Origin of the sequence: Virgibacillus proomii, assembly GCF_018916875.1 — a bacterium.
Taxonomy (GTDB): Bacteria; Bacillota; Bacilli; order Bacillales; family Amphibacillaceae; genus Virgibacillus; species Virgibacillus proomii_B.
The window spans coordinates 1-44439 of sequence record NZ_JAHLNO010000025.1 but is presented as its reverse complement, the minus strand read 5'-3'; the positions used below and the strand labels follow the sequence as shown (position 1 = coordinate 44439).

General features: G+C 35.6%; 42 protein-coding genes and 2 pseudogenes. 30 read left to right on the top strand and 14 right to left on the bottom strand.

Annotated features, from left to right (window positions below; genetic code table 11):
- Window positions 1–187: 187 nt before the first annotated feature.
- Window positions 188–1456, bottom strand: coding sequence for a hypothetical protein (locus tag KQI21_RS13895; RefSeq protein WP_216484812.1), 1269 nt, complete (start codon window positions 1454–1456; stop codon window positions 188–190).
- A gap of 959 nt (window positions 1457–2415) precedes the next feature.
- On the opposite strand from KQI21_RS13895, the gene KQI21_RS13890 reads away from it, so the two are divergent.
- From KQI21_RS13890 to KQI21_RS17090, 7 genes and pseudogenes are all read left to right on the top strand, one after another.
- Window positions 2416–2730 carry a hypothetical protein gene (locus KQI21_RS13890; RefSeq protein WP_216484811.1) on the top strand — a complete coding sequence of 105 codons (315 nt, stop codon included), beginning with the start codon at window positions 2416–2418 and terminating at the stop codon, window positions 2728–2730.
- A 572-nt stretch (window positions 2731–3302) separates the two neighbouring features.
- Window positions 3303–3683, top strand: coding sequence for a hypothetical protein (locus tag KQI21_RS13885; protein ID WP_216484809.1), 381 nt, complete (start codon window positions 3303–3305; stop codon window positions 3681–3683).
- 104 nt (window positions 3684–3787) lie between these two features.
- Window positions 3788–3925 (top strand): hypothetical protein, encoded by a 138-nt coding sequence (locus KQI21_RS13880; RefSeq protein WP_216484807.1) that lies wholly within the window; start codon window positions 3788–3790, stop codon window positions 3923–3925.
- 18 nt (window positions 3926–3943) lie between these two features.
- On the top strand, window positions 3944–4132 hold the full coding sequence (locus KQI21_RS13875; RefSeq protein ID WP_216484805.1) for a hypothetical protein: 189 nt from the start codon (window positions 3944–3946) through the stop codon (window positions 4130–4132).
- 185 nt (window positions 4133–4317) lie between these two features.
- A complete protein-coding gene (locus KQI21_RS13870; RefSeq protein ID WP_216484803.1) occupies window positions 4318–4743 on the top strand; it encodes a GNAT family N-acetyltransferase in 426 nt (141 codons plus the stop codon).
- A gap of 16 nt (window positions 4744–4759) precedes the next feature.
- Window positions 4760–4885, top strand: a complete 126-nt coding sequence (locus KQI21_RS13865; protein WP_216484801.1) for a DUF2786 domain-containing protein — start codon at window positions 4760–4762, stop codon at window positions 4883–4885.
- Window positions 4885–5486, top strand: a pseudogene (locus tag KQI21_RS17090) (DUF7168 domain-containing protein). The gene KQI21_RS13865 and the pseudogene KQI21_RS17090 overlap by 1 nt, the downstream one beginning before the upstream one ends.
- A 234-nt stretch (window positions 5487–5720) precedes the next feature.
- Here the strand turns inward: KQI21_RS17090 and KQI21_RS13850 are convergent.
- Window positions 5721–6781: pseudogene (locus KQI21_RS13850) on the bottom strand (IS30 family transposase).
- Window positions 6782–7020: 239 nt separating this feature from the next.
- Entirely contained in the window at window positions 7021–7650 is a 630-nt protein-coding gene (locus KQI21_RS13845) for a DUF3885 domain-containing protein (RefSeq protein ID WP_216484797.1), read from the bottom strand.
- 768 nt (window positions 7651–8418) lie between these two features.
- Here KQI21_RS13845 and KQI21_RS13840 point away from each other — a divergent pair.
- Window positions 8419–9453: a DUF2332 domain-containing protein gene (locus tag KQI21_RS13840; RefSeq protein ID WP_253291505.1), complete on the top strand. Its 1035-nt coding sequence runs from the start codon at window positions 8419–8421 to the stop codon at window positions 9451–9453.
- A gap of 227 nt (window positions 9454–9680) precedes the next feature.
- Complete coding sequence (locus KQI21_RS13835; protein WP_216484795.1) at window positions 9681–10610, top strand: bile acid:sodium symporter family protein; 930 nt, start codon at window positions 9681–9683, stop codon at window positions 10608–10610.
- 790 nt (window positions 10611–11400) lie between these two features.
- On the opposite strand, the gene KQI21_RS13830 is transcribed toward KQI21_RS13835, so the two are convergent.
- Window positions 11401–11721, bottom strand: a complete 321-nt coding sequence (locus KQI21_RS13830; RefSeq protein WP_216484816.1) for a hypothetical protein — start codon at window positions 11719–11721, stop codon at window positions 11401–11403.
- Window positions 11722–12152: 431 nt separating this feature from the next.
- Window positions 12153–13106 (bottom strand): pyridoxal-phosphate dependent enzyme, encoded by a 954-nt coding sequence (locus KQI21_RS13825; RefSeq protein WP_216484794.1) that lies wholly within the window; start codon window positions 13104–13106, stop codon window positions 12153–12155.
- A gap of 192 nt (window positions 13107–13298) precedes the next feature.
- Between KQI21_RS13825 and KQI21_RS13820 the strand changes: the two genes are divergently transcribed.
- The 3 genes from KQI21_RS13820 to KQI21_RS13810 all read left to right on the top strand — a co-directional run bounded on the left by KQI21_RS13820 (window position 13299) and on the right by KQI21_RS13810 (window position 14534).
- Window positions 13299–13532 (top strand): DUF7878 domain-containing protein, encoded by a 234-nt coding sequence (locus KQI21_RS13820; RefSeq protein ID WP_216484793.1) that lies wholly within the window; start codon window positions 13299–13301, stop codon window positions 13530–13532.
- 416 nt (window positions 13533–13948) lie between these two features.
- The gene (locus KQI21_RS13815) at window positions 13949–14302 is read left to right on the top strand and encodes a hypothetical protein (RefSeq protein ID WP_216484792.1); all 354 of its coding nucleotides are present in this window, start codon (window positions 13949–13951) and stop codon (window positions 14300–14302) included.
- A 37-nt stretch (window positions 14303–14339) separates the two neighbouring features.
- Window positions 14340–14534 carry a hypothetical protein gene (locus tag KQI21_RS13810; RefSeq protein WP_216484790.1) on the top strand — a complete coding sequence of 65 codons (195 nt, stop codon included), beginning with the start codon at window positions 14340–14342 and terminating at the stop codon, window positions 14532–14534.
- 719 nt (window positions 14535–15253) lie between these two features.
- On the opposite strand, the gene KQI21_RS13805 is transcribed toward KQI21_RS13810, so the two are convergent.
- Window positions 15254–16429 carry an iron-containing alcohol dehydrogenase gene (locus KQI21_RS13805; protein ID WP_216484788.1) on the bottom strand — a complete coding sequence of 392 codons (1176 nt, stop codon included), beginning with the start codon at window positions 16427–16429 and terminating at the stop codon, window positions 15254–15256.
- A gap of 61 nt (window positions 16430–16490) precedes the next feature.
- Entirely contained in the window at window positions 16491–17249 is a 759-nt protein-coding gene (locus tag KQI21_RS13800; protein ID WP_253291512.1) for a DeoR/GlpR family DNA-binding transcription regulator, read from the bottom strand.
- A 297-nt stretch (window positions 17250–17546) separates the two neighbouring features.
- On the opposite strand from KQI21_RS13800, the gene KQI21_RS13795 reads away from it, so the two are divergent.
- From KQI21_RS13795 to KQI21_RS13750, 10 genes are all read left to right on the top strand, one after another.
- Window positions 17547–18875 carry a Na+/H+ antiporter NhaC family protein gene (locus KQI21_RS13795; RefSeq protein ID WP_216484786.1) on the top strand — a complete coding sequence of 443 codons (1329 nt, stop codon included), beginning with the start codon at window positions 17547–17549 and terminating at the stop codon, window positions 18873–18875.
- A 395-nt stretch (window positions 18876–19270) separates the two neighbouring features.
- Complete coding sequence (gene mtnK, locus KQI21_RS13790; protein ID WP_216484785.1) at window positions 19271–20473, top strand: S-methyl-5-thioribose kinase; 1203 nt, start codon at window positions 19271–19273, stop codon at window positions 20471–20473.
- Window positions 20474–20496: 23 nt separating this feature from the next.
- Window positions 20497–21549, top strand: coding sequence for a s-methyl-5-thioribose-1-phosphate isomerase (locus KQI21_RS13785; protein ID WP_216484783.1), 1053 nt, complete (start codon window positions 20497–20499; stop codon window positions 21547–21549).
- A gap of 124 nt (window positions 21550–21673) precedes the next feature.
- Window positions 21674–22333, top strand: a complete 660-nt coding sequence (locus KQI21_RS13780) for an L-fuculose-phosphate aldolase (RefSeq protein WP_216484780.1) — start codon at window positions 21674–21676, stop codon at window positions 22331–22333.
- Window positions 22334–23149: 816 nt separating this feature from the next.
- Entirely contained in the window at window positions 23150–24175 is a 1026-nt protein-coding gene (locus KQI21_RS13775; RefSeq protein WP_216484778.1) for an NADP-dependent oxidoreductase, read from the top strand.
- Entirely contained in the window at window positions 24160–24363 is a 204-nt protein-coding gene (locus tag KQI21_RS13770) for a hypothetical protein (RefSeq protein WP_216484776.1), read from the top strand. The genes KQI21_RS13775 and KQI21_RS13770 overlap by 16 nt, the downstream gene beginning before the upstream one ends.
- A 144-nt stretch (window positions 24364–24507) precedes the next feature.
- Window positions 24508–25380, top strand: coding sequence for an ATP-binding protein (locus KQI21_RS13765; RefSeq protein WP_216484775.1), 873 nt, complete (start codon window positions 24508–24510; stop codon window positions 25378–25380).
- A gap of 15 nt (window positions 25381–25395) precedes the next feature.
- Window positions 25396–27306: a vWA domain-containing protein gene (locus KQI21_RS13760; protein WP_216484773.1), complete on the top strand. Its 1911-nt coding sequence runs from the start codon at window positions 25396–25398 to the stop codon at window positions 27304–27306.
- A gap of 656 nt (window positions 27307–27962) precedes the next feature.
- Entirely contained in the window at window positions 27963–28637 is a 675-nt protein-coding gene (locus KQI21_RS13755; protein WP_216484771.1) for a hypothetical protein, read from the top strand.
- Window positions 28637–30007 (top strand): efflux RND transporter periplasmic adaptor subunit, encoded by a 1371-nt coding sequence (locus tag KQI21_RS13750; protein WP_216484769.1) that lies wholly within the window; start codon window positions 28637–28639, stop codon window positions 30005–30007. Before KQI21_RS13755 ends, KQI21_RS13750 begins: the two co-directional genes overlap by 1 nt.
- A 356-nt stretch (window positions 30008–30363) precedes the next feature.
- On the opposite strand, the gene KQI21_RS13745 is transcribed toward KQI21_RS13750, so the two are convergent.
- The 3 genes from KQI21_RS13745 to KQI21_RS16960 form a co-directional block, all read right to left on the bottom strand.
- Entirely contained in the window at window positions 30364–30636 is a 273-nt protein-coding gene (locus KQI21_RS13745; protein WP_253291510.1) for a YihY/virulence factor BrkB family protein, read from the bottom strand.
- Window positions 30637–30830: 194 nt separating this feature from the next.
- Window positions 30831–31025 carry a YhjD/YihY/BrkB family envelope integrity protein gene (locus KQI21_RS16965; protein WP_373687681.1) on the bottom strand — a complete coding sequence of 65 codons (195 nt, stop codon included), beginning with the start codon at window positions 31023–31025 and terminating at the stop codon, window positions 30831–30833.
- Window positions 31003–31128 (bottom strand): hypothetical protein, encoded by a 126-nt coding sequence (locus tag KQI21_RS16960; RefSeq protein ID WP_507236664.1) that lies wholly within the window; start codon window positions 31126–31128, stop codon window positions 31003–31005. Before KQI21_RS16960 ends, KQI21_RS16965 begins: the two co-directional genes overlap by 23 nt.
- Before the next feature lie 390 nt (window positions 31129–31518).
- On the opposite strand from KQI21_RS16960, the gene KQI21_RS13740 reads away from it, so the two are divergent.
- The 3 genes from KQI21_RS13740 (at window position 31519) to KQI21_RS13730 (ending at window position 34214) form a co-directional block, all read left to right on the top strand.
- Window positions 31519–31983, top strand: coding sequence for a DUF948 domain-containing protein (locus KQI21_RS13740; RefSeq protein WP_216484767.1), 465 nt, complete (start codon window positions 31519–31521; stop codon window positions 31981–31983).
- Between the two features lies 1 nt (window position 31984).
- Window positions 31985–32440: a DUF948 domain-containing protein gene (locus tag KQI21_RS13735; RefSeq protein WP_216484766.1), complete on the top strand. Its 456-nt coding sequence runs from the start codon at window positions 31985–31987 to the stop codon at window positions 32438–32440.
- Between the two features lie 562 nt (window positions 32441–33002).
- Window positions 33003–34214 carry an RtcB family protein gene (locus tag KQI21_RS13730; RefSeq protein WP_253291503.1) on the top strand — a complete coding sequence of 404 codons (1212 nt, stop codon included), beginning with the start codon at window positions 33003–33005 and terminating at the stop codon, window positions 34212–34214.
- A 660-nt stretch (window positions 34215–34874) separates the two neighbouring features.
- Here the strand turns inward: KQI21_RS13730 and KQI21_RS13725 are convergent.
- Window positions 34875–35312 carry a DUF948 domain-containing protein gene (locus KQI21_RS13725; protein ID WP_216484762.1) on the bottom strand — a complete coding sequence of 146 codons (438 nt, stop codon included), beginning with the start codon at window positions 35310–35312 and terminating at the stop codon, window positions 34875–34877.
- Between the two features lie 624 nt (window positions 35313–35936).
- On the opposite strand from KQI21_RS13725, the gene cwlD reads away from it, so the two are divergent.
- Together cwlD and salA are read left to right on the top strand one after the other, a co-directional pair.
- The gene (cwlD, locus tag KQI21_RS13720; RefSeq protein ID WP_216484761.1) at window positions 35937–36671 is read left to right on the top strand and encodes an N-acetylmuramoyl-L-alanine amidase CwlD; all 735 of its coding nucleotides are present in this window, start codon (window positions 35937–35939) and stop codon (window positions 36669–36671) included.
- Between the two features lie 981 nt (window positions 36672–37652).
- Window positions 37653–38711 (top strand): iron-sulfur carrier protein/transcriptional regulator SalA, encoded by a 1059-nt coding sequence (gene salA, locus KQI21_RS13715; RefSeq protein WP_216484760.1) that lies wholly within the window; start codon window positions 37653–37655, stop codon window positions 38709–38711.
- 58 nt (window positions 38712–38769) lie between these two features.
- On the opposite strand, the gene gerD is transcribed toward salA, so the two are convergent.
- Complete coding sequence (gene gerD, locus KQI21_RS13710; RefSeq protein WP_253291501.1) at window positions 38770–39444, bottom strand: spore germination lipoprotein GerD; 675 nt, start codon at window positions 39442–39444, stop codon at window positions 38770–38772.
- 251 nt (window positions 39445–39695) lie between these two features.
- Here gerD and KQI21_RS13705 point away from each other — a divergent pair, with 251 nt between their 5' ends.
- Complete coding sequence (locus KQI21_RS13705) at window positions 39696–40367, top strand: KinB-signaling pathway activation protein (protein WP_216484759.1); 672 nt, start codon at window positions 39696–39698, stop codon at window positions 40365–40367.
- A gap of 121 nt (window positions 40368–40488) precedes the next feature.
- On the opposite strand, the gene pdaB is transcribed toward KQI21_RS13705, so the two are convergent.
- On the bottom strand, window positions 40489–41247 hold the full coding sequence (gene pdaB / locus KQI21_RS13700) for a polysaccharide deacetylase family sporulation protein PdaB (protein ID WP_216484757.1): 759 nt from the start codon (window positions 41245–41247) through the stop codon (window positions 40489–40491).
- A 132-nt stretch (window positions 41248–41379) separates the two neighbouring features.
- On the opposite strand from pdaB, the gene KQI21_RS13695 reads away from it, so the two are divergent.
- The gene (locus KQI21_RS13695; RefSeq protein ID WP_216484756.1) at window positions 41380–41781 is read left to right on the top strand and encodes a hypothetical protein; all 402 of its coding nucleotides are present in this window, start codon (window positions 41380–41382) and stop codon (window positions 41779–41781) included.
- 683 nt (window positions 41782–42464) lie between these two features.
- Window positions 42465–42689: a hypothetical protein gene (locus KQI21_RS13690; RefSeq protein ID WP_077319071.1), complete on the top strand. Its 225-nt coding sequence runs from the start codon at window positions 42465–42467 to the stop codon at window positions 42687–42689.
- A gap of 1169 nt (window positions 42690–43858) precedes the next feature.
- Here the strand turns inward: KQI21_RS13690 and KQI21_RS13685 are convergent.
- The coding region (locus KQI21_RS13685; RefSeq protein ID WP_216484754.1) for a transposase at window positions 43859–44439 on the bottom strand (581 nt) is incomplete at its 5' end.

Sequence of the window (44439 nt, the reverse complement as noted above, 5' to 3'; positions counted from 1 at the left end):
AGAAGGAAAAGGTGCTTCTTAATAACGAAAACGTCGCTGCCACCTTAGTCTAATTGTAAATATATTCCAAATGGATGGAGCCACCTTTAGTTGGGCATTTACTTTTTTGGCTCTCTTGGCTAAATAATTAAAACAGAAAATTTAGATATTATTTATGCAACGCTAGTGTGAGGAAATATTATTTATATTACAATTCATTTAATTCAACAACTTCCCCATTATTCGCTTTTACTGCATATTGACAATCTAACTTTCCGCATAATACATAGTAACCCTGCTCAAAATCATATACATAATATGGTGTCAATTTAACGAAGTCTTTTAATTTCTCTAATGCTTCCTCTTTTGCAACCTTTATTTCCTCTGCTTCTTCTAATTCCATATACATTTTTAAAAACGGCTTATTATCCATGTAATTCAATACTTGATAAGTCTCCGAGTCAATGAATAGCTTCACTTTTCTTTTAAATACACACTCTTTCTGTTCCTTTGCTTTTAATGTTGCATGGATGTATCCCTTTTCTCGATATAGCGACTTTAATGCCCATTTTCCTGAATCATTCGTGTATTCTTGACTTAAAAATTTTTTAATGTTACTGACACACTTTTTAATTTCTTCCTCTGTGATTGGCCGCAAATCTGGATGTGGCTCACACTGAAATGCTTGATCAGGTGTGACATTTTCAATTAGTGATAGTATTTTACCTTGGAAAGTTTTTTGAATATTATAATCCCACTCTATCACTTTGTCCATTTGCAAAGAAAACTTATCATCTACAAAGAACTCAAAGGGTAAGGTAGAAAAACAGTTATTCTTAATATAAATCTCCTCAATTGCAAATGCAGGAACGAGCTTCTTTTGTTCAATGACCGGAAACTCAACTAACTTCAATTGTTCCTTAGCTAACTTTTCTACTTGTTCAAGGGAAAGTAAATATTTTTCTTGTTTTACAAGTTTCTCGGATGGAAACTGTCCATATACAGAAAATAAGGTGAGCCTCCCTACTTTATCCAGTTTTAATTCAATATAACCTGACGGAGAAACTGCAACCCCATCTATACATTCCTTGAAATGAAGCTCTCTTTCTTCTTCCTTCCAGAACTCAAACTGCCTTCCATAATTCAAACCCGTTTCCTTTTCAATCCACTTGATGATTTCATCCCTGTTATTCAAATCAAACGTCATACCATCAACAGTTGATATTCCCTCACTAAAAATCACATGTTTTGTCTTTCTTGAATGGATGTCTATCTCAATACAAGCTGTCCCTTCTGGATTATAGGTTTCATCATCCCAATTTTTAATATGATTTGGAAACCATTCCATGCTTAGGCTATAAACCGTATCTTTGAAAATTGTTGTACTTCGGTTGATATCAAATGTATGTAAATAATATTCATGTAAGCAGTATTTTTCTTTTGTAAAATTAATTAATTCTTTTATTCTCGTATCCATCTAAAACTCCTTATATTTAAAGTATTATGAATAACACCCTACCTTCGCTTGAGGGTGGGGTTTTCTCATCCAAATAAGATAAAAAAGGGGGGGCGGGATTACTACTGAGAGAGTCCCGCCCCCTTTATCTAAATTAGAATGGTGTATAAGTATTTTTTAATTTGTTTTTATAATGTTCTAGCTTCTTTATTTTTTTGAAAGTCAACAAAGAACAAATTGTAGTAATCATTAGCATTAATTCATGATCTTCCCATTTATTACCGATAATTTTGAGCATGACCTCACTCCAAATTTTTTATTTATACAATTATATCATTGCCTTTGTTGTCAATCAAATAAGTCATTAATTCATTCTATTATAATGCGAAAACGCTGTTTGGAAAGCGTCTTCTAATAATTATTTAATAACCGCCTTGAAAAATTTGAACTACCCGTCACTTAGCTTACGATGGAGTCTTCTCGTCCAAATAAGATAAATAGAGAACCTCATACCGGATGTGGTATGGGGTTCTCCTTTTTTAGTCACAGGAAAAATTTTGTTCCTGCTTTGTTCCTTTTTGGGGTTAAAATGTTCCTTATTTCAATCGTTTTTGCATGTATACAAGTAATTTCGCAGGAATTAGTCACGCAAACAAATGAGCTATTTAGCATAATTAGAAGCAATTTTCGCCTCATTTGTTCCTTATTTGGCTCAAACGTCTTTGCTTTATTTCAATATAAAGTGGCTTTTCTTGCCCTCTTCATTTGTTCCAGTTTTTCTTGATCTTTTTTATACGCGTCTATACGGTTATTTTGTTCAAACTTTTTGAGGTAGATAGCATGATTTTGTTGTTTTTCCTTAAAGGGGTACCGTCAGGAAAATAGGCTTAGCGTTGTAAATCCGCATTTTCCTGACGGTACCCCTAAATAAAAGTGAAGAAACAACATATAACCCGTTTGATACGGATAATCTTATTCGAATGAAGAAGAACAAAGAAATTAAAATAGGTTTGAATACTGTTGTACAACATTTAAATAGTGGCGATTACGAACAAGCAGAAGAACTTACTAGAAAAATCGCCTTTAATATTCCTGAAAATTATAATGATGGTTTTTGGTTAGATGCAGTAATGACAGTAATAAGAGCAGTGATTTTAGCACTTGCAGAAGATGTTGTATCAGCTAAAAGTGAAAAAATTGATATGTTTTCAATGGTTAACTTTGATCAAACTTTATTTCAAGTCAACATATGGGTACCTAGATTTCTAATAAAAAGAAAAGGATTAAAAACTTAAAAGCATATTTGGGGTTGCCACAAGGGTTTGCTCATAATCTGATAAGGTAGCAAAGAACGCTCCCTAACAGTCTATGGCATCTCGCTTCCCTCTAAAACATTCGATAACTACAAATTGTAAGATAGATGGCCAACTACCAAGAAGCATGTAGTTGGCCATCTATCAACATTTTGTAAGTTCCTGATTGTTTCTTAACGAGTGAACGACAATGGAAAAACAAAAGATCAAAAGACAAAATGGAGAGCAGGCATACGCCTGCTTTTTATTATGCTTATTTTTCCGTTTGCAATCCGAAGAGTAAAGCCTTGCCACTCTAACCCGCCAGAAGGCAGGACACCCGAACCTTTCCTACTGGCGGCTAAGAGTGGCGCTAAAAAACGTCAATAAACTTTCGGCGCTACGCTCGGCATATCCTCACTTCGTTACGGTATTCCACGTTTTATTGACGTTTTTTAGCAAGGCTTTTTCTTCTACTTGTCAAACGGGAAAAATAATCCCCTTTGCGGGAAATCCTTTTCGGATTTCAAACCACAAAATAAATGATTAAAACACATGTAGAGGAGAAATGCAAAATGATTACAAATACTTACAACAATATTAAAGAAGCGCAAAGTTGGCTTGCTAGAGTGTATAGCCTCAATAACAATAATAGTAAAAAAGACCTCGAAAAAATAAGGCATTACGCTAAGTTATTAGAATGCCTTATCAACCAAGCGAAAGGTAATGTTAATTCAGATTTCAATATCAGTAATATTTTAGAAGCTGAACTTTGGTTGAATATGATTAAAAACATTCCTACTAATAAAAAAGAAAAAGAAGATATTGAGTTCATTCAAAAACGCATCAACTTGTTAGAATGGCTAATCAGTCGATCTAAACAAAATTTAAAGGAAGGAGCTTTAATTATGCATCGTACAAGGCGTTGTTCCATAGAAAGGATGTCGTATCATTAAAGGGTTGCTTTAACATATGTTAACGAGTTTATATTATTTCATTTTGAAAATTTGTAGGTTGCTAATCGCAACCTACTACTAAAAACAAACAGGAGGTTATTATTATGGCAGATCAAGCAATTATTCGAATCGAGTACGACAAGGAACATCTTGAAAAAATGGGCTTGTGTTTAGAGGACGAAGCACGCTGGCTGGAATGTGAAGATTTAAAAATAAGTGTTATTTCTGTAGAAGAAATATAAGGGGGAAGGTGTGTTATTATGGGAAAAATTGATATGTATATGTACGTTAATCAGTTGGATGAAAACAAACAGGAAAAGGTTTTGGACGAAGTCTCCCTTTTCCTCTTTCAAAGCGAGGGATTGAGTACAGAACTTCAAAAGGATCCATTAAAACAAGCTAAAAATAGTCGTTTGATTGACTTAGCTGGGATTGTAGATTTTGAATAAATTGAAATACAAGAATGCACTTCAGAAACTGCTGAAGCATAGAAGGTACATTGTGAAATGGGACTGAGATACAATTGCATGAGTAAAGAATTAAAAATATCATATAGGTTACTAGTAAACTAGTAACCTATATGATAGAATTAACTGTTCTCACTTAGTTCAATGGGAGGGATAGGTGTATTGCTATGAAAAAATATAAAGGCTATATAGCAAGTCAAACTGAAAATGTAACGAAAGTAATCCAACACAATAATTCTACATTCTATCTATACAGGAAATACCCTGCTATTTTCTTAAACTATTATGTTTTTGAGCTTTTTTCCTTCGATGACTGTTTAATTGTTCGATGTTATTTCCAAATCCATTTTATCGAAAAGACTTTAGTTTTACAGTCGATAAATACATTTGGTGAAGATAACCAAAGCAAAGGTTATGCATCAATTGTTATGGAAAGAGTCATTGAAAAAGCAAAAAAATTAAATTTAAAAAAGATTATTTTACCAACAGATGACAAGGTCATGGAGAAAGAATCTTTTGATTGTTTATTTGCTTTTTATAAAAAGCATGGCGCTTCTATAGACAAAGATCGTTTTTATATTGACATTACATAGAAAGGTGAGATTATAATTGGGGAATAATTATTCAGAAAGAAACGAAAGAATAGTTAAAAAAATACAAGGGTTGTTGGCACTTTCCGAAAATAACCCTAATGAAGAAGAAGCGCAATCTGCATTTCTCATGAGCAAAAATTAATGTTAAAACACGATGTATCCATGAGTGATATTGCCCTAATAGAAAACAAACGTAATATTGATGAAGGTCAGGTTACTGTTCTAAAAAAACTATACTGGTGGGAAAGAGAATTAGCTATTATTATCTCTAAAAACTTTCGTGTTCAATGGTATATGAAAAATAGGTATTTAAACGGAGAACGTAATATAAAAAGAGCAATCATTTTCTTTGGATATGAAACGGATGTAGCTTTAGCAAAAAAATGTATTCATTGGCATATGAAGTAATCACATTTTACACAAAAGAGTATGTTGAAACCTATTACAGCAACAACAATATATTTAGATCCAAACAAGTCACTTCTACTGTTAAAAATTCATACATGAAAGGATTCTTGACTGGACTACAACAAAAATTTGAAGAACAAATTAACGAAATGAGACAGGAAAATGCTCTGATGGTTCTTGTTCCTGTAGAGGTTCAAGAAAAATACGATGAAATGTTTGAGGGAACAAAACCATTACTTCATCACATTCCAACTGTAAAAGAATACACTGCCTACACACAAGGATATGAAGATGGAAGCAAAATTGATTATACAAAATCGACTATTGAAAAGTAAATATACATGGAGAAATAAATCTTTCTTAAATTGCAATATTAAATGCAACATTTAATGAAATACCAGTAAACCAGTGATTTAATAGAATGGGGAACTCTGCGCAACTTTACATGGAGTGGCAGGCATGATAGCATGGGTGGTCCAGCCAGACTTCCTACAAATCTGGCTTCTTGGCTGGGAGTCATGCCTGCAGAGGCTCCATGTCAAGTTGCGAAACGCTTCCCAACGGTTTCGCTATAATTCGTTTAAGAAGCTAAGAGAGCCATTTATTTCCTCAAGAAAGCAATCTTCGGGTGTTTTGTACTCTAGAATCTTCCTTGGGAGGTAATTGCACCATTTTTCTGCATAAGAAATGGTTTGATCAGCAACGGATGAAATGGCTTTTCCCTTTGGGATAAAACGTCGTATTAATCCGTTATGGCGTTCATTTGTGCCTCGTTCACAAGAGGTATATGGATGGGTGAAATAGACTTCAGTCTCATCCCTTTCAACGGATACGCCAAGGTCAGCGAATTCAGAACCATTGTCAGCGGTAATGGTCTTAAAAACCTTTGAGAACTGGTCACCATAAGTATTCTTTAATTTGGCAATAGCATCTGTTACTGACGGAGAATCTTTGGCAGAAACTCTTAAAATGATCTCTTTACGTGTTTTACGTTCTGTAAGGGGGTCAATAAGGCTTGATCCTTTGACTTTTTACCAATAACGGTATCGATTTCCCAATGACCGAATTCTTGGCGCTCAGTGACTTCAGCTGGACGCTCTTCAATATTGCGACCCAAGACTCTTTTATTTTGGCGAGCTCGTCTCTTCTTGGTATTCAATCGAACTTTCATTGGTAAATCAATGTTTTTTATGGCGATGAGACCCAAATCAATATAGTTATAGAGAGTTTTGGTACAGACGTAGACACCCTCAAAAAGACCATTACGTTTTGCATACCCACAGACGGCATCAGGAGACCATTCGTCTTTCAAAATTTTGTTCTCGGCAAATTGAATAAACTCAATGGCTCCATCTAATTTAAACTTGGCACCACAGGCCTTCCTGTTCTTCTCATATATGAGTTGACCCGTATCAGGAAAATAGATTTCAACCCGTTTTCCACCTGTCCTCATTTGAGTAACAGTGCCACGTCTCAATTCTCGAGAAATAGTACTCTTATGGCAGCCTACTGCATCAGCAATCGCTTGTAGGGATTTGCCTTCTGTACGTAGAGCAGTTATTTTTCCACGGTCATAAGCCGTTAAATGTTTAAAGCTACGTTTAGATGTGGTAGAATTTGATTGAGCCATAGATAACCCTCCGTATTGATTGTGTTTTAGTCGACTTAATCATACACGGTTTATCTATGGTTTTTCATTTTTTATGCTTGTTGCATTTGATTATACAACTAGCCGAAACTTTTTAAAATAGTTAAGCCAACTAGGAGCTTGCCTCCATCAAAAGTTTGATGCACCAAGAATGGAGGGCATGGAATTTTAGTTTGTGAAAACTGCTTGTCAGGAGTACAATTCTAAAACCTGTTTTACAGCTAGGGTGTTTGAAATTGCTGCTTCATTTTTCCAATATCGTAATCTAATAAAAGCGATGTATGTGTATCGTATAAGGCTTGTAAAGGTGCTTTAGAATTTCCTACTACATCCAATCCCCTGTCATCATATAAATAGTAAACGACACCATCTTTAATTCGAACAATATACAGCTCAAAATCATTAAAAATACCTGTTCCTGTGAAATCTTTCCAAACAGATTTCTGAATAATAACTCGTTTCTTTACATTAGCTATGGTGGTTTTTATGGAAAAACGAAGAATTTTTGTATCATTATCTTCTTTATCATAAGGGTTTGGCAATACCTCATATGCCAGCTGGCTTAAAGATGGGCGTACATAAAAATAACGCTCCAGAAAGCGGTGCCTACGGTATACCAATCCGGGGCTATGAAATATATGTAAAACAACGTATACTTCATCTTCTGGTGCAAATAAATCGTTCCAAATGGTTCTAACTCGCTGTTCGGCAATCTTAAAGTAGTTAGGATCGTCTGTTGAATATTCAACAGGCCCAATTTCAAATCGCAAGCCAACAGGCATTGTATAAAATAGTGGCGCATGTAAGTCTGATTGATACATCGATTTCCACCATTGATTAAATGTCATCATCTGTTTTCTCCTAACTTTTACGAAATCATTTTTATGTTTAGGAAACTAGATCGTTCCCACACTGTAGTGGCTAACTAGCCTTTGAACTCCTTCTATCCGTAGAGATAAAGCATAAGTTGTATTAAATAGAAGTTTCACTTTATCAAAAATAATTCATCCATGACTTCTATTTATTCTTTACATAAAATATTTTCCATCATTAATTATTTATGGTATTTAGATAGCAAATAGCCTAATCAACTAAAGATGACGGCTAAGATTATTGTTAGAACAAACATTTTTTGGTGCAGCACTTTTTTACGAATTATTACATATACCGATAAGGCAAAAATGTCACTTCCTGACAAGATAAATATATACAACAAAATTCTCGATGATCACTTCTTTCATAAAAAATTGGTGAATTCACCAGTATCTTCAAGAGACGTAAGAAATAAATAATTGTATATTGATAATACTAAATTACAAGGTGTTTTTTAAAAGATTTTTAATTCTGCCACGTGATACGTCACGTCCCTTTGCAATTTTATATAAATTAATAGCAGAAAAGAAGTATCGTTTATGTAAATTTTTGTGTCATCTTCTGATATTTTTTAAGTATACCTTCTAGTAGAGTTATGGTAATGTCTGCATAATACTGTCAAATTTTCTTCTTATTCATAGGTTTTGCTTTACCGCGTTTCATTTGAAAAATGAATAGACTAGTATAATGATAGACATAATTACATAAAAAGAAAGAAAAATCTACTTTTGACGAGGGGTGTAGTTTTGGAAAAAGAGAAAGCTGTTATCGCTCAAAGATTTAGGAATTTTGCCAAAAATGAATGCAAAGGTTCTAGTGAATTATATGAGTTTTTATCGAATCAAATAGCTGGAGATCATGAATTGTTGAAATTATGCGCACATACAAGAACGGGACAGCCAATCCCGAATTTGCTATTTGGTGCAGTTCACTATTTATTATTAAGGGGCACAAATCATAGATTAAGCGAGTATTATCCTAGCATTGTTAAAAAGCCCAAGGATATCAAGGGTTCCTTTATTCCTTTTAAAGACTTTTGTAGGGAGCATCAAGCTGAAATACGTCCGCTTTTGCAAAACAAGTTAGTTCAAACCAATGAAGTAAGGCGCTGTGCTTATCTTTATCCAAGCTTTTGCTATATGTACAGTATTGCTAAAAAGCCTCTAGCCTTAATTGAAATTGGAACGAGTGCCGGGCTTCAGCTGCAATGGGATAATTATGGTTATTCATATGGCAATAAAGAGGAGGTTTATGGAAATGAACGTTCAAGAGTGCATATAACATCGAAGATCAAAGGGGAGAGTAGTCCTTTACTACATGCAGATAGTCCGTCGGTAGCATGGAGAGTTGGCATTGATTTACATGTCAGCGATGTAAATGATCCGGAAGATTTGCAGTGGTTAGAAGCATTGATTTGGCCAGAACAGCAGGAAAGGCTAGCTTTATTTAGAAGTGCCGTTAAACAGCTACAGGAAAACCCTGTAAAATTATTCGAAGGGGATGGAGTAGCTTTACTTTCTGAGGTTGCCAAGAAAGCACCTAAGGATACAGCAATATGTGTTTTCCATACCCATGTTGCCAATCAAATACCGAACGATTTAAAGTTAAAGCTGGTGGACAACATTAAAGAAATTGGTAGAAAAAGAGACATTTTTCATCTTTATAATAATATGTGGGATAGCGATCTTCACCTTGGTTACATTGTGGATGGAAGGGAATACAATCATACTATCGGAGAAACAGATGGACATGGCAAATGGTTTAGTTGGAATTTAGCTTGAACTATTGGATGACAAAAGATAATTCCAAGAGCTATCATTGATGGATAACAAGTTATTTAAAAATGCTTTATGACTATGTTGCGATAGCTTCATCAACTATCGCAGACAAGTGCTTTATTCTACCGTTCATTTATTTGTGGTATCCGACTTTTTTAACCTTTTGAGCTATTTTTCTTCTTCTTGTTTATGCCTTCCTGTGGTAAGATAAGACAACAGGAGGTAGAATAATGCAATCATTCGTCAAATTCAGTCATTTTATTGGAAAAACTTTCGCCCTCTGGGTACTTCTTGTGGCGGTTGTCGCATTTCTCATCCCAGAGCAATTTTTATGGATTGGCAAGTACATATCCATTCTGCTTGGGATCGTCATGTTTGGCATGGGGATGACATTGTCTTTAGAAGACTTCAGTGAAGTGGTTCGACATCCAAAGAGTGTAGTTATTGGTGTTGTTTCACAATTTTTATTGATGCCACTCATCGCGTACGGTTTGGCAAAAGGTTTAAACTTGCCACCCGAAATTGCGATTGGTGTCATTCTTGTTGGTGCTTGTCCAGGCGGAACTGCTTCTAATGTCATAACATTTCTGGCAAAGGGTAATACAGCGCTTTCCGTAGCTGTTACAACTGTATCGACATTACTTGCTCCATTGTTGACACCTGCTATTATCTATTTCTTGGCAAGGGAATGGCTGGAAGTGTCGGCATCTAGCATGTTCATGTCTGTTATAAAAATTGTTTTGTTGCCAATTATTCTTGGTTTAATTGTCCAACTATTCTTGAAAGAACAAGCGAAGAAAACTGTCGATTTGTTGCCTCTCGTTTCCGTAGTGGCCATCGTTCTTATCATGGCAGCGGTTGTCGCGGGAAGTAAAGAGAAAATTGTCGAGTCGGGCTTGCTAATTTTTGCGGTCGTTATTTTACATAATGGTTTCGGTTATTTGATCGGGTTTTTCATCGCAAAGCTGTTTAAGCTTCCCTATAATGATCAAAAAGCGATTTCCATTGAAGTTGGAATGCAGAACTCCGGATTAGGCGCAGCATTAGCGACTGCTCATTTTAATCCAATTGCAGCAGTACCTAGCGCTATTTTTAGTTTTTGGCATAATATTTCCGGCCCGTTATTAGCCACGTACTGGGCGCAAAAAACAAAAAAATAAATAAACGGCACTTGCAATAGTTCTATTCTTGCAAGTGCCGTTTAAGTTTGAGTGAAAATTATATTGATATAATACTAGGTAAAGATCCATGGATAACGAATTTATTGATATAAGAAAACCTTCATGCTAGATACTAGCTCAGCCAAGTTTTTAAAAGGCGTTTCTAAATATTATAAGAAATAATACATTCAGTTGTCTTGTTGTCTAGGAAATGATTTCCGTTTCTACAAGCTATAACTTGTTGAAAAGAGATCGTCGTCTAGCTTATGCGCTCAAGCTGATGCAAACTTCGATTCTTCCTGCGATAAGTTAACATTGGCTTGAATCTAAAGGAAGGCCGACTAAAAGCGGGCTTGCCGCCCAGACGTCGGCATACCCTGTTTTAGAGGCATGTTTCCGTTATCCCGAATGTAAGGAGCCGTATTTCTCTGAAAAAAATCTGCTTATTTTTTGCAAACTTTATGAGAGAAAAGACTCCTAAATCCCTGCTTTTTGGGGCGAAAGGACAAGGAAAGCTACGCAGCAATACATCGCGATTTTTCAAGGACAAGGAAAGCTACTTGAATTGGCATCGCACGTAGAAAAAGTGTACTACTTTTTCAAGGACGTTTTGTTTTTAGCCCTAGGTCTACTTCAAGGAGAAAAACATTCCTTGAATGAAGTTTACTTTATCTCGTCAGAAAATCTTCAATTTGTTTGTCGCTAACCGAGCGCTTGTACTTTTTTCTTTAAAACAAGCAATCCATTTCTATTTAAAAGCTATGTTGGCTGAAGCCTTTTAGAGCATGTATTAATGTATAAAATTTGCCCCGAACCATAGGAAAAAGATGATCGTTACGGTATTGGCTATTAGTAGCGTAAGCGAAAGGAATGCCATAATCTTTTTTTCTTTCCTACTGATAAAAGCTAAAAAAGTAAATAATGTGCATGCAATGAAAGAGATAGCAATTAAAGTCATACCAACCCTTTCGCTAATCAGACTGCTAACAATTTCCAAACATAGCATCGACATGGATAAAACGATACTTGTAATAAGTGATAAATAACTTCTCCATGAAAAATATTTGTATTCCATATATACACCCCAACTAAATTGTAATAAAACTCCCAACCAGCTACCCCTTTTAAGTATCAGACTTCAAAATGTTACGACTATCAATCTATGATGTTGTAAAAAATTCGAATTGTCAGATCTAAGATGCGTAAAATTTCTATTCGGTTGTGTTTAGTAAGTAATAAATAATTTAAAAAAGGTTGTGCTCAACATTAGAAAAGTTTCTTAAACATGCTGGCAAAGCAGCTTTAATTTTATACTATAGGAAAGTATAAAACTTTATGGTTTATAGTATAAGAAAAACTATAGCTTTCGCCAAAAGACTTGGCGACAAGCCAAGTTTTTCTAATTATCTATAGGAAGCTCTCTCACTTTTATATGATACAAATAAGAATTGAAAGCTTTGCCTTCTAATCATTTTACAATAGATGTTAAGTAAGCTCTAGTAAAGCTTACTTTAATCAGAATGAATTACTAAAATAATACCATTAGACAGGAAGAAAGTTAGAAGAGGTAGTGATTGCCATGATAGATCCTTTTTCATTTAATGTGTCATCTATTTTTTCGCTTGCAGCAATTGCAGCAGCTGATGATAACTCCAAATGAATTCCTCTATGACTAGCTAATTTCTGAGCAACTTGAGCTTCTTGATTGGAAACAACAATAGCAGCTTCATTACTTTCTTTAACCGCTTGAATCGCTTGAAAGGTAACGGTTTGACCATTGATGGAAGTAAGTTCAGTAGTTCCATCGAATATATTCGTATATGGTTGTCCCTCTAAAACTTTACTGATTCTTTGAAATGGTTCGACCGCATACATTTTAGGTATATGATCTATAAGATTAATTTGCTTCAGTTCCTTAAAGCCCTCAAAAATTCCCCAGATCAAGTCCCCCCTAGAGGTAGGAACAATCACTTTTGCTGGTATTTGATAATTAAGTTGGGCATAACACTCACGAGCAATATTCTTAAAGGCTTGAACTCCAATAGGTTGACTGCCAACCGGAGGATTTAAAAAATTCGTAGCTGGATAAAAACCATCTGCAACGTATTGTTTCGTGATATTCCATCTCACAAAAGAAGAATTTGTACAAATAAGCTTAGCTCCAGTACTTTCAATCATATTGGCTATGGTTTTATTTAATTTATATGTAGATATAACAATACAAGGAAGTTGAGCGTAACTTGCATACGAGGCTAAAGAAAGCCCTGCGTTTCCACTTGAAGCAATAACAACACCTTTATAACCCTTAGCTAGGGCCATTGAAATAGTATATGAACTGATTCGGTCTTTATGGGATCCTGTCGGGTTAAGTGATTCGTTTTTTATTAATAGTGGATAATCGTTGCTAAACTGAATAATTGGTGTGTTTCCTTCTCCCAGATAAAGAGATTTTTCAAATGGAAGCCAATTATTTCCATTAAATGCATCTTGATACACTGGTTTAACGCTGGAGGGTTCTCCCGTCTGTTTGCATTGCAATTTTACATATAAAGTATCATGTTATGGTTGTGAAGTACAAAATAATAATTTTATTAATGTATCTCCCATTGTCTAACCATCTTTTTTGAACATCCTCGTATATGCTATTACTTAGATAATAAGATGCCTGCCATAGAAGGGATTTAGCATATGAGTCACTTAACTAATCAATTTGCCATGGATTTTACGTTTACAACTGATAAATCAATGATTGAAAAGAAAAAGAAAGATTATGCTAATGTTTACCGAATAGATGGTGAATTGAAGCTAGAAGTTAATGGAGAATTGTTTTTTCAAGAAGATATAACGATATTAGAGTTTTACTTGCAATTGAAAAAATGGTTCAGCAAAAAAGATAATAATACTTTTATTATCATACTTTAGAGGTAGAGGATAATGAAAATCTAATACAGAAAAAACCTAATGATTGTTCATCAAGAAAATTTATTCTAGAGAATTCCAAAAGAATGGAAAAAGGTTTTACTCTAAAGTATAATTACTGCCAGTATGCTCTAGGTAGAAGATAGAAACTTTATTACCTTATCATCATGAACTTCTCGTTACTACTCATTGGGAAAGCCATTATTCTATGCTTTGTTCCAGTAAAAAATAATGGAGACCATCGTTACTGCCAGTAATTTGGAAAGATTTTATTGTGATGATAAAACACAAATTTACTGGAGCTTGCAATAGATCATAAAACAGCATATTTGCACATGTTGACTACTGCCATCATTGGAAGAGATAATTACTTTTTTGTCTAGAAAAACATGGTATAGTAGATGGTAGGAGGAAGAAAAATGGGTAAAAAGTTGATTCGTTCATTCATATTGCTCGTGCTTATTAGTCTATTGGTTAGTCAAGCACAACAGAAACTAAATCAAATACAAATCGATAACCATGAAGAGACAACGATTACTTCGGTTATGCAGGTATATGATAGTGAAGCTGTACAGCTATCAACTTCTGCAACTCTTTTGCAACAGAATGAAATGGTTGATTCTGATTTTCCTCCTGTAATACGATTACCATCGCCACTTCGCTATCATTATGTCAAAGCACCTTTACAAACAACCTGGTATGCTACAGATACAAGTCGGATGGTGGATGTTATGAAGTATCACTCCAATTATCTCTCTTTCTTTCATGTTTAAGAATAACTGTTAAAAAACATGAGAAGGAGAAAAGAACATGAAGCAAATAGATAAACCAGAGTGGAAGGAATCATTAGAATGCTATCTGTTTAGCTTTATCATTTTATTATTGTTTTTAGGTACGATCGTAATAAGCGGCCAGTTAACTGGCACGGATTGGATTAGTCTTTTTAGTAAGTTTACTTTTGATGTAAATGTTGATGTATTAAAGCAGTTATTTCTGTTGGAGTAAGTGACAAAAGAGGTTAAACTAAAAGTAGATTAAAATCGTTAATGAACCATTTATGGAAGCTCATTCTTTTTAAAATTAAAATGGCAGCTGCCTTACACTGAAAGGACAGCTGCCATTTTTGTAAGATTATGGGTATGAGGGATTTCTTTTTGATAGAAAAAAGAATAGATTTCATTCATATAAGTCATAGTATGTTTGTTTATCAATAACTATACTAAAACCTTTCATACCAGCGTGGACAAATAAAGTACTTAGCTGGGCTAAAGTTCTTTGATTTTCATGTTAATTCATTATCATGTCTTTCTTGGCTTCTGGCATTGTCTGCCATAAAAGTATCCTCTCCATAGTGAAGGAAGTTGTGTCCATTATAGGTATATCAGTTAAGCAAGCTTTGATTTAACTGGACATCTAGCCATACTTCTCTCACTTGAACTGCTAATTTTTTGTGAATCTATGAGCGAATCGGTACCTCCAATGCCCGGTTATTTTAACTAACATCAGAGAAAAATATTCCTTGAATGAAGTCTCCATTTATCTCAGAAAATCTCCAGTTCGTACCTCGCTAATTGAGCGCTTCTAGCTTTTGTTCTACTTATCCGTTGAGGATGAAGGAAAAGCTCCACTGAATGAAGTTTCCCTTTATCGCGTACTTCTTTAATCAGTTTTTTAGGTGTTCGTTGGTTTTAAGTCAAACTTGTAAATCAAATCACAGTTATTATTTATAATGCTAGTTTTAAAACCTTTACAATATCTTCAGCGCTTAATTTTTTCAGATGACCAACTGGTTGAGTGTCATTTTTAGTTGCTCGATTAGCCATCTTTATAAAGTGAGTATCATCGATTTCAAATTCAGATAGGTGCGACTTCATACCCATGTTAGTAAAGAATTCACGTGTTTTTTCAATGCTTAATTGAATAATTTCTTCCTCCGAATAGGTGAAAGGATCAAGATTAAAAACTCGAACTCCATACTTAACAAAAATAGATGGGTGAAATTGACTTACATATTGCATCCATGCAGGAAAGACAATCGCCATTCCTTCACCGTGGGTAATACCATATTGTCCACTAATTTCATGCTCAATTCGATGTGAAGCCCAGTCTGGCTCACGTCCTAGTTCTAAACTATTGTTATGAGCCATCACTGCTGTCCACATAACTTCAGCTCTTAAATTATAATTATCAAGCTGTGCCATTAATTGATTACCACTAATTAAGAGTGATTTAATTGCACCCTCAAGAAGATGGTCCGTTAAATTAACGTTCTCAACACGAGTGAAATAGCGCTCTAACAGGTGGGTTAAAATATCGGATACCCCAACTCCTGTATGATATTTAGGCAGTTTTAACGTAAATTCCGGATTGAGTATGGAAAATTTAGGAATAATTAAATTTGTTTCAACTCCTAATTTATGTTCTCCATTGGAGACGATAGTTGCGTTTGACATTTCAGATCCAGAAGATGCAACAGTAGATATAACGCCAATTGGTAAAGCATTTTCTACTTGAGCTTTACCGATGAAGAAATCCCATACGTCTTCTTCGTACAGTGCACCAAAGGATACGGCTTTAGCTGTATCAATAACACTACCGCCTCCTACAGCTAAAATAAAATCAATTTGGTTTTCTTTTACAAGAGAAACTAAGTGACGGATTAAGGAGATCTCAGGGTTAGGTACAACTTCTCCATTTCTGAAAATGGTAATTTTCTTTTTATTTAGCTCTTTTTCAATCGTATCGTAGATTCCTAAATCAAAGATATAGTCACCGCTATAGAGTACTAAAACCTTTTTTGAATGACTCTCTAAATCGATAAGTTCTCCTACCTGACTTTCTTGACCTTTTCCAAAATAAATATTTGCTGGATTACAGTAATTAAAATTTAGCATAGTCATCATAAGCTCCTTTAATTTATATGTGATTGTTGGGATACGTATATCATAAAGGAGTCAATCGTTAATATATTAATTGAATTTTACTGTTTTTAAAGAAATCGATCCATTCACCAGATGGTTTTTTATCTGTAATAACCGTTGAAATGTGCGAAAAATCATCAATTAAATGAATGGTTCTAAAATCAAATTTCGTATGATCCACCACTAAATAATTTTGTTGTGATTGTAGCAAGAATTGTTTTCTAACAAGCGATTCATCTTCACTATAATCCGTCGGCCCAATATTTAGGCTAATACCTGAACTACTGATGAATGCTTTATCAATTAAGTATCTCGAAATATTTGCTTGAGCATTCACCCCAATAAAAGAGTGCGATACATTCCTAAAGTTTCCTCCAATAATAATCAGTTTAATGGTTTTATGATCCTTTAAGACGTTGGCTATATCCAAAGAATTTGAAATGACGGTAATTTTTAGTGTAGTCATTTTTAATAGAGTTGCAATCGAAATTGCTGTAGTTGAACTGTCTAAAGCGATAGAATCTCCATCTTCAATAAATTTCAAGCATTTTTTAGCCATAATTTGTTTTTCTTCTTTAAACATTGTCTCCCTTAGTAGAACAGGGACTTCTTTATCAAATGTATTTGGCAGATAGGCTCCTCCACGTACTCGCTTTAGTTTTTTTTCTTTCTCTAATGTTGCTAAATCTTTACGGATAGTTTCTTCTGTTACATTTAACTTTTTACTCAAATCCGTCACTTTTACGCTACCTGTATTATTAAGTTGTCTTAAAATTTCTTGTAATCTATCATATTTCATCAAAAGAACCTTTCCTTTCGATTTATTAATTGTAACCTTACCACAGAATAAAGAAAAAGTAAACAAAATATATACTTATTCCAAATAAATAACCAATATAAACCAAAATTACAAAAATATTAGTTTTGAACTTCTGTGAAATGTATTGACTTTTCGTGTTCCCCAATTTATGATTAAATCGTTGGGAACGTATACATGAAGTTTCATAAAACAAATTTATATAGAAAGGAGTATATTTTTGTTAATTTTGGGGATGGACATGTTTTACGAATTATCTAATAAAAAGGAGAACTGTAAATGCAGAAAAACAAAGAAAAAACAAAAACTCCGAATAAAGGTCAGTTTATGGGGCTTGTCCCACTTATAATCTTTTTAGTTTTGTATATGCTGACAGGGTTAGTTTCAGGTAATTTTGAAAATATGCCATTAATGATTGGAATTCTGATTGCTTCGGGAATTGCTTTGATGATGAAAAATAAAGATAATCCACTCAAGTTTGAAGAACGGATTATGATGTTTTGTAAAGGTGGCGGTGATCACACTTTAATTCTAATGGTTATTATTTTTATTCTAGCTGGAGCATTTCATGGGGTTGCCAGTGGAATGAATGCAGTTGATTCGGTGACAAACCTAGGTTTGAGTGTTTTACCATCAAATTTAATTTTGCCAGGACTGTTTATTATTGGGTGTATATTAAGCTTTGCTATGGGAACATCAATGGGGACTGTAGCAGCATTGGCACCATTAGCAATAGATATAGCTGACAAAACTGGAGCAAATATAGCGCTAGTATGTGGAATTGTTGTTGGAGCAGCGATGTTTGGTGATAACTTATCTTTTATTTCAGATACAACTATTGCAGCTACTCGTACGCAAGAAATTTCAATGAAGGATAAATTTAAAGCGAATATCTTAATGGTTCTACCAGCAGTTGTGATTAATCTGGTCTTGTTAACACTCGTGCCAATTGATACAGTGGCGATTTCCGGTTCTTATGACTATAGTTTAATAAATATCATCCCATACGTATTGGTTATTGTTCTATCATTAGTTGGTATTGAAGTAATTACGGTAATGGTCATGGGGATTTTTTCAGGTATGATTATTGGTTTAGTCCACGGAGATTTTACCATTATTGAATTTATGAAAATCGCTCATGAGGGAATGAAAGGTATGGAAGACATGGCAATAATTGCGATTCTAGTAGGTGGTCTCGTTGCGCTAATGAAGTATTTAGGTGGTATAGATTGGCTTTTACACGCACTTACCAAGAAAACAAAAACTGCTCGTGGTGGAGAGCTATCCATTGCGGCCCTTGTTAGTTTAATGGATATTTCGACTACGAATAACACAATTTCAATTATTGCAGCAGGACCATTAGCAAAAGATATTTCTGACGAATTTGGTATTTCACGTTCTCGTACAGCAAGTTTATTAGATGTATTCTCCTCTGCATTCAATGGTTTATTACCCTATGCAGGCCAATTGCTGGTAATTGGAGGGATGGCAGGGGTCTCACCTGTAAGTATTATGCCGTATAACTGGTATTCTATTTTAATGATTGTTGTCGGTTTAATTTCTATCGCCATCGGTTTTCCAAAAGGTAAGGATACAAAAGTAAGCTAAGGAAGGGAGATTACTCACCATTAGGCCTAAGATTTAAATGGGAGTTTCTCATATCTATGACGAAAACAATCCTTCGTCTTTATAAGTGTTACTTCGGGAGTTTCTGCTTTGATGCCCGAAGTCTAAAATTCTTTCGTACCTTGAATATTTTACGCATGGAAGGTTAACATGTTGTTTTCTCCATGCAACCTTATATATTCAGTTGTCAAAGAGCAACTTATATAAATAACAGTAACATATGATCGTTCAAATTACACGTCTAAGGAATGTATGTTGACTAAAAACAAAGTTTATCCCCCTCTTTATCGTTGAGTTAAAGTCCTCACATGATGAAAAAGGGAGACTTCTTATCTGTAGTCATGAAATCAGGGAATGTATAATAGGAGGAAAGTACAATGTCTAAATTTACAAACCATTTTTTGATGTCTCCTGAAGATATAAAAGAATACGTAATCGATGAGCTTGGCTTATTTACCAATAACGCAGATCTGACTGTGAGTGAAATTGGAGATGGCAATATCAATTATGTTTTTAAAGTAGTAGATATGAAATCCGGGAAAAGTGTAGTAGTAAAACAAGCAGATGTTTTGCTTCGATCTTCCGGACGCCCACTCGATATTTCACGAAATAAAATTGAAGCAGATATATTGAAAATTCAGTATGATTTAATGCCGGAATTTATTCCTGAAGTCTACGATTATAATGAAACAATGTGTGCATTAACAATGGAAGATATTTCAGCTTATAAGAACTTACGCTTTGAGTTGATGAATGAACATATCTTTCCGAATTTTGCAGAGGATATTAGTACTTTTTTAGCTAACACGCTATTGCCAACAACAGACTTATGTTGGGAACGTCATGAGAAGAAAGAGTTAGTTAAGAATTTCACCAATGTGGATATGTGCGATATTAGTGAGGATCTTGTCTTCACTGAACCATATTATAATTACAAGGATCAAAATGTTATTTTGGATGAAAACAAATCATTTGTTGAAGAACATATTTACCAAAACGATAAATTGATTTATCATGTTGCAAACTTACGTAATAATTTTATGAATAACGCACAAGCATTGATTCATGGTGACCTACACTCTGGATCTATCTTTATTAACCAAGATGGAACAAAAGTTATTGATCCTGAGTTTGCTTTCTACGGGCCAATGGGATACGACATCGGAAATGTCATCGGTAATTTATTTTTCCCATTAGCACGTGCTCATTATTACAATGGAAATGTAAATTTTCGAGAATGGTTACAACATACGATTCGTGATATTTATGATGGAGTGAGTCGTAAACTAGCTGATACTTACGATGAGCGAGTTACGTTGCCATTGTATACGAACCATCAATTTAAAAAGGCCTATCTTGATCATGTGATGTCCGATTCATTGGGTTATGCTGGAACAGAAATGATTCGTCGTGTAATTGGTGATTCAAAAGTTAAAGAGGTATCAGAAGCACCTCTAGGAAAAGAACGAATTGAAATGGAACGAGCCTTGCTTAAAATGGGTATAGAATTAATTATTCAGCGTGCTGAGATAACAACAGGAACGGAATTAGTTCGTCGTTTTAACATGATAATTAGTTAAAAGTAGTTTAGGAGGAAGAATCGATGCAACGAGCAGACTATGATTTACCTTTTTTATTAACTTATGAAAATGTGGCTTGGTATGACAATGGCAAAGTAAGAATATTAGATCGGCGGATATATCCGACTGAGGTACGTTTTGTCGAGTGTACAACCTATCAAGAAGTCGCGCAAGCAATAACCGATATGGTTACGCAAAGCGCAGGACCGTATACAGCAGCTGGTATGGGAATGGCTTTAGCAGCATATCAAACTCGAGGGAAAAAAGAGGCAGAACAAATAGCTTTTCTAGAAAAAGCGGCTCACGTCATTGCCTATGCTCGACCGACGACTGCAAACCGAATGGGAAAAATTACGCAACGTTGTCTAGAAGTCGGAAGATCAGCACTTGCAAAAGGAGTTAACCCTGTTGAGGCAATCTTCTTATCCACGGTTGAATCCTTAAATCGACGCTACACAATTATGGATAGAGTGGGAAAACATTTGATTAAATTAATGCCCGATCATGGTCGCATTTTAACACAATGTTTTGGAGAAACCATTATAGGTACTTTTTTACGAGCTGCGAAAGCTGAAAACAAGAATTTGGAAATATATTGCGCAGAAACTCGGCCGTATCTTCAAGGTGCAAGATTAACTTCTAGCTGTGCAATTGACCTGGGTTTTCCAACCACTGTTATTACCGATAATATGGTAGCTTATGCGATGGAATACAAAAAAATTGATGTGTTTACTTCAGCAGCTGATTCCATTGCAAGAGACGGTCATATTGCCAACAAAATTGGAACGAACCAAATTGCAATAGTAGGCCAGCATTATGAAGTCCCTTATTATGTGACTGGTATTCCTGATGCTGATAAATATTCAAAAGAAGATATTATAATTGAAGAACGTGATCCTAAACAAGTTTTAGAATATCGAGGAATTCCTAATACTTTAGCAGGTGTGCAAGCTATTTACCCATCTTTTGACATCACGGGGCCATCTCGAATTAGCGGAATTGTGACAGATCGAGGCGTGTACTCCCCTTATGATTTAGATGCTTATTTTTCAGAGGAACAGGCGCGTTTTTATTAAATTTATTAAAACATAAGTTAAGCCTTTTCCTATATTAATCATTTGGAAAGGATGGTTGACACAGGTTGCACTAAATTACAATGTGTAATCAAGTGTAAAAAATATATAGAATGAGTGATAATGAATGAAATATGTAGAAGAGCGAAAGCAGATTGTAGAATACGGAAAAAAACTATTAGAAGAAAAACTAACGACAGGAACTGGTGGTAATATCAGTATCTTTATTAGAGAAGATCAAGTGATGTTGATTACACCAAGTGGTATTCCTTACCCAGAAATAACAGAAAAAGATATTGTTCTATTAAATTTAGATGGAGAAATATTAGAGGGTAATCGTAAGCCTTCAAGTGAGTATGACATGCATCGGATTTTTTATCAAAATACGGATCATGTTAACTCTGTGGTGCATACTCATTCTGAATATGCTACAGTATTTGCTTGTTTGCATGAAGAAATCTTGCCTCTTCACTATATTATAGGGTCAGTCGGTAACAAAATTCGCTGTTGCGAATATAAAACGTTTGGTACTTATGAGTTAGCTGAAGAAGTGTTTAATTGTATTGGAAATGATAAAGGATTACTTTTAGGGAATCATGGTGTTATTGCAGTTGGGGAAGACTTAGCCTCTTCCTTTTCAGTGGCAAAAGACATTGAATTTATTGCAAAACTGTACTATCGAGCACGAAATATAGGGAACCCGGTATTACTGTCAGAAGATGATCTTGAAAAAGTGATTGAAAAATTCGATACGTATGGCCAATTAAGAACATATGGACAAAAATAGTGTACGCTGTATAAATTGCTATCTTAGCATGCTTGGTAGATTTTAAAGAACTTACACGAGTTGAATTCAAGTTTATTTTTTTGGGTTGATAAATGGCCTTGTATACAAAGTAAATTACAGCCAGGCATTTAGATGGAAAGAGAAGACTCCTTGTTGAAAAATTTCAGCAAGGAGTCTTAATGATACATTAGGAAAGTATACTATTTTAGAGAAGTTATTAAGACATAGTGAAAATTTTAATGTATAGAGTATAAGCCAACTAGAGATAGGTCCACCAAAGTCTTGCTCCAAACGATTTTTCTAATTGTTCAGGAAATCATTGAATGAATTGCTAGCACTTTTGTACCCGTCTGGAAAATTATACAATTCTGGATTTGTGGGAGATAATGACCCCGTGAATGAAAGTTATACTTCATATAATAATAGTGAAAGTGTATTCAAAGGGGGCAAGCGCGATGGAAACGTTCGTGTTTTATACCTCCTACATGGTACAAAAGTGTAGATGTAGTTCAAAGAGGGTTAAATACTTGGCATAAAATAGGGGCTATTGTACTACAAAACGCCCTGTACGTGAAGTTTTAAGGAAACATAGTTTCGGCCAATGGATGTATACTTTTTAAGTACGTGATTTCTGGAGAAACAAACTATGAAGAAATTCATGCGTTATTTTCATTTGGCTTTTTGAACACCCTTTTTAAAAGTATTTTACAATACATTTTATTGAAAGAATGATACTTTTTAGTGTTGGCCTAGCTAAAAAGGGGTAAACAGATAAAAGGTATAATCAAAATTTGAAGGATTTGGAGGAGGTTAATGATGAAGCAACAGCAACTTATTTTACATGAGCGCCCCAATGGGTTACCAAATGCAGATACGTTTGCGTTTAAAGAAGTAGAGGTTGGAAGTCCCGAGACAAATCAATTATTGTTAAAAACGCTATACGTTTCCGTGGATCCTTATATGCGGGGAAGAATGGCGGATAGACCTTCGTATATTAAACCGTTTCAAGTCGGTAAGCCATTAAACGGCGGTATTGTCTCTCAGGTGGTGGAATCGAATAGCGAGAATTTTTCCGTTGGTGATATCGTTACGGGTATGCTAAACTTTCAGGAGTATCATGTTGTTGAGGCAAATCAGGTACGGAAAGTAAATACATTTGGCTTACGTCCCAGCGTCGCCCTTGGTCCCTTAGGAATGCCAGGATTAACTGCTTATTTTGGCATGATGTACATTGGAATGCCAAAACAAGGTGAAACTGTAGTTGTTTCAGGAGCTGCCGGTGCAGTTGGCCAAGTGGCAGGACAGCTTGCTAAGAAAGCTGGCGCTCGTGTTGTTGGGATTGTTGGTTCAAAGGAGAAAGCGCATTATATTACAAATACATTAGGTTTTGACCACGCCATTGAATATAAATTAGTTAATGTGCACCAACAATTGAAGGAAGCATGTCCAAACGGAATTGATGTTTATTATGAAAATGTGGGCGGAGAAATTTCAGATGCCGTATGGCCATTATTGAACACATTCGCGCGTGTGCCTGTATGTGGAGCTATATCTTCCTATAATTTAGAAGAGGGAGAATATGATGTTGGCTTACGGGTTCAACAATACTTGATCAAATCAAGAGCAAAGATGCAAGGTTTTATAGTGAGTGACTACGCGGACAACTTTAAAGAAGCGTATGAAGAATTAGGGAAAGCAATTGCCAGCGGTGATTTGAAATTTGAAGAGACAATTCGGGAGGGATTTAGCTCGATTCCAGATGCATTTATTGGTCTGTTTACAGGTGAGAACATTGGGAAGCAGCTTGTTAAAGTAGCGGACACTATTTGTCTGACAAGCTAAGTGTTGAGATTAATGAGACAATTAACAAATTAGGAACCATTGTCGTTTCATATCCTGTATTATTTATTTTCATTTTGATGGTGGATGCGTTTTATGGTCTATTATTTGATGTGTACCGTCAAAAACGATTATTTATTAGTTCTATATCGATTCTGTTTATTCGAATAGCAATTATTTTGTTTATTTAAAGCAATGTTTTTGAGAGCGTAAACATTTTTATTAGTTTACGCTCTTTTATTTTTGCAGAAACCCTCGTGTTCGTAGAGTAAACAGCTAGCTTTTGTAATTGGACTAAACAGGGTACAATAATCTCTGAAAGGAGTATTATATGTATGCAAATGAATTATGACTTACCGGAGAACATGAAAGAACAATTGCAGCATTATAAACGAAATATTGACACTTATCCTGAGTTAATCCGCCCGGGCGGCTATTTACCGCCAAATCAGGAGGTTTTAATAGATGCAATCACAGCTCTTAGTATGGGGAAAAATATACTGTTAAAGGGACCTACTGGATCTGGAAAAACAAAGTTTGCTGAAACGCTTTCTGCCCTGTTTCAACAGCCAATGTTTAGCGTCAACTCATCTGTTGATATAGATGCAGAAAGTTTACTCGGTTTTAAAACACTTAACTACGAAGAAGGAAAGCAAGTGATTGAATTTATTCCCGGCCCTGTTATTAATGCAATGCAGCATGGAACTTTCTTATATATTGATGAAATTAATATGGCAAAACCGGAAACACTGCCAATCATAAATGGAGTGCTTGATTATAGGCGCTCGATTACGAATCCCTTTACGAATGAGATTGTTACGGCAAATCAAGGGTTTAATGTGATTGCCGCGATTAATGAGGGCTATGTAGGAACAGTCCCTTTAAATGAAGCATTAAAAAACCGTTTTATCGTCATTGAAATCCCTTATATCCAAGGTGAACAGCTAAAGCAACTGATCAAGAGTAACACAAAGTTAACGGATGAAACGATAATTGATCTATTTGTAAAATTATCCAATGATTTAATTCAGGCGGTGGCTCAAGGAAAGCTTGCAGAGGATGCAGCTTCGATTCGTGCTTTATTGGATGCCTGCGATTTAAGTGCAGCCATCCCTGCAAGGCGTGCCATTCAACGAGCGATTGCAGATAAACTAGATGAAGATCGCGAGCGAGCGTTCATTATGAACTTGGCAGAAACACTATTTTAGTTAGGAGTATAGCGAATGTACCGATTCCACCATTCTACTGTCGATACGAATTTATTCCGTCAATTGCAGGACTTAGCTACGGTGTTATCTGGGATTCCCGAGCTTACGTTTGCATATAGTTTTGGTACGTATATGGACTTAGTGGAAAGACAAGTGACAGCGAGTAAAGCATGGGACACGGTAAAGCCGGAATACCAAGAAGCGGGATTAAAGACAGATGTTTATTTACGAACGATTGGTTCCCTTTATTGTACAGATGTAAAAGCAATACAGGACTTTGTAGAGACGATACAAGAATCCTCTTTACCTAAATTTGCTGGGCAATTATTTACCTTATTCGAAGATATTCGGCTTGAGGAGATCATTAAACAAGAACGTCCCGGAACGAAAGAACTATTTGCTAAAAGAAAAAGCTATTATCAGCATAAATTTTCCAACGAGCGAATGGCTCATGTGACACGAGGGCTTCCGTTAGATGAGTTATTTTGCCTTATTTATTTAAATTTACAATCTGACCGCCCAGAACCGGACTTTCCAAGAGCTCTTTCCGCACAGCTTGAACAACTAAAACAAATCCGGTCGTTCATTTATGAAGTATTTGAAGCAAAAAGCACGTACGATATTACGCGAACTTCATTGGCTATTGTTCAACAATTAGCAGCTAATTATACGGACATGATTCATGATTATTTTGTGCTGCCGATTCAACATGTCGAGATGTTTACGAAAAATACATTATTTGATGAGCTGACTCGAACGGATGAATTAGCAAATGATGACAAAGAACGATTAGATGAAGATAAAAATGAATATATTGACGAAACGTTTTCGACATGGCATCGGGAAAATGAAAATAGTGATCGTAAGCAAACCTTTTTGCAGTTTGAATTAGAGGTTGGAACAAAAACAAATATGAAAGGAAAGGATGCCAGGGAAACTGAAGATGGTGATCAAGCAATGGGAACCATTCAGGGCGCATCAGGGCAAACAAAAAACAAAGATTATTCGGATTTGGAAGCATTGGATAAACAGGAAAATAAAAAAGGACGGCGGAGCGAGAATCTGTATGGAGAAGAAAACAAAGATGCAGTTAAATTAATAAAGCTGTCTGAACCACCAACAGAAAAAGACATAGCTTTGTATAATGAGTATGAGAAAGATATTGAGCCGTATAAGCGAAAGCTCGCAACCGTATTGAAAAAGACGATCGAACATAAGCAAAATGCACCAAGAAAAGATGTTATGGCCGGCCGTTTATCCAGAAAGCTTTTGCCGGTTGTCTTAGATGAAAAACCACGGATTTTTTATAAAAAAAATCAAACGTCTAAAGAATTGGATGCAGTTTTCACCCTGCTTGTTGACTGTTCTGCGTCCATGCAGGGAAAAATGGATGAAACAAAACGCGGGATCGTATTATTTCATGAAGTGTTAAAAGCTTTTCATATTCCTCACTCTATCGTTGGCTTTTGGGAAGATGCGATGGAAGTAAAAGAGCATTATCAACCAAACTATTTTCACGTGATTCATTCCTTTTCGGATTCATTCTATGAGCAACATGGACCGAAAATTATGCAACTTGAACCCCAAGAGGATAATCGGGATGGCTTTAGTATTCGTGTAGCCACGGAGAAGCTTGCTATAAGACGAGAAAAGCATAGATTTTTACTTATATTTTCCGATGGAGAGCCGGCTGCTGCTAATTATACTCAAAATGGGATTATTGATACGAATTTAGCCGTGATCGAAGCGCGTAAACAAGGCATCGAGGTGATCGGAATATTCCTTGCAAATGGAGAGGTAGACGAGACAGAGGAGCAATTTATGAAAAATATCTATGGCAGGAAACAGGTACTTGTGCCGAATGTTGCAGAATTTCCAGAGCATTTTTCCCCACTCATGAAAAAATTATTACTAAAAGTACTTTAATGATTTGGGAAAATGAAGCGTGCTAAATGTTTTTATAAAAAATTAGCGTTAAGCAAAGTTTAAAAAGCACCCCTTATGTGTAAAGGGAGTGCTTTCTCCCTTTGCTTCTCCTGTCAATATCCATTTTTTAAGAGATGCTCTTCAATCCTGGTAAAATGGACGTAGCGAATTTTGTCGTACGTTAAGATTATATAAAATTTTTTAATTGAAATAATTTGTCGCAGTTGAAGTTTTGATTAAAGTTTTCATTCTAGTGCTTACCTTTATATTTATCCCGCAAGTAATTGGCAGTAAGACCTCTCTCATGCCAGGAGGTGAAACCTAGGAGAATAGTGGAGGATCCAACTGCTAGTCAAATGCCTGATTCTGTTCATTCTAATAATCAGTGGGGGATAAAAGACCCCCCCTGATGAAGATTCACTTTATCTAGTATATTATTAGAATGAATAAATAGATAAAATATTATAGTTAAAATAACAAAAACTCACGTTTCAAAGCATCTATATCATTGAGGATGCTTATTGTCGATGTATTTACTATATGAAAAGGTTAGCAGAAATTGACAAAAATAATAGCTTTTTATCTTTTTCTGCGATAAAATTGAAGAAATATTGCAAATTATAATCGCTGATATATATAGAAAAGGGCTGTGACCAATGATTTATCATAACAACTTATTTAAGTTTCTTCTTTCCATAGATGATCATTTATTTCGTATTAAGCAGGCAGAGAAAATCCGCTATATTTGGAAGGTAAATGGTATTTTATTGGTATGTGCCATTCTAATATATGGCTGGATGGCTTATCTCGGTATGGGGACGGCTATTCTATCACCTCAAATCGCAAATCTAAGTCCGCTAGAATACGAGCAACAGAAGTTTTGGTTTATGATTGGTAGAATGTTATACGCCACTTTGTTTGTAGGATTTGTCTTGTTTGTCCCATCACTTTTTTATTACGCAATTTTAGGTATCCCCTTGCAAAAATTAATCGTGATGCAACAAATAGTTTTACTTGTAATGCTAGCTGAACGTCTGATCTGGATTCCGTTAGCTGTTTTTAATGGGTTAGATTGGTATGTATCCCCGCTTTCATTTGGAATTATTGCTTCCTATCTGACGGAACATGTTTATTTTATTTACTTTTTTGGAACGATCTCGCTTTTTCAAATTTGGATTATATATTTTCAAGTTAGGTATTTGCGTTTTCTATCGGATATAAGGCACCAATGGTTATGGTTCATCGTCATTGGCTGGCATCTATTTTTTTGGGCGATTGCGGCTGTATTCGTATTTGCTGATCAATACTTACTAAGTAGGTGGTTTGGTTAATGCAAAAATATAAAAAACGATTACTTCAACTAGGTGTTATCTTATTTATTTGTATAAATTTTATCTTGGTTTATGTCGATGATGAAGGAAAGGTAGATCGTCTAGCTTCTATATCTGACTGGACTCAAACTTTTGAAGCAAATTTAGAAGAGAAGCTGTATACAAAAGGTGTGCTGCTAGCCAAGGAGGAGCACAATATCTACTTTGATAAAAATGTTGGAAGCTTTGAATCATTTATGGTGGAGGTAGGCAGTCAAGTAAATCGTGGCGATCCGCTATTTTCTTACAAGGTAGTTCAGTATCATCAAGCAAAAGCGGAATTATTAGAGAAAACGAACAAATTAGAGGCGGAAGTTGCTGCAATCGAGCAAGCGATTAGGAAAATGACAGCCTTTCAAATACCAGAGACGAATACAAAAAGTGAGTCAAATTTTGCAATTACCGAAGATCGGCTAAAGCTTGAGTTCCCTCAAGACCCTATTCAGGCAAATTTATTAAAAGAGCAATTTTTAATAGAGAAAGAGCAAGAAAAAGCTGAAAAAAATGTAACATTAGCTAGTGTAAAACGACAATTAAATGAACTCCAATCTAGTGGCGATACGATAACGGTCGAGAGCTCTTATTCAGGAGTAATAACTCATGTATCAAAGCAATTAGAGGACCCAATTGTAACGATTGCCAGTAATGATTTACACGTGGAGGGAGAACTTTCTGAAAAAGAGCGTCCTCTTGTAAAAAGTAATCTTCCAGTGGAAGTAGAAGTAGAAGAAACAAAAATGAACTTGAAAGGAACAGTTTCCAATGTCAGTGATATAACGAAAGAGGATGCTGCTGTACAAAGAAAAAGTACATATCCGTTTATGGTTCATTTGCAGAAAGGAAGCGAAGGTATTGGTACAGAAGAAACGACAACAGATCAAGCTCATTCAGTAGCCGAAGCTCAAAGAAAGCAAACCGATAACAATGAAGAAAACGAAACTAGCAAGCGACAAAAACCACAGGAACAGGCGCAAGCTGTCGAGCAATTATTACCTGGTTATCATGTTAATTTAGCAATTACGACTAAGGCTTCACAACAAGCTACAACTTTACCTGATCAAGCTGTTCATCATCGCGTGGTGTGGAAAATGACAGATAAAGGCAGGCTCATAAAACAAAAAGTAAAAACAGGAATTGTCGAGGACGATAGGATTGAGATAACCTCTGGTATAATTACTGGCGAAGTAGTGGCTACAGAACCAGAAAGTCAGTTTCGACATGATGCTACATTTATTACACCGTTGAGTTGGGAAAATGGCTTTAAACATACGATTTCCCCAAAAGGATTAAGTTGGTATGAATTTTTAATTACAGGTATCGTTGCAAGGTGAATAAGAAAAGTGTAAAGTATCGGGGGATGTTCAAGGACAAGGGAAGCTAATAAAATTGCCCTCGTACGGAGAAAAAGTGCCTTTCTTTTTAAAGGTCACTTGAGATTTTAGTCCTTTGTTCTACTACTATCATAGGGGATGGAGCAAAAGCCCTACAAGCCCTACTAAATGACGTTTCCTTTATGTCGTTAGAATGAATGTCTCCAGTTTGGTACGTTATTAACTAAGTGTTTTTTCATAATGAAAGACCAAGTAAGATAGTCGGCTAGACTGGGTTTAAAAAGAGGATACGTGATAATGATCATCTAGCTTTTTTATTTGGTCATTATGATATAAAACATTAATAACTTCACCGCTTAAAAAATTATCCCGGTTAGGAAAAACCAGATAAGTAAAATAATAATACCACCAAGACTGCCATAAGTTGCAGAATAGTTGCCGAAATTGCTAATATAGAAGGAGAATCCAAAAGAGATAAATTGCCATAACATACTTGCAGTAATTGCTTCAGGAAAAATATGGTTAAAAGGAAGTTGTTTATTTGGCGCAAATCGGTATAAAATAAGAAGAAATCCAGTTAATATAATGAAGCTGATAAGCCATCTTAATACTTGAAAGAACAAATCCATAGCTGGTGTAAAGTTTAGAAAAACTTGGCTTAACGCCAAGTCTGTATGGCGAAAGCTGTAGTTTTTCTTATACTATAAACCATAAAGTTTTATACTTTCCTATAGTATAAAAAAGTATCTAAAAGCTAAAATGATATTACCAAATACTAGAACAATAATCGCATTAAAAGTAATGATCATGCTAAGGGTTAGACCTAGACGATAAGGCGAACGAGTATGAAATGACGAGTTTCTTCTACTTCAAAAGCAGCATTACTTGCTTTGATAAACGCATTCATTGCTGCAGATGAGGACCAAAAAGCGCTGATAAGACCAAGAGCCAAGAGACCACCCTCGAGGTACTTCGATAAGGTCGACAATATTTTCTTATAAAATGATGGTAAGTTCACTTGGCAAAATGGTTTCTATAAAGGTAATAGCGTCTTCAGCTGTAATTGGAAAATACGGGATCATTGCAAAACCTACTAAAAATACGGGAACAATGGATAACAGAAAATAATAAGCTAATGTGCTGCTAACTAAGGTACTTGATCTGTTTGAAATTTTTCGATAAATAATTTACGATACGTTTTTATTTTCGGCATAGTGCTCATCCATCCAGTCAATTTAATCTGTATATACCCTTCTCCGTGCTGGAGTAGTCTACTTGATAAAAATGACATTGGCTGGTTTGATAGCAGAAGATAGATAATAAAGAACGTTACTTTTTTGTTGTGTAGTGTAGATGGTGAATTAGTGTTGCAATTTGCAGGTAGGACTCTTCGTAAGGATTATGCAAACGTTGCCTAGTCTTAGTGACATAAGGACAGGGAACACGTATAAACGTTTCATTCCACTTGACGAGTGGTATAATGCAAAATAGAGAAAGGGGGATGACCCAAGGTGGAAGATATTTTATATTTGACGCTATTAATCGTTGCAATTGCATTTGCCATAACGGTTATATATATTGCGGTTGTGCTCTTCCGTGTAGCGAAGTTGCTAAAAACAATGGGGAGTACATTAGGACGAGTTGACGCCGAAATGAAACAAGTACTTCCTGATTTAAAAAATACACTACAAGAAGCCTATGTTACAGTTAGTGATATAGAAGAAAAGTTAACAACAACCGATCCATTATTTGCAACAGTAGAGAACATTGGGAACTCTGTGAACAATATCAATCAAGCATTACAAAAGGCGGACTCTAAATTAACTAGCAGTGAGTTTGAGAAGCAAACGAAGCCATATATTGAAGGAATTCGTTGGACAGAAACAGCTTTTTATTTATATAACAAATGGAAGAAAAAAGAACAGGATATGGAAGTATCCAACGTATCGATGAAACAAACTGGGAAAGAGGGATAACATGTTAGAGGTAGGAGTATTACTAATTGGAATAGCCTTCTTAGTCATTGCTATCTTTGTTAGTCATGTATTAAATAATTTAGCTGGCGTACTACGTGGGGTGGAAAAAACGATCAAGAATTTACCTGATCAAATGGACTCGATGGTGAAGGAAACAAGCGGATTAATTCGTGAAAGTAATAATACCTTAGCAGATATTAATGATAAAATGAAACAATTAAGTCCGTTATTTTATGTGATGAACGATGTAGGGAATGTAACACAAAAATTTTCTTCCTCGTTAGTACATGTAACAGAGACACTAAAAAACAAAGCAGAAACGGCAAAAGACGAAGTAGGTAAAAATAAAGGCGGCCTATATGGATCATTTGCTATGGGCTATTATTGGTTAAAAAAACGTATGCAGCAAAAAAAGCAACCGCACGAAAGATCAACTAACCATACTGAGGAAAAGTAGGCCATCCTTTTTAGACCAAATTACATTAGGGACAGATAAGGACGGTGACCAAAGAAGGATTATATAGTACTGGTTAGCGGTTTGGCCAGAGGTAAAGATGTCTTGTAAATAAGAATGCAAAAAAGGATCTATTTGATATCTGCTTGATAGATTAGTCTATAGAAAGTGATGTAATAAAAAATGTAACGCTTTAATAGTTCCGAATAAATACCGATAATAATGAAAGGAATAGGTGGCTTATTTAGAGATCTGCTTCAAATAGGTTGCCTTTTCTATATATAAGAAATAAATTATCACGGAATACTAAGGTTCCGTAAACTCCCATTTTCAGGAGAAAAGATCTATGAATGAAGGTTTACAAAGCAGTAATTAAAATTTTAGAATATTCATTCAATTTAATTGATCTACTATGTATTACAGATATTAGCGGTTATTACTTATGCTAGTAAAAGTTCAATTGGTACTCATTAGAAAACGTCAGTCATACGGCCGAAATGATTTTTTCAGAAGGTGGAGGACGATAACTATAACAGATATTACTTCATGGTGTAGGAGGATAGCATTGAAAAAATATTTACAAATACAGGGGAGTTATAGTAGTGCAAAAATCTTTACTAATAATATTGAAGAAGGAGCACTTCAGCAAGTAAATGATATTTGTAACCAAGAATTTGCTAAGGGGAGTAAAATACGAATCATGCCAGACGTGCATCAAGGTATAGGGTGTGTGATTGGCACAACGATGACTATTACAGACAAAGTAGTTCCCAATTTAGTTGGTGTCGACATTGGTTGCGGTTTAAGCTATACGTTTATTAATGTAGATAAAAAGGACATTCCTTATGAAATGCTGGATGATGTAATTCGCAAGATGATTCCAAGTGGACAAAAAGTAAGAGGGCATACACACCCTGCTGTAAATGTGTTTGATGATTTTAATAGTATTCGTGCTCCTTTAAGAAAGGTAGATCGGATTAAAAAAAGCTTAGGCACTCTTGGTGGTGGTAACCATTTTTTGGAGTTAAATGAAGTAGAGCCGGGGAAGGTTGCACTTGTCGTTCATTCTGGTTCCCGTAACCTAGGAAATCAAATTGCTTCCTATTATCAAAACCTAGCATACCAACAACTGACAGATATTGCCCGAGAACGGGAGCAGCTTATTCAGAAACTTAAACAACAAGGGAAAGAGGAAGAAATTAGTACAGAACTTAAGAAATTAATACCGAAAAAAATACGCAAGGATATAGCGTATTTACAAGGAGACACGTTGGATGATTATCTGAATGATATGAGAATTACACAGCACTATGCTTGGTTAAACAGAAAGGTGATGTTAGAGGAAATATGTAAACATATGGGCTGGGATGAAAAAATGATGAGTGAAGTATACTCAACAGCACATAATTATATCGACTTGGATACGATGATATTACGTAAAGGTGCTATTTCTGCACAAACCGGAGAAAAAGTAATCATTCCGATAAATATGAAGGAAGGTAGTATTCTGGCTACCGGAAAGGGAAATCCAGATTGGAACTATTCCGGTCCACATGGAGCAGGAAGGGTAATGAGCCGCTCGAAGGCTAGAGAAAGTGTCAGCTTCAAGGAATTTAAGGAGTCTATGAAAGATGTATGGACTTCTTCAGTCACAAAAAGCACCATGGATGAAGCGCCCATCGTCTATAAACCGAAAGAAGAAATCATTGATAAAATTGCCGATACTGTTACGATTGAAAAAGTAATCAAGCCTGTATATAACTATAAAGCTAATTAAGAAAATATACGTTACGCTTTTTATCTCATAAGACTGTTCTTCTGAATTGAGCTTAATTCTTATGACAAAGCTCGTTAGGTCGATGAATAGGTCATATAAAAAGATCACCCATTGATTCAAAACTTCTTGGGCTGATCTTTTTTAAGTTGTCTAAGAATTTATATATGTTTCAGCATGGTGGAATAAACTTTTTGATAAGTAGCCGCGTCTAGCTTAAGCACTCGTGCTGCTAGCAAAGTTCGACCTTCTTTCTGCGATAGACAACATTGGCTCGAATCTAAAGGAAGGCCGACTAAAAACGGGCTTGCCGCTCAGGCGTCAGCATACCCCTGTTTTAGGGGGATGTTTTCTTTATCTCGCATGTAAGGTGCTGTAAGTCTTCCCCTTCAAGAGTTAAAGGAACACGGAGAAGTCAAAGAGGAAGAGGGAGAAAACGGCACCTAAATGCCCGATTCGTTCGACTAACATTTCTTGGGGAAAACATTCCAAGAAATGAAGTTTCACTTTATCCCGTCAGAAGTTCTGCCGTTTGTACGTCGTACCCGAGCGCTTCTAGCTTTAGTTATGTTACATCGTAAACATGTTGATTCTAGGTAGATGTGCAACTAGTGTCTTTACCAAGCTTCTAATACAGGTCAATTACACCTAGTTTTTATTAGCTTAGTTCATATCGATGGTATTACGCTTTTTACTATACTGCATAATAAAATATGCTAATGTTACAAGACCGTAGATGCCTTCTAAGTGATGCTTGCTTGTAAATTCATTTCCTTCTGATTCGGAGTTTTTAACTTGCATGATAGCATTTGTCATCGATGCTGAGATTGAATTTGCAGCACGGGTTGCATCTCCTACCATATGGAAAATAGGCGTTAATTCCTTTACTTGCTTGTTGACTTCATGAATTGTCTTATTTCCCATATGAAGTGTATCTTTCGCTTGGTTTGTAAGTTCTTCTACTTGCTCAGGGAGTTTACCTGTCGTATTTTGTAGGTTCTGTAACACTCCTGCTAATTTTAAAAGTGGTTTAATTAATAACATCACAAGTACGAATAAAGCAATAGCAATAATTGTAATTCCTATGCCTAACCAATCCATTCGTTTAGCTCCTTTCTTCAAGCTTGGTAAAAATTCTTTGCTTCTTGCTAATACCGGATTACAAAAGTTCACTAAAAATGGTTGCCTATAAGTAACGTTTTTTTACAAACATTTTCTTAACTCAATTTGCAACGTTTTGAACAGGAAAGAGACAGTTTAATCATATCACGGATGTTTGAGTACGTCGTAAATATAGCTTAGATTTACTGTTCAAAAAAATACTTGTCGTACATATTTATCCCCTAATTTTGGCTAATCATACTCTTTATATCACTCTGATGGTTAGCGCTATACAGTCGTTTTAACTAACCAACCATAAACTTTCTTTTACCATTAGAAGCTCAATAATCGAAGGTAAATTGCCCTAAATAGTCATTTATCCCGTTTTGCCGATGAATCGAATTACTTCTTAAGCGCTGTTTAGTGCTGAATTTACGGAATGCTGTCGTTTTTAATAACCTTAAGCGATGTATAACTGTTACTGACCTTAACCAAAAATAAGATATGTATGTCGTTAATATACCACAAAATAGTGAAAAGTAAGTAAGGAGTCAACTGTTTGTTGACATATTTTCATTGCCCGTCCCATAAACTAGAACACGATAATTAAAAGGGGACGAGACTATGAAACGAGGTTACCAAATTGTCATTTGGATAGCGGGAGCAATTTTATTAGTATATCTCATATGGCTGCCAATAAGGGAAAATCAGACGAGTACGTCAGGATCTTCTTTTTCAATACCTTTATCGGGAAAAACGATTGTCATTGATCCGGGGCATGGTGGTCCAGATGGAGGTGCGGTAGGCAAGGACAATACACAGGAAAAGGATATTTCGTTAAAGGTTTCTAAAATGCTACAGAAGTATTTACAGCAGGTAGGTGCACTTGTTTATTTGACACGGGAAACGGATAAAGACTTAGCTTCAAGTGAAACAAAAGGCCTTTCAAAACGCAAATCAGAGGATATCCGAAGTCGCTTGGCTTTTATTCATGAAAAAGAAGCGGATTTTTTTATAACCTTACATTTAAATGCGTTACCGTCACCGAAGTGGAGGGGAGCACAAACATTTTACAATCCCCGTAAGGATGAAAATAGACATTTAGCTAAGATGATCCAAGCGGAATTAATTCGTAATTTGGAAAATACCAACCGGGCAGCATTAGCTATTAATAATGTTTATTTATTAAAGCATGCCGAAGTGCCAGGGGCTTTAGTTGAAATAGGATTTTTATCAAATGAGTCTGAGCGGGAGCTGTTAAAAGATGAAAATTATCAGCAAAAAGTAGCAGCAAGCGTGTACAAAGGGATTTTACGCTACGCAACGGAAGACGTAGAAAATGAAGAAACGGAGAGCTAATGAGAAACGTTTAGCTAATAGTTAAAAAGAAGTATGAATTTATCCCGTATTAGGATCCCCGTTTCTGAGTGATAGAAATCTAAGTAGATGATAGCAGTACTTAAATCCATATTCGATTCGAACAACAAGGAAAGGAAGACTACTTGAATAAGCATCTTACGAGGAAAAAGTTTTTTAAGCATAAGGAACGTATCGACAGCGGCATATTGCGATTTTTCAAAAGCTACCCGAGATCATCACCTTTTTTTGTCAGTAGTTTTGTTGTCTAGTTTATGTGCTTAAGCGAATAGCAAACTTAAAACTTTCCCCACTACGATAAATCAACATCGGCTCGATCAAAAGGAAGACCGATTAAAAGCAGCTTGCCGCTCAGGCGTCGGCATACCTCTGTTGCAGGGGTATGCTTCCTTCATCCCGAATGTAAGAAGCTGTATTTTCCTCATTTTAAAATCTGCTTATGATTTTGCGTAATGTTGAGAAAAACGGCTCCTAAATCCCCGATTTGTTCAAAGGCCTTTAGGTCATACCCTTGTGGTACTAACATTCAAGGAGAATTACGACAACCTCTATCTGATTAAATACATTATACCTTGAGTGGTACAACGATTTAAAACTAGTAAAAATACTAGTTAATAATAATATACGAGGAGAAAAGCGCCTTGAATGAAGTTTCACTTTATCTTGTCAGAAGCTCTCCAGTTTGTACGTCGCTACCCGAGTGCGTGTTTTTGTTCTATTTCTCATCAGTAGGGAGTCAAGGAAAAGTCTCATTTAAGAAGTTTCACTTTTCAGTTTTTTGTCCTATTTGAATACATATAAGTAAACAATTTTAAGCAGGGAATCGTTATACCAGAGGTTTTATCTGCTTTCTTTCATTTGAAGAAATTTTTGGTGATATGGAGCAAACTCATAAACTGATGGATGATTTATTTTATGTTATACTGACGTTGTATGCATTTACAAAGGGATGGTGATTCGAGAATGCTAACTAAAGAAGAAGTAATCCAACTGCTTAACCCTGTTAAGGATCCGTTTTTACATATAACGCTTGAAGAAACGAAAGGCGTAAAAGAAGTAACCATAAAGGAAGAGAAAAAGCATGTCAGTGTCAAGCTTGCCATTGCAAAGACCAATACTGCTGAACAGATGCAGCTTCAACAGGAGGTTGTTGGAATTCTAAAAAGAAATGGTGCTTCAACAGTAGGTTTGCGGTTTGAACAGTTACCGGAACAAGTCATTCGGAAATATCAGCCTATTGCTGAGCAAAAGCAAGAGGCTACTCTAATGGGAGGCAGTACCAAAACGAAATTCATTGCCGTCTCCAGTGGTAAAGGTGGTGTAGGGAAATCCACAGTAACTGTTAATTTAGCTATTTCTTTAATGCGCTTAGGGAAAAAGGTTGGAATAATTGATGCCGATATTTATGGGTTTAGTGTACCTGATATGATGGGGATAGAAGAACGTCCCAAAGTGCGTGGGGAGAAAATCATACCAGTTGAACGGTTTGGAGTAAAAGTGATTTCCATGGGCTTTTTTGTTGAGGACAATTCGCCGATCATTTGGCGTGGTCCAATGCTTGGCAAAATGCTAAATAGTTTTTTCAAAGAAGTAGAGTGGGGAGACTTGGACTACTTATTACTTGATTTGCCACCAGGAACTGGAGATATTGCCATGGATGTACATGAATTACTTCCATCTTGTAAGGAGGTAATTGTAACAACACCACATCCTACAGCGGCATTTGTTGCAGCTCGGGCTGGGCAGATGGCGTTAAAAACAAATCATGAAATATTAGGTGTAGTTGAAAACATGGCTTATTTTGAGAGTGAACTTACTGGTCAGAAGGAGTATGTATTTGGGCGCGGAGGTGGAAAAAAGCTTGCAGAAGTATTGAAAACAAAGGTACTTGGTCAATTACCGCTACAACAGCCGTATGAAGAAGAGGATGTATTTGCACCATCTGTGTATCAACAAGATCATCCGATTGGACAAGCATACCATAAAATTGCCGCTAAAATCGTTGCTCAATTAGAAGAATAAATAAAAGGGTGTCTCATCCATAATTTGAGGCGCCCTTTTGTTTTATATTAATTTGTAATTAGCTGCCGCCACCTGATTCGCCGGCACCGGCACCACCGGCACCACCGTCACCACCGTCATCACCACCGCCGGCACTCTGTTCTTGATTTTCTTTTCCTTGTTGTTGTTTACCTTGTTTTTCTGCTGCTTTAAGCAAGGTTTCCTGCATTTTTTCTTGGAAAAGCGGTGTTTCTAATGTTTGTTGGATCGTTTCTTCAAGGTGTTCGCGGAACTGTTGACTTTTAACTACTTTGACCATTTGCTCATTCATTTCTGGATTTTGCAATAATTCAAGCATTTGTTTTTGATAATCAGCATCATTCATTAAACTTTTCATCAGTTTAATATGTTCTTCCTTCATTGATTTTGTATATTCTTTTACAAAATCGACATCTTGAAACAAAGTAGTCCACATTTGTTTTCCTTTGTCGGATACAAGTGCTTCGTTTATAGATTTTTTTACAACATCTGATTCCAAAACTAATTCTTGCTTCATTTTTTCATCTGTCATAATCTCACGTAATGCTTTTTTACCATCTTCTGTTTGTAATATATCAACAACCATTTTCTTAGTTGTATCATAATCTCCTTCTTTGTCAGAGGCATTTCCATTGTTACAGCCGCTGATAAGCATGATAGCTAATACGATAACGGTGATAATTATAAGCTTTAGTTTAAACCGATTCATGATCATTTGGAAATCCTCCCTCCTTCCTCTTTAATATGAGTAAATAAGTAAAAAATATTCGTTTTGTAAGGAAAAAACGGTTACTTCATGATAGAATACGGAAGGGAGGGAACTTTTTTTACTATAGGAAAATATAAAATTTTAGGGTTTATAGTATAAGAAAAACTACAGCTTTCGCTAAAGACTAGGCGATAAGCCAAGTTTTTCTAAAAACAAAGACAATCGACTTATGTTACATGTATTAGGGGGAAATGGGTTTGAATAGTCGGAAATTAGTGAATTTCTTTTTTAAAACATTGTTTATTGGTGGTCTTACAGGTCTTGTTACCAGCTTTTTTGTAAAAGCTGAGGAGTATGCAGCGAATCTGAATCCCATTAATTGGATGGAATTATTTGGACTCATTTTATTTTTCATTGGTTTAGGATTAGTATTTAGTGTAGTGAGCCAAACCGGTTTTTTTGCTTATTTATTTATCAATCGTTTTGGATTAAGCTTATTTCGTTCATTTTGGCCAACCGTTCAAGTATTATTAATCGCATTTGTTGTTTTTGACTTAGTTTATTTTCCTTATCAAGCTACGAAAGATGAGGTAGCTATTTATTGGTATATCTTAATGTCCGCAGCAATTTTAACTTATGGCTTAATCGTGGCAAAATTAAAGGCTAAAGAAACGAACAAGAAAGCGTTTATTCCAGCCTTATTTTTAATGGTAGTCATAACTACCATTGAGTGGGTACCTGGCTTACGCACTGAGGGGACAGATTATGCTTGGTTAATGATTATTCCATTACTTGCTTGTAATACATACCAACTATTGGCATTACATCGAATTAATCGCAATGATTCCAACTCTAAATCAACCAGAACTGTAAGTAGGCAGACTAAAATTAAACAAAGTGGGAAAAATGTAAAAACGTCGGTAAGATGAATTCTTATCGACGTTTTGTTTGTATTTTAAAAATGCAAAAGATGTAGTGCGGATTTATGCCGTGAAAAGTTTGTACTAAGGTATTCCTTTTGTTAACGTTAGACTCCTTATAAATTATAAATTAGTCAACCAGTTTTGGATCGGCATGTGCTTGATTAATTAATTCTGTCATCGGAACAAAGTTAAAACCTTTGTTCTTTAAACCCGGTAAGACCGTCTTTAGCGCTGCTGCCGTTTGCTTTGCCGAATCAGATGCATGGAGCAAAATAATATCACCATTTGTCGTGTTTTTCATCACATGATCAACAATTGCTTGGGTGCCAGGACTTTTCCAATCGTTCGGGTTAACGTTCCAATGGATGACGTTATACCCCATGTTTTCAGCTAACTCAATAATTTCTTTATTAAAGTGGCCATTAGGAGGTCGAAGCAACTTTACTTCTTTATACCCCATTTTATCAAATACTTCACGTGCTTTTCGTAAATCAATTTGAACAGTTTCTATTTCTTGTTCCAAATAACTTTTATAGCGATAACCAAGAATCCCTAATTCATGCTTATTTTCTGTAATCTTTTCTACGATATCCGGATGTCTCTCTGCCCATTCTCCGCTAATAAAAAATGTAGCCTGAATATTTTTCTCTTTTAGCTGCTTAAGGATATCATGCACTCGTTGTTCTCCCCAGCTAATATTAAAAGTTAAAGCGATGTTTTTTTCATTTGCATTTCCTTTCGTCATTGCAGTTGGCTCATTATTAGAAAACATAGAAAAGGATCCATCTCTTTCAAACCAAATTAACGTTGCTGTAAAAAAAGCGACAACCAGTAAAGTAACCCAGCGCTTCCATTTGTTAAAGCGCCATACATAGAAGTACTCCATTTTATTTTACTACCTCCTCTTCCATCTTGGTTTATCTCGCATTTAAGATGCCGTAAGACTCTCACTTCAAGAGTTGTAGAGAATACGGAGAAGTCTAAGTGAGAGATATTAGCACCTAAATGTTCGCTTCATTTGGGGCGACAGGACAAGAAAGACTACGACAGCGATACATCGCACGCAGAAAAAGCGTACTTCTTTTTCAAGGACAAGAAAGACTACGACAGGAATACATCGCACGTAGAAAAAGCGTACTTCTTTTTCAAGGACAAGAAAGACTACGACAGGAATACATCGCACGTAGAAAAAGCGTACTTCTTTTTCAAGGACAAGAAAGACTACGACAGGAATACATCGCACGTAGAAAAAGCGTACTTCTTTTTCAAGGACAAGAAAGACTACGACAGGAATACATCGCACGTAGAAAAAGCGTACTTCTTTTTCAAGGACAAGAAAGACTACGACAGCGATACATCGCACGTAGAAAAAGCGTACTTCTTTTTCAAGGACAAGAAAAGCACGATAGCGACACATTGAAAGACTTCCTGATTAGACATCCCACGCAGAAAAAGTGTTTTTCTTATTCAAGAGCACCCGAGAGTTTAGCCTTTGTTCCCTTCTATTCAGTAGGGGGTGAAGGAAAGGCCCTACTGAATGAAGATTCCCTTTATCTGACGCATGTTCATAAAATATTAAGTAGGATATTCTGTAGCATGACGGTACTTTTTTGAACAAGCCTTATTAAAAACGTATGTAATCAGCAATGAATTAAGAACAACATTTAAAAGTATGAATAGATGGGAGCTTTATTACGAAGAATAAAATCTTAATGAGGAGGTTTATTATAAAGAATAGCAACCGGATGATTCGCTTGCTCATAGGCCGGAAGTTAGTGGAATTTTTTAAGTATAAGAAAAAAAGAAAGTATTTATCGCTAAAAACCGACATAATTCGCTAAAAGATGCGAATAGTTTTATATGATGTTTGTTTTTACCTAAGATACTCATTACCTCATAAATAATACTCTAAACCAAAAAGAGCTTTTCCTACTATATCTATTTAAAAAAAGTTAAAACCTCAGCTACCATCCGTTAGGTAGAAAAAAGTGAATAGAAGTTAACTTACCAGTAGAAAATTTTTTCTTATTTCTAAAAGGGCCTTTGTCTAAACTAATAATAATTTGAACATAATTGCATAAAAGTTCTAGGTGGTGAATATAATTGTTAGGTTTATTAATTAATGACACAGAACAAAAGGAATTAGAATATTTAATTAGAAGAGAGTTAGAGGAACTGTTAATGGATTTAGAGGATCGACGTATTGATAATATAGTTAAAGAAGCAATGAGAGAAAGGTACCAAATGTTGTTTCAATTATTTCGTAGAGTAGCAAGTGAGAGAGAGTGCTTAAAATATATGCCAAAACATAGCGGTAATCACCAATAAAGACAGCTGTGTTGGTGGAGAAAGAGAAAATTCTTTAATAAATCCGCATGGTTGGAGGTAAAAAGCTTGGCTATATCAAATTAAGTGTCTTTTTTTGAAAAAATCGGAATGAATACTCTATCTCGAATTTAAGGTGCTGTAATATTTTCGTTTCAAGAGTTATAGAAAGTACGAAGAAGTATGAGTGGGAGATAACGGCACCTAAATGCCTGATTCGTTTGATCCAGTGGACAGGGCAGAGTAGCTTGACAAGGAAAGCTTCACAGCAACACATCGTATTGTTTCAAGGATACTCTCCGAGATTTTAACCTTTATTCTACTACTGATCAGTAGGGTTACAGGAAAAACCCACTGAATAGAAATTCTCTTTAGTATGAAGGAACGGGCTAATTTCTAATGTTGATATTTAATTTGACGAAGTGACGAATTATGGTTTTTTGTTATAAGTGAGGATCCTTCAATTCTTGTCTTAAAGGGCGTGTTTAAAAGAAATAAAAAGGAATCGAGAAGTTCGAGGTAACGTAATGTCGATGATGCATTTAACTTTATCTGACCCTAACGTAAAAATAAACCGATAAGAATTCGAGTGGCTGTTTACCTACTTTTTGGATACCGTTTTTGAAAGTAGATTTGTCTAGCTTAAGCTGTGGCCTCGCTCTTCTGCCTATGATAAGGCAACATCGGCTCGAATCTAAAGGAAAACCGATTAAAAGCGAGTTTGCCGCTCAGGCGTCGGCATACCCCTGTTTCAGGGGCATGTTTCCTTTATCCCGAATGTAAGGATTCGTATTTCTCTCATTTGAAAAATCTGCTTATTGTTTTATGAGCTTTATAAGAGAAATGGCTCCTAAATCCCCGAATTGTTTAGGTCGACAGGACAAGAAAGGCTTCTTGAATAGACATCGCACGTAGAAAAAGTGCTCTTCTTTTTCAAGGACAAGAAAGGCTTCTTGAATAGACATCGCACGCAGAAAAAGTGCTCTTCTTTTTCAAGGACAAGAAAAGCTACGACAGCGACACATCACGATTTTTTCAAGACCAGCTATAAAAAGTCAAGGTAAAAATGGAGCTATTTTTGAGATTGTGATAAAATGACTCCGATTAAAATTAAGCATACCAAATAAGCCTTCATTCATTTTTTTTAAAAAGAAAGCTTAGAATAATTTTTATTATTTATTATTTGGTCTCGGTTCATAAGGTTTTTTATCTCTAAGTATTGCAAAAATGATATGCGTTAATTTTCGAGCGACAGCACCAACAGCTGTACCATGTGCTTTACCACGCTTACGCAATCTTTGGTAATGCAAGGGAAGAGCAGGATCATGGAAACTCGCTACAAATGCAGCTTGCCAAATAGCTCGTCTAAGGTAAGGAGAACCTCGTTTAGAAAGTCGAGTTCTACTGCTATTAAAGTCACCAGATTGATGAACAGAGGCGTCTAGGCCTGCAAAAGCAACAAGTTGCTCAGGACGCTCAAAGCGTTTAATTGAACCAATTTCTCCAAGTATGACACACGCTGTAACATCACTAATACCAGTGATCGTTGTCAGAAAATGTTCTTGGCGATTTGAAATATCAATCATTACTTTTTCAATTTTTTCTAGATGTTTTTCAATTAATGAAATTTGTTCTAAAAGAAGTTGAATTTGTAGTTTAAATACATCTGTACCAATAGAAATGCCAAAGGTATTCAACGCACTTTCTCTAATTTGATTCGCTTTATTAAAAGCTTTTGTTTCACCGAGACGCC

Excerpts from the sequence above, each read along its gene's own strand:
- KQI21_RS13835 (WP_216484795.1), top strand. The coding sequence starts at position 9,681 with ATGCAATCATTCGTCAAATTCAGTCATTTTATTGGAAAAACTTTCGCC.
- KQI21_RS13750 (WP_216484769.1), top strand. The coding sequence starts at position 28,637 with ATGCAAAAATATAAAAAACGATTACTTCAACTAGGTGTTATCTTATTT.
- KQI21_RS13780 (WP_216484780.1), top strand. The coding sequence starts at position 21,674 with ATGAAATATGTAGAAGAGCGAAAGCAGATTGTAGAATACGGAAAAAAA.
- KQI21_RS13880 (WP_216484807.1), top strand. The coding sequence starts at position 3,788 with ATGGCAGATCAAGCAATTATTCGAATCGAGTACGACAAGGAACATCTT.
- KQI21_RS13735 (WP_216484766.1), top strand. The coding sequence starts at position 31,985 with ATGTTAGAGGTAGGAGTATTACTAATTGGAATAGCCTTCTTAGTCATT.
- KQI21_RS13805 (WP_216484788.1), bottom strand. The coding sequence starts at position 16,429 with ATGACTATGCTAAATTTTAATTACTGTAATCCAGCAAATATTTATTTT.
- KQI21_RS13845 (WP_216484797.1), bottom strand. The coding sequence starts at position 7,650 with ATGATGACATTTAATCAATGGTGGAAATCGATGTATCAATCAGACTTA.
- KQI21_RS13820 (WP_216484793.1), top strand. The coding sequence starts at position 13,299 with ATGAGTCACTTAACTAATCAATTTGCCATGGATTTTACGTTTACAACT.
- KQI21_RS13810 (WP_216484790.1), top strand. The coding sequence starts at position 14,340 with ATGAAGCAAATAGATAAACCAGAGTGGAAGGAATCATTAGAATGCTAT.
- KQI21_RS13765 (WP_216484775.1), top strand. The coding sequence starts at position 24,508 with ATGCAAATGAATTATGACTTACCGGAGAACATGAAAGAACAATTGCAG.
- KQI21_RS13890 (WP_216484811.1), top strand. The coding sequence starts at position 2,416 with ATGAAGAAGAACAAAGAAATTAAAATAGGTTTGAATACTGTTGTACAA.
- KQI21_RS13745 (WP_253291510.1), bottom strand. The coding sequence starts at position 30,636 with ATGGATTTGTTCTTTCAAGTATTAAGATGGCTTATCAGCTTCATTATA.
- KQI21_RS13885 (WP_216484809.1), top strand. The coding sequence starts at position 3,303 with ATGATTACAAATACTTACAACAATATTAAAGAAGCGCAAAGTTGGCTT.
- gerD (WP_253291501.1), bottom strand. The coding sequence starts at position 39,444 with ATGATCATGAATCGGTTTAAACTAAAGCTTATAATTATCACCGTTATC.
- pdaB (WP_216484757.1), bottom strand. The coding sequence starts at position 41,247 with ATGGAGTACTTCTATGTATGGCGCTTTAACAAATGGAAGCGCTGGGTT.
- KQI21_RS13875 (WP_216484805.1), top strand. The coding sequence starts at position 3,944 with ATGGGAAAAATTGATATGTATATGTACGTTAATCAGTTGGATGAAAAC.
- KQI21_RS13795 (WP_216484786.1), top strand. The coding sequence starts at position 17,547 with ATGCAGAAAAACAAAGAAAAAACAAAAACTCCGAATAAAGGTCAGTTT.
- cwlD (WP_216484761.1), top strand. The coding sequence starts at position 35,937 with ATGAAACGAGGTTACCAAATTGTCATTTGGATAGCGGGAGCAATTTTA.
- KQI21_RS13755 (WP_216484771.1), top strand. The coding sequence starts at position 27,963 with ATGATTTATCATAACAACTTATTTAAGTTTCTTCTTTCCATAGATGAT.
- KQI21_RS13760 (WP_216484773.1), top strand. The coding sequence starts at position 25,396 with ATGTACCGATTCCACCATTCTACTGTCGATACGAATTTATTCCGTCAA.
- mtnK (WP_216484785.1), top strand. The coding sequence starts at position 19,271 with ATGTCTAAATTTACAAACCATTTTTTGATGTCTCCTGAAGATATAAAA.
- KQI21_RS13775 (WP_216484778.1), top strand. The coding sequence starts at position 23,150 with ATGAAGCAACAGCAACTTATTTTACATGAGCGCCCCAATGGGTTACCA.
- KQI21_RS13725 (WP_216484762.1), bottom strand. The coding sequence starts at position 35,312 with ATGGATTGGTTAGGCATAGGAATTACAATTATTGCTATTGCTTTATTC.
- salA (WP_216484760.1), top strand. The coding sequence starts at position 37,653 with ATGCTAACTAAAGAAGAAGTAATCCAACTGCTTAACCCTGTTAAGGAT.
- KQI21_RS13815 (WP_216484792.1), top strand. The coding sequence starts at position 13,949 with ATGGGTAAAAAGTTGATTCGTTCATTCATATTGCTCGTGCTTATTAGT.
- KQI21_RS13870 (WP_216484803.1), top strand. The coding sequence starts at position 4,318 with ATGAAAAAATATAAAGGCTATATAGCAAGTCAAACTGAAAATGTAACG.
- KQI21_RS13785 (WP_216484783.1), top strand. The coding sequence starts at position 20,497 with ATGCAACGAGCAGACTATGATTTACCTTTTTTATTAACTTATGAAAAT.
- KQI21_RS13800 (WP_253291512.1), bottom strand. The coding sequence starts at position 17,249 with ATGAAATATGATAGATTACAAGAAATTTTAAGACAACTTAATAATACA.
- KQI21_RS13895 (WP_216484812.1), bottom strand. The coding sequence starts at position 1,456 with ATGGATACGAGAATAAAAGAATTAATTAATTTTACAAAAGAAAAATAC.